General features: G+C 75.2%; 54 protein-coding genes and 1 pseudogene (1 of these 55 running past the window's edge). 31 read left to right on the forward strand and 24 right to left on the reverse strand.

Going from position 1 to position 56183, the window contains the following annotated elements; translation table 11 throughout:
• The coding region (locus tag K353_RS13890; protein WP_199528093.1) for a superoxide dismutase at nt 1-362 on the forward strand (362 nt) is incomplete at its 5' end.
• Between the two features lie 76 nt (nt 363-438).
• On the forward strand, nt 439-1110 hold the full coding sequence (locus K353_RS13895; protein ID WP_111553912.1) for a peptide deformylase: 672 nt from the start codon (nt 439-441) through the stop codon (nt 1108-1110).
• On the opposite strand, the gene K353_RS13900 is transcribed toward K353_RS13895, so the two are convergent.
• Entirely contained in the window at nt 1089-2108 is a 1020-nt protein-coding gene (locus K353_RS13900) for a LacI family DNA-binding transcriptional regulator (protein ID WP_111553913.1), read from the reverse strand. The genes K353_RS13895 and K353_RS13900 overlap by 22 nt on opposite strands.
• Nucleotides 2109-2256: 148 nt before the next feature.
• Between K353_RS13900 and K353_RS13905 the strand changes: the two genes are divergently transcribed.
• Nucleotides 2257-3993 (forward strand): amidase, encoded by a 1737-nt coding sequence (locus K353_RS13905; RefSeq protein ID WP_111553914.1) that lies wholly within the window; start codon nt 2257-2259, stop codon nt 3991-3993.
• A gap of 76 nt (nt 3994-4069) precedes the next feature.
• Here K353_RS13905 and K353_RS13910 read toward each other — a convergent pair whose 3' ends face one another.
• From K353_RS13910 to K353_RS13935, 6 genes are all read right to left on the reverse strand, one after another.
• Nucleotides 4070-4816 (reverse strand): YcnI family protein, encoded by a 747-nt coding sequence (locus K353_RS13910; protein WP_199528094.1) that lies wholly within the window; start codon nt 4814-4816, stop codon nt 4070-4072.
• A 143-nt stretch (nt 4817-4959) separates the two neighbouring features.
• Nucleotides 4960-5607, reverse strand: a complete 648-nt coding sequence (locus K353_RS13915) for a hypothetical protein (RefSeq protein ID WP_111553916.1) — start codon at nt 5605-5607, stop codon at nt 4960-4962.
• Nucleotides 5608-6046: 439 nt separating this feature from the next.
• Nucleotides 6047-8173, reverse strand: coding sequence for a bifunctional lysylphosphatidylglycerol flippase/synthetase MprF (locus K353_RS13920; RefSeq protein ID WP_199528095.1), 2127 nt, complete (start codon nt 8171-8173; stop codon nt 6047-6049).
• 12 nt (nt 8174-8185) lie between these two features.
• Complete coding sequence (locus K353_RS13925) at nt 8186-8914, reverse strand: hypothetical protein (RefSeq protein ID WP_233533568.1); 729 nt, start codon at nt 8912-8914, stop codon at nt 8186-8188.
• Nucleotides 8915-9390: 476 nt separating this feature from the next.
• Nucleotides 9391-10176, reverse strand: a complete 786-nt coding sequence (locus tag K353_RS13930) for a peptidyl-tRNA hydrolase (RefSeq protein WP_111553918.1) — start codon at nt 10174-10176, stop codon at nt 9391-9393.
• Nucleotides 10177-10193: 17 nt separating this feature from the next.
• The gene (locus K353_RS13935; protein ID WP_146616459.1) at nt 10194-11111 is read right to left on the reverse strand and encodes a hypothetical protein; all 918 of its coding nucleotides are present in this window, start codon (nt 11109-11111) and stop codon (nt 10194-10196) included.
• A 142-nt stretch (nt 11112-11253) separates the two neighbouring features.
• Between K353_RS13935 and K353_RS13940 the strand changes: the two genes are divergently transcribed.
• A complete protein-coding gene (locus K353_RS13940; RefSeq protein ID WP_111553920.1) occupies nt 11254-11625 on the forward strand; it encodes a YbjQ family protein in 372 nt (123 codons plus the stop codon).
• A gap of 92 nt (nt 11626-11717) precedes the next feature.
• On the opposite strand, the pseudogene K353_RS13945 reads toward K353_RS13940, so the two are convergent.
• A pseudogene (locus K353_RS13945) lies at nt 11718-12798 on the reverse strand (vWA domain-containing protein).
• 409 nt (nt 12799-13207) lie between these two features.
• Here K353_RS13945 and K353_RS13950 point away from each other — a divergent pair.
• Nucleotides 13208-14113, forward strand: coding sequence for a RimK family alpha-L-glutamate ligase (locus K353_RS13950; RefSeq protein WP_111553921.1), 906 nt, complete (start codon nt 13208-13210; stop codon nt 14111-14113).
• A 22-nt stretch (nt 14114-14135) separates the two neighbouring features.
• A complete protein-coding gene (locus K353_RS13955; RefSeq protein ID WP_233533569.1) occupies nt 14136-15266 on the forward strand; it encodes an NAD(P)-binding domain-containing protein in 1131 nt (376 codons plus the stop codon).
• An 80-nt stretch (nt 15267-15346) separates the two neighbouring features.
• On the opposite strand, the gene K353_RS13960 is transcribed toward K353_RS13955, so the two are convergent.
• A complete protein-coding gene (locus tag K353_RS13960) occupies nt 15347-16330 on the reverse strand; it encodes a YafY family protein (protein WP_111553923.1) in 984 nt (327 codons plus the stop codon).
• 149 nt (nt 16331-16479) lie between these two features.
• On the opposite strand from K353_RS13960, the gene K353_RS13965 reads away from it, so the two are divergent.
• Nucleotides 16480-17166 (forward strand): alpha/beta fold hydrolase, encoded by a 687-nt coding sequence (locus K353_RS13965; RefSeq protein ID WP_111553924.1) that lies wholly within the window; start codon nt 16480-16482, stop codon nt 17164-17166.
• 94 nt (nt 17167-17260) lie between these two features.
• Here K353_RS13965 and paaE read toward each other — a convergent pair whose 3' ends face one another.
• The 9 genes from paaE to K353_RS14015 all read right to left on the reverse strand — a co-directional run bounded on the left by paaE (nt 17261) and on the right by K353_RS14015 (nt 25343).
• The gene (paaE, locus tag K353_RS13970) at nt 17261-18337 is read right to left on the reverse strand and encodes a 1,2-phenylacetyl-CoA epoxidase subunit PaaE (protein WP_100839648.1); all 1077 of its coding nucleotides are present in this window, start codon (nt 18335-18337) and stop codon (nt 17261-17263) included.
• Nucleotides 18337-18855: a 1,2-phenylacetyl-CoA epoxidase subunit PaaD gene (paaD, locus tag K353_RS13975; protein ID WP_111553925.1), complete on the reverse strand. Its 519-nt coding sequence runs from the start codon at nt 18853-18855 to the stop codon at nt 18337-18339. The genes paaE and paaD overlap by 1 nt, the downstream gene beginning before the upstream one ends.
• A complete protein-coding gene (paaC, locus tag K353_RS13980) occupies nt 18849-19730 on the reverse strand; it encodes a 1,2-phenylacetyl-CoA epoxidase subunit PaaC (RefSeq protein ID WP_111553926.1) in 882 nt (293 codons plus the stop codon). Before paaC ends, paaD begins: the two co-directional genes overlap by 7 nt.
• Nucleotides 19731-19771: 41 nt before the next feature.
• The gene (gene paaB, locus K353_RS13985; protein ID WP_100839651.1) at nt 19772-20065 is read right to left on the reverse strand and encodes a 1,2-phenylacetyl-CoA epoxidase subunit PaaB; all 294 of its coding nucleotides are present in this window, start codon (nt 20063-20065) and stop codon (nt 19772-19774) included.
• On the reverse strand, nt 20062-21057 hold the full coding sequence (paaA, locus tag K353_RS13990) for a 1,2-phenylacetyl-CoA epoxidase subunit PaaA (RefSeq protein ID WP_233533570.1): 996 nt from the start codon (nt 21055-21057) through the stop codon (nt 20062-20064). Before paaA ends, paaB begins: the two co-directional genes overlap by 4 nt.
• 158 nt (nt 21058-21215) lie before the next feature.
• Nucleotides 21216-22538, reverse strand: a complete 1323-nt coding sequence (locus K353_RS13995) for a M20 family metallopeptidase (RefSeq protein ID WP_199528096.1) — start codon at nt 22536-22538, stop codon at nt 21216-21218.
• Nucleotides 22539-23177: 639 nt separating this feature from the next.
• On the reverse strand, nt 23178-23444 hold the full coding sequence (locus K353_RS14005) for a GlsB/YeaQ/YmgE family stress response membrane protein (protein WP_100839653.1): 267 nt from the start codon (nt 23442-23444) through the stop codon (nt 23178-23180).
• Between the two features lie 164 nt (nt 23445-23608).
• Nucleotides 23609-24622 (reverse strand): terpene synthase family protein, encoded by a 1014-nt coding sequence (locus K353_RS14010; protein WP_111553929.1) that lies wholly within the window; start codon nt 24620-24622, stop codon nt 23609-23611.
• 352 nt (nt 24623-24974) lie between these two features.
• Nucleotides 24975-25343: a VOC family protein gene (locus K353_RS14015; protein WP_111553930.1), complete on the reverse strand. Its 369-nt coding sequence runs from the start codon at nt 25341-25343 to the stop codon at nt 24975-24977.
• A 105-nt stretch (nt 25344-25448) separates the two neighbouring features.
• Between K353_RS14015 and K353_RS14020 the strand changes: the two genes are divergently transcribed.
• The 5 genes from K353_RS14020 (at nt 25449) to K353_RS14040 (ending at nt 30701) form a co-directional block, all read left to right on the forward strand.
• Nucleotides 25449-25865, forward strand: coding sequence for a DUF4440 domain-containing protein (locus K353_RS14020; protein WP_111553931.1), 417 nt, complete (start codon nt 25449-25451; stop codon nt 25863-25865).
• A 93-nt stretch (nt 25866-25958) separates the two neighbouring features.
• On the forward strand, nt 25959-26672 hold the full coding sequence (locus tag K353_RS14025; protein ID WP_305000301.1) for a response regulator transcription factor: 714 nt from the start codon (nt 25959-25961) through the stop codon (nt 26670-26672).
• Nucleotides 26669-28228: a HAMP domain-containing sensor histidine kinase gene (locus tag K353_RS36850; protein WP_111553933.1), complete on the forward strand. Its 1560-nt coding sequence runs from the start codon at nt 26669-26671 to the stop codon at nt 28226-28228. The genes K353_RS14025 and K353_RS36850 overlap by 4 nt, the downstream gene beginning before the upstream one ends.
• A gap of 182 nt (nt 28229-28410) precedes the next feature.
• Nucleotides 28411-29475, forward strand: a complete 1065-nt coding sequence (locus K353_RS14035) for a cobalamin-independent methionine synthase II family protein (RefSeq protein ID WP_111553934.1) — start codon at nt 28411-28413, stop codon at nt 29473-29475.
• A gap of 71 nt (nt 29476-29546) precedes the next feature.
• Nucleotides 29547-30701, forward strand: coding sequence for a hypothetical protein (locus K353_RS14040; RefSeq protein WP_233533571.1), 1155 nt, complete (start codon nt 29547-29549; stop codon nt 30699-30701).
• On the opposite strand, the gene K353_RS14045 is transcribed toward K353_RS14040, so the two are convergent.
• Nucleotides 30637-31032 carry a helix-turn-helix domain-containing protein gene (locus K353_RS14045; RefSeq protein ID WP_111553935.1) on the reverse strand — a complete coding sequence of 132 codons (396 nt, stop codon included), beginning with the start codon at nt 31030-31032 and terminating at the stop codon, nt 30637-30639. The genes K353_RS14040 and K353_RS14045 overlap by 65 nt on opposite strands.
• Nucleotides 31033-31128: 96 nt before the next feature.
• Between K353_RS14045 and K353_RS14050 the strand changes: the two genes are divergently transcribed.
• The 10 genes from K353_RS14050 to K353_RS14105 all read left to right on the forward strand — a co-directional run bounded on the left by K353_RS14050 (nt 31129) and on the right by K353_RS14105 (nt 39826).
• Nucleotides 31129-31479: a DoxX family protein gene (locus K353_RS14050; protein WP_111553936.1), complete on the forward strand. Its 351-nt coding sequence runs from the start codon at nt 31129-31131 to the stop codon at nt 31477-31479.
• Nucleotides 31480-31750: 271 nt separating this feature from the next.
• Nucleotides 31751-32137, forward strand: coding sequence for a hypothetical protein (locus K353_RS14055; RefSeq protein WP_111553937.1), 387 nt, complete (start codon nt 31751-31753; stop codon nt 32135-32137).
• A complete protein-coding gene (locus K353_RS14060) occupies nt 32134-32433 on the forward strand; it encodes a hypothetical protein (RefSeq protein WP_111553938.1) in 300 nt (99 codons plus the stop codon). Before K353_RS14055 ends, K353_RS14060 begins: the two co-directional genes overlap by 4 nt.
• A 398-nt stretch (nt 32434-32831) precedes the next feature.
• The gene (locus tag K353_RS14075; RefSeq protein WP_233533572.1) at nt 32832-33389 is read left to right on the forward strand and encodes a cysteine dioxygenase family protein; all 558 of its coding nucleotides are present in this window, start codon (nt 32832-32834) and stop codon (nt 33387-33389) included.
• 50 nt (nt 33390-33439) lie between these two features.
• Nucleotides 33440-33871 (forward strand): rhodanese-like domain-containing protein, encoded by a 432-nt coding sequence (locus tag K353_RS14080; protein WP_233533573.1) that lies wholly within the window; start codon nt 33440-33442, stop codon nt 33869-33871.
• A gap of 130 nt (nt 33872-34001) precedes the next feature.
• On the forward strand, nt 34002-35135 hold the full coding sequence (locus K353_RS14085) for an ABC transporter ATP-binding protein (RefSeq protein ID WP_233533574.1): 1134 nt from the start codon (nt 34002-34004) through the stop codon (nt 35133-35135).
• The gene (locus K353_RS14090; RefSeq protein ID WP_111553940.1) at nt 35122-35784 is read left to right on the forward strand and encodes an ABC transporter permease; all 663 of its coding nucleotides are present in this window, start codon (nt 35122-35124) and stop codon (nt 35782-35784) included. The genes K353_RS14085 and K353_RS14090 overlap by 14 nt, the downstream gene beginning before the upstream one ends.
• Nucleotides 35760-36527, forward strand: coding sequence for an ABC transporter permease (locus tag K353_RS14095; protein WP_233533575.1), 768 nt, complete (start codon nt 35760-35762; stop codon nt 36525-36527). The genes K353_RS14090 and K353_RS14095 overlap by 25 nt, the downstream gene beginning before the upstream one ends.
• On the forward strand, nt 36524-37462 hold the full coding sequence (locus tag K353_RS14100) for an ABC transporter substrate-binding protein (RefSeq protein ID WP_111553941.1): 939 nt from the start codon (nt 36524-36526) through the stop codon (nt 37460-37462). The genes K353_RS14095 and K353_RS14100 overlap by 4 nt, the downstream gene beginning before the upstream one ends.
• A 315-nt stretch (nt 37463-37777) precedes the next feature.
• Nucleotides 37778-39826: a glycosyl hydrolase family 18 protein gene (locus K353_RS14105; RefSeq protein ID WP_111553942.1), complete on the forward strand. Its 2049-nt coding sequence runs from the start codon at nt 37778-37780 to the stop codon at nt 39824-39826.
• Nucleotides 39827-39915: 89 nt separating this feature from the next.
• Here K353_RS14105 and K353_RS14110 read toward each other — a convergent pair whose 3' ends face one another.
• The 3 genes from K353_RS14110 to K353_RS14125 form a co-directional block, all read right to left on the reverse strand.
• Nucleotides 39916-41187, reverse strand: a complete 1272-nt coding sequence (locus K353_RS14110) for a multidrug effflux MFS transporter (protein WP_111553943.1) — start codon at nt 41185-41187, stop codon at nt 39916-39918.
• Between the two features lie 152 nt (nt 41188-41339).
• Entirely contained in the window at nt 41340-41792 is a 453-nt protein-coding gene (locus K353_RS36855) for a hypothetical protein (protein ID WP_111553944.1), read from the reverse strand.
• 242 nt (nt 41793-42034) lie between these two features.
• Entirely contained in the window at nt 42035-43222 is a 1188-nt protein-coding gene (locus tag K353_RS14125) for an acyl-CoA dehydrogenase family protein (protein ID WP_111553946.1), read from the reverse strand.
• Between the two features lie 212 nt (nt 43223-43434).
• On the opposite strand from K353_RS14125, the gene K353_RS14130 reads away from it, so the two are divergent.
• Nucleotides 43435-44853, forward strand: a complete 1419-nt coding sequence (locus tag K353_RS14130; protein ID WP_111553947.1) for an aspartate ammonia-lyase — start codon at nt 43435-43437, stop codon at nt 44851-44853.
• 355 nt (nt 44854-45208) lie between these two features.
• Here the strand turns inward: K353_RS14130 and K353_RS14135 are convergent, their stop codons facing one another.
• Complete coding sequence (locus K353_RS14135) at nt 45209-45652, reverse strand: SPW repeat protein (RefSeq protein WP_111553948.1); 444 nt, start codon at nt 45650-45652, stop codon at nt 45209-45211.
• 135 nt (nt 45653-45787) lie between these two features.
• Here K353_RS14135 and K353_RS14140 point away from each other — a divergent pair, with 135 nt between their 5' ends.
• The 8 genes from K353_RS14140 to K353_RS14175 all read left to right on the forward strand — a co-directional run bounded on the left by K353_RS14140 (nt 45788) and on the right by K353_RS14175 (nt 54276).
• Nucleotides 45788-47191 (forward strand): phosphoribosyltransferase family protein, encoded by a 1404-nt coding sequence (locus tag K353_RS14140; RefSeq protein WP_111553949.1) that lies wholly within the window; start codon nt 45788-45790, stop codon nt 47189-47191.
• A 133-nt stretch (nt 47192-47324) separates the two neighbouring features.
• Nucleotides 47325-48536 (forward strand): 4-hydroxyphenylpyruvate dioxygenase, encoded by a 1212-nt coding sequence (gene hppD / locus K353_RS14145; protein ID WP_111553950.1) that lies wholly within the window; start codon nt 47325-47327, stop codon nt 48534-48536.
• Between the two features lie 36 nt (nt 48537-48572).
• Nucleotides 48573-49763, forward strand: a complete 1191-nt coding sequence (locus K353_RS14150; RefSeq protein ID WP_111553951.1) for a homogentisate 1,2-dioxygenase — start codon at nt 48573-48575, stop codon at nt 49761-49763.
• Nucleotides 49742-50554, forward strand: coding sequence for a hypothetical protein (locus K353_RS14155; protein ID WP_233533576.1), 813 nt, complete (start codon nt 49742-49744; stop codon nt 50552-50554). The genes K353_RS14150 and K353_RS14155 overlap by 22 nt, the downstream gene beginning before the upstream one ends.
• Nucleotides 50551-51780: a fumarylacetoacetase gene (gene fahA / locus K353_RS14160; RefSeq protein WP_111553952.1), complete on the forward strand. Its 1230-nt coding sequence runs from the start codon at nt 50551-50553 to the stop codon at nt 51778-51780. The genes K353_RS14155 and fahA overlap by 4 nt, the downstream gene beginning before the upstream one ends.
• A gap of 244 nt (nt 51781-52024) precedes the next feature.
• A complete protein-coding gene (locus tag K353_RS14165) occupies nt 52025-52210 on the forward strand; it encodes a hypothetical protein (protein WP_100839678.1) in 186 nt (61 codons plus the stop codon).
• A gap of 95 nt (nt 52211-52305) precedes the next feature.
• Nucleotides 52306-53379: an enoyl-CoA hydratase/isomerase family protein gene (locus tag K353_RS14170; RefSeq protein WP_370447602.1), complete on the forward strand. Its 1074-nt coding sequence runs from the start codon at nt 52306-52308 to the stop codon at nt 53377-53379.
• A 120-nt stretch (nt 53380-53499) separates the two neighbouring features.
• Nucleotides 53500-54276: an enoyl-CoA hydratase gene (locus K353_RS14175; RefSeq protein WP_111553953.1), complete on the forward strand. Its 777-nt coding sequence runs from the start codon at nt 53500-53502 to the stop codon at nt 54274-54276.
• 165 nt (nt 54277-54441) lie between these two features.
• Here the strand turns inward: K353_RS14175 and K353_RS14180 are convergent, their stop codons facing one another.
• Nucleotides 54442-56183, reverse strand: the 3' portion of a protein-coding gene (locus tag K353_RS14180; RefSeq protein WP_111553954.1) for an NAD(P)-binding protein. The gene runs 160 nt beyond the window's last position; only the last 1742 of its 1902 coding nucleotides appear in the window; the start codon falls outside the window, past its right edge; the stop codon is at nt 54442-54444.

The raw sequence follows: 56183 nt of genomic DNA on the forward strand, positions 1-56183 counted from the left end.
AGAACCTCTCCCCCGAGGGCGGCGACCGCCCCGACGGCCCGCTCGCCGACGCCATCACCGAGCACTTCGGCTCCTTCGAAGCGTTCAAGCAGCAGCTCACCACCGCCACCGTCGGCGTCCAGGGCTCCGGCTGGGGCATCCTCTCCTGGGAACCGCTCGGCAAGCGCCTGATCATCGAGCAGGTCTACGACCACCACGGCAACGTCGGCCAGGGCACCACCCCCCTCCTCGCCTTCGACGCCTGGGAGCACGCCTACTACCTCCAGTACAAGAACGTCCGCCCCGACTACGTCACCCGCCTCTGGGACGTCGTCAACTGGCAGGACGTCAGCACCCGCTACACCACAGCCACCCAGGCCTGACGCAGCACCACCGCGGGTGCCGCCCCGGTCGCAAACCGGGGCGGCACCCGCTCCCCGCATCCCCGGAGGGACAGCCGTGACCAGCCCGCGCCCGACCCCGACCGACCGGCGGGTCCGGCTGCTCGGCACGCCCGTCGACGCCTGCCCCGCGCTCGTCCCCGAGGCCGGACGCGGCCGGGTGCGGCGGATCACCGAGGCCGGCGAGGAAGTGCTGCACCATCCCGGCCGACCGGTCGAGGAGTTCGGCACACCCGAACTCGCCCGGCTGGTCGACGACATGTTCCGCACCACGTACGCGGCCCGCGGCGTCGGCCTGGCCGCCCACCAGATCGGCGTCGCCCTGCGGGTGTTCGTCCACGACTGCCCCGATGACGACGGAGTCCGCCACGTCGGGCACCTCGCCGACCCCGTCCTGGACGAGGCGCCCGGTCCCCGGCGCCGGACCGAGGCCGACGAGGGCCGCCTCTCCGTCCCGGGCCCCCGCCGCGCCCTCGCCCGCCCCGACCGCGCCACCGCCCGCGGCAGCGACCTGCACGGCAACCCGCTCACCCCGACCGGCACCGGCTACTTCGCCCGCTGCCTCCAGCACGAGACCGACCACCTCGACGGCCTGCTGTACGTCGACCGCTTCGGCAAGCGCGAACGGCGCGCCGTCCTGGCCGAATCCGCCGAACGCCGCGAATCCGTCCTCGCCGCCCGCGCCGAGCGGGCCGCCGCACTCGACTCCTACGCCTTCGAAGCGGACTGACCCCCGCCCGCGGTGGAGGAGCGCTCGACGAGCCGCCAGTCGTGCCCGCGCACCGTGCCCGGCTCGGCGGTGCCCGCGAGCAGGTCGGCGAGCAGTTCCGCGCAGGCCCGGCCGTACTCCGCCGGACGCAGGTCCACCGCCGTGACCGGCGGGTCCGCCTCCCGCGCCGCCGCACCGTCCACGCAGGCGGCCACCAGCACCTGCTCCCCCACCCGCAGCCCGGCCGCCGTCGCGGCCGCCAGCACGCCGGTCACCGCGCCGTCGGGGGCACACACCACGGCGTCGGCCCGCCCCGGACCGGCCAGCAGCGGTGCGGCGGCGCGCCGCGCCTCGGCCGGGGTGGCGGCGAACGGCACCGTCCGGACCCGCACCGGGGTGCCGTGCCGACTCGACCACGCTTCGGCGGCGGCGCGCAGCGCGGCGGCCCAGTCGGACTCCGGCCCGGGAGCGAGCAGGGCGGGCCGGCGGGCGCCGCGTCCGGCCAGGTGGTCGAGGAGGGCGGACAGCGCGCCCGCGTTGTCGCACACCACCGAGCCGCTGGGTTCACTGCCCCGGCCGAGGTAGCGCTCGCCGGTGACCACGGGGACGCCCGCGCCGAGCAGGCGCGGCACCGCCTCGTCGCCGAGTTCGGGGTCGACCACCACCAGGCCGTCCACCTTGGCCGCCAGCCCGTCGGCCGCCCCGGGACCGGGGGCCAGCAGGACCAGGTCCCGGCCGTCCCGGCGGCAGCGCTCGACGGCGCCGAAGGCCAGCCGCAGGTAGTAGTCGAGCCGGGTGGCGGTGCGCGGCAGGTAGAGCCCGACCGCCCCGGTGCTGGCCCGCCGCAGGCTGCGCGCGGCGGGGTTGGGGCGGTAGCCGAGGTCGCGGGCGGCCGCCAGGACGCGCTCGCGGGTGGAGGCGGCGACCCGGCCGGAGCCCAGGAGCGCGTCGGAGGCGGTGCTCTTGGAGACCCCGGCGGCCCGGGCCACGTCGAGCAGGGTCACGGATCGGCTGGTCACAGCCCGGAGTCTAGCCACCGGAGAGGATCGGGCCGGACTTGCCGGAACGTTCCGGCATCTCTAGGCTCGCGGTCGCCGGAACGTTCCGGCACCGCTCGGACGGCCGGAACGCGTCCGCTGCCCCGCCCGTACCCTCCTGGAGACCCGCATGACAGGCGCGTTCGACGTCGTCGAGACCGGTATCGCGGATTTGCGCGCGGCGCTGGAGCAGGGCAGGACCACTGCGGTCGCCCTGCTCGACGCCTACCTCGCCCGGATCGACGCCTACGACCGTCCCGGCACCGCCACCGCGCTCAACGCCATGGTGGTGATGAACCCGCGCGCCCGCGACGAGGCCGCCGCCTCCGACGCGCGCCGCGCCCGCGGCGAGAGCCTCGGCCCGCTGGACGGCATCCCCTACACCGCGAAGAACAGCTACCTGGCCGAGGGGCTGACGGCCGCGGCCGGCTCGCCCGCGTTCGAGCACCTCGTCGCCCGGCACGACGCGTTCGCGATCGAGCGGCTGCGCGCGGGCGGCGCCGTCCTGATCGGCCTGACCAACATGCCGCCGATGGCCAACGGCGGCATGCAGCGCGGCCTGTACGGCCGCGCCGAGAGCCCGTACAGCGCCCACTGGCTGACCAGCGCGTACGGCTCCGGCTCCTCCAACGGCTCCGGCACCGCGACGGCGGCCTCGTTCGGCGCGTTCGGCCTCGGCGAGGAGACCTGGTCCTCCGGCCGGGCACCCGCCTCGAACAACGCGCTGTGCGCCTACACGCCCAGCCGCGGCGTCATCTCGGTGCGCGGCAACTGGCCGCTCGTCCCCACCATGGACGTCGTCGTCCCGCACACCCGCACCATGGCCGACCTGCTCGAACTGCTGGACGTCATCGTGGCCGACGACCCGGACACCCGCGGCGACCTGTGGCGCGCGCAGCCGTGGATCCCGCTGCCCGCGGCCTCGCAGGTGCGGCCCGCCTCCTACCCGGCACTCGCCCCCGCCGACGCGGCGGCGGCCCGCGCCGCGCTCGCCGGCCGGCGCGTCGGCGTGCCCCGGATGTACGTCAACGCCGACCCGGACGCCGGGACCAACCCCGGGGGCGGCATCGGCGGCCCCACCGGACGGCGGATCGACACCCGCCCCTCGGTGATCACCCTCTGGGAGGCCGCCCGGCGCGACCTGGAGGCCGCCGGCGCCGAGGTCGTCGAGGTCGACTTCCCGGTCGTCACCAACTACGAGTCCGACCGCCCCGGCGCGCCCTCCGTGTCCACCCGCGGCCTGGTCGGCCCCGACTTCCTCGCCGTCGAGATCGAGGACCTCTCCGCCTGGGCCTGGGACGACTTCCTGCGCGCCAACGGCGACCCGGCGCTCGCCACCCTCGCCGACGTGGACGGCGCCCTGATCTGGCCCGAGCAGCCCGGCACGCTCCCCGACCGCTACACCGGCTTCGCCGACCGCATCGGCGACTACCCGCGCTTCGTGCGCGAGCGCCCGTACGCCTCCCTCACCGACCTGCCGCACCTGGAGCAGGGACTGCGCGGCCTGGAGGAGACCCGCCGGACCGACCTGGAGCAGTGGATGGACGAACTCGGCCTGGACGCCGTGGTCTTCCCGGCGGTCGCGGACGTCGCCCCCGCCGACATGGACGTCTCCGTCGAGTCCGCCGACCTGGGCTGGCGCAACGGCGTCTGGGTCGCCAACGGCAACCTGGTGCCCCGCCACCTCGGCATCCCCACCGTGACCGTGCCGATGGGCACCATGGCGGACACCGGCATGCCGGTGGGCCTCACCTTCGCCGGCCGGGCCCACGACGACAACGCGCTGCTCGCCCTCGGTGCCGCCTTCGAGGCCACCGGCCACCGGCGCACCGAACCGCCGCGCACCCCGCGGCTGCCGTCGCACTGAGGCGGTGGGGCGGTCGGGGCCGGCGCGCGGGTGGGGGGCGGCGGGAACCGCTCCCCACCCGCACACCGCCGTGGGATCAGGCGGACGGGCGGCGGCGCAGTCCGAGGACGCCCAGGGCCGCGCCGACCACGCCGACGACGAGGCCGATCACGCCGAGGGTCCGGGCGGTGGGGTCGTCGTCCGAGGGCTCCGCCGCCGCGGCGGCGACGGGGGCGGCCGGGGAGGCGGTCATGCCGTGGGCGTCGGCGCTGGTGCCCGCGTCCGCCTTGGTCAGGGCCAACGTCGGCGCCGGGTGCTGGGGTTCGGCCTGGCCGTCCTTGCTCTCCTCGATCCAGCGGACCACGGTGCCGTCGTCGTAGGTCTGCAGCGCCTTGAAGACCAGCCTGTCGGTGTCGGTGGGCAGCGGGCCGAGCGAGACCTTGAAGTCCTGGAACTGGCCGGGCCCGATCTTGCCGGTGGCGTCGGCGGTCCAGGTGATCTTCGTGACGGCCTCGGTGATCTCATCGCCGTCGTCCGTCTTCAGCGGCGTCGCCAGCTTGGACTTCTCGGCGGTGGCGGTCCACCCGGGCACGGGCTGGATCGACACCGACGCCACCGGGTGGTCGGTGGGCAGGTTGACCTCCAACCGAGTGGTGGAGGCGGTGTCACTCTCGTCCGGCACCCGGAACGCGACGGCGGTCCAGGCGCCCTGCGTGGCGGTGCCGGGCTGCACGGTGACGTGCGCGAACGCCGGAACGGCAGCGGCGAGCACCGCGGAAGCGGCCAGCGCGACGGCGGTGGAGGCTCGGCGGACAGAGGCTCGGCGGACAGTGGAAGTACGCATGCGGAGATCCCCTCCTGGGGAAGCGGCAACGGCGTCGGTGGAGACGGAACGGGGTACGCGGCCTGCGGCCGACCGGGCCGGAACGGACCGGACCGGACCGGTGTCGGGAGCGACGCGCGACCCACCCCGGACTCCGCCGGGCGCTACGACCGCGCGCACCCCGCCACGGGCGGACCGCGCCGCACCACCGCGTAACCGATCAGCAGGACCCCCAGCCGACGGCCGTACCGGGGCACCGGACAGGCCGCCGCCGACGGCCGGCGGACCGGCCCTCGGACGAGCACGGCCAGCAGGGCCGCGAACTGCCGCATCCGACGGCGCACCGTCGCCCGCACCCGGCGGGCCAGCCCGAGCAGCCGCCACAACGCCGCCTCGACCCGGTGCAGCAGCACCCCGACCGCGAGCGCCGCGAGCACGTGCGCGAGCAGCATGCCGCCCGACAGGCGCGCGTGGTCGAGGTGATCGGCCGTCACCCCGACCGGCGGTGCCGCGCCGACCGGCGGCGCGGGCCGCACCGCGGCGAGCACGAGGAGCAGGTGCAACAGGACCTGGCCCAGCACGCTCGCCCCGACGATCGCCACCGGACCGCGCCTGCGGCCCGCAGCGACCCAGGCACCGGAGAACAGGAACAGCCACCCCGCCCCGATCGCCGCCCACCCGCTGCTCCCGCAGGCGGCGGCGTGCCCCGCCGAACCGAGCACCGCGCTCGCCCCCGCGAACGCCGCCGCACGCACCAGCCGCACGTCCGGGGCGGCCGTGCGCGGTTCACCGGAGCGGGAGGGCGCGGGCATGGCGGCCCCATTCTGGCAGGTCCCCCGACGTCCGGGCCAGGACGCGTCCTCAACGGCCTCCGACGGCCGGATGCCGGGCTTCAGAGCCCGGGGCGATCTCGCTCACGCCCCGCTCAAGCACATGCGCCTGGGCGCGCTCCCTGCTTGGGAGATCCCTTGCTGTTGCGGTCCGGGGCCCGTGTTCCGGACCCGTGCTGACCGACTGCCGCGCCCAACCGGCCACCGCAGCGGCCCGGTTGCGCTTGTGGCCCCGGCCCGGTCGGCCACGTCACGCTGCCGTGCGCGCGACCTGGAGCACTGCCGCTCTCCTTCCCCGGCCGGTACCGTCCTCGGCCGGGGGCTCGTACCCGCGGTGCGACAGGCGATCGGGGCCGGTGGCGCAAAGGGTGCCCCGGCCTGCGGGGATTCATCGCGGGGCGCGAGGTGGCCGGTGCCCGGGTCAGGGGTGGCGGTGGGACAGTGCGCCGAGCAGGTCGCGCGGGCCGGCGTCGGGCATGTAGGCCCGCGTCAAGGCGATACCGATGCGCGGCAGATCGGCCTCGTCGCGGTAGACCAGGTACATCGGGTCGTAGCGCGGCTGGAACTTGGCCTTGAAGGCGTGCAGCGAGCGGAAGCCGTAGTACGGCTCCAGCTGGGCACCCAGCTGGTCCAGGACCCGTTCCAGGCCGGTCGGCCGCCGCTCCGGCCCGCCGCGTACCAGCGGCGCGCCGGACAGCGACGCGAACCGCGCCCCGCGTTCCTGGAAGGCCAGGCAGCCGGAGGCGATCAGGAACTCCACCACCGGGCGGAAGCCCCCCTGGCGGCGGTGCATCACGTCCAGCGTCCAACCACGCACCTGGGAGTCACCGCCGTAGACGGGCATCCAGGACGTGACGCCCTGGAGGACCCCGTCCCCGTCCTCGGCGAGACCGACCAGCACCCGGGGGTCCATCGCCTCCTCGACGCCGCCCAGGGTGAACCCCATCTCCGGCAGCCCCATGTCGCCGACCCACTGCTCGGACAGGGCCCGCACCTGCCAGATCACCGACCGCGGCTCGTCGGCCAGGGTCACCAACCGGTGGGCCACGCCCTCCTTCTTCGCCCGATTCAGCGCGGTGCGCACGTCCTGCCAGGGTTTGCCGCGGAACGCCAGCTGCTCCAGGTCGATCACGGTGTCCTCGGCGACCTGGACGCCACGCCAACCCAAGGGCTGCGCGGCCAGGGCGACCTGCTCGGTGGCGGAGAAGAAGCAGGGGATCAGGCCCGAGTCGTCGCAGAACTCGGCGAACTCCGCGACCGCCCGCGCACGCTCGTCCGAGGCGCCCACCGGGTCGCCCAGCGCCACCGCCACCCCGGCGTGCGGCCGGTAGGCGACGTAGCACTGCCCGGAGCTCGCGTGGAAGTAGGAGTTGTCCGGCCAGGTCGTCATCCACGAGAGGTTCCCCCCGCCGTACCGCTGCAGCAGCGACACCGCGTCGTCCCGCTGGTCCTGGGCCGACCGGCGCTGTTCCGCCGCGGCGGCGGCCCGGTGCCGCAGCGGGCGCGAGGGGACCTGGAAGGCGTCACGGGCCCTGGTCAGCAGGACGAGTTCCGCCACCCAGGCCAGCGCCGTGGGAATGACGGCCGCCCCACTGACCTCGGCCTGCTCATCACCGAGGATCTCGACGAGCACGAGCAGGACCGCGAACAGCAGGCCCAGGACCACGTACCCGGAGGCGATCAGCCGGGTCCACCACCAGGCCCGCCGGCGTCCCCGCCGCAGTCCGTTGATCAGCGGGGCGATGACGGCCAGGCCGATGACGAGCTCCCAGACCGGCATCGAGAGGCCGTAGGTGGAGCCCAGCGGCCCCTCGCCCGGCACCAGCCAGACCATGACCGGCACGGCCGCGATGAACACCAGCCACGCCACCGCCAGCAGCCGCCATTCACGCCTGCTCAACCGGCCCGAGGGCGGCACCCGGCCCGGTACGCGGATCCACCGGCCGGCGAGCAGTCCCGCCGCCACGGCGACGGTGTGCTCCAGGTCGGCGATCTGCCCCACGAACAGCAGCGACACCAGCACGTATGCCATCAGGCCCAGCCGCAGCCGCAGCCGCCACGGGGAGCGGAGCGTGGCCGAGGCCATCGTGCCGATCAGCAGCATCCCGGCCGAGAACCCGGTGTCCAGCTGGTGCGACAGGCCCACCGCCCAGTCCCAGCCCGTGGTGCGCAGCACCAGCAGCAGCAGAGCGGTCAGCAGGACCGCGAACACCTGCCCGCCCCACGTCAACGCGGCCGCCCAGCGCCACCCCATCCGGGACTCCGCGAAGCCCACCAGCAGCACGAACCCGAACAGGATCGCCGCGTAGTCACCCGGCCGCCCGCCCAGCAGCGCCCCGGTGACCACGGTCCACCACCGCCCCGCCTCGAACGAAGGCAGTCCGTAGGCGGCGTCGGGGTACCAGGAGGCGTCCTGGACCGGGGACCACAGTCCGCCCACGGCCAACCCCAGCGCCAGGACGAACAGTGCCGTCCCGACGGTGAACGGCAGCCGCAGCACCGCCCCCAGGACCCGGGGGCCCGTCGCTCTCCGCTCTTCGCCGGCCATGCCCGACCTCCGCTACGAATGGGGAGTGCCCCCCAAGAAGTCCTTGACGGCGTCCATCCGGGTACGGCGCCCCGGGGGGAACCGCGCCAGGGAACGGGCCGCCTTCCGCGAGTCCGGCGGATACCTCCAGCGTGCCCACGGCGAGGTCGGCTTCGCGAGCCGCCCGACAGCGACCAGTGCCACCAGGGGGACGAACAGGCCGATCACCCCGAGCGCGGTCTTGCCCTTGAGGATGGCCCCCAGGGAGAGCAGCACCTGGACCCCCCTGACCACGGCGAACGCGGCCGGGCTCTCGTCCTTGTCGGGAGTGAACGGGCTGTCGCCGATCAGCAGCACGCCCACCGCGACGGCGATGAACACCGCGTCCACCGACTTGCGGCCCTCCTGCGCCCAGTACACGTCCTCCAGGTGCAGCCACAGCGCGAACTCGTCCAGCGTCAGCGCCGCGCCGGCCCCGAATAGCGCGCCCAGGACCTGCGCCAACGGACTGTGCGGCCGGTAGCAGAACTCCAGCGCCCCGGCCACGAGCACCGCCATGATCCCGAAGACCGCGTGGTGCACGTGCGTGCCGCCGACCCGGACGTCCCTGAACGGGCCTCGACCCGAGCGGATCAGCCGGGTGACCACCCGGGTGACCACGAAGGTCACCACGAAGGCGGTCAGCATCCACAGCGCCACGCTGTTCGACGTGACCGTCAGGACGAAGCCGGCCTGCTGCCGCATCACACGTCCGCCCTTCACCCCCCGGCTCCCCTCGCCAGGCTCCGTCAGCACCGGCTCAGCCGCAACCGGATACCGGTTGCCCCGAGCGGAACTCCCGGGCGGACGAGGCGCCACCCGCGTCCGGCCGCTCGACCGGAACGCGCCGCACGGCAGCGGGCTGGGCAGACCGTCCGTTCTTGAACTGCTGCCCGCTCGGGTGGACTGGGCGGACTGTCCGGCGCCCGGCGCAGGCAGGCGGCCGGGGGACCGAGGAAGCGGGCCGCGCGCTGCGTTCCGGTTGCCAGGGATCGGGCTCGGAAGGGCGGTCCCGGTCACCGGGTGATCTCCCGGAGTGCCGCAACCCCGTCATCGCAGTTGTTCCGTGGGCACCGTCCGCCCGGTCATCGGCAGGAGCACCGTCCCCTACCCTGCCGGAAGACCTCCGGAGACATGCGACCACCCGGAACCCGCACGTCCGACCTGCCGCGTCGCCGGATCGCGGGCAGGTTCGCGCGTCACCGGTGCCGCAGGCGCGGGGCGGGGCGGTAGTGCCCGCCGAGGTCGGCGGCGACGGTCGCGCTGCCCGGGGCGATCTCGGTGAAGCCGGCGTCGCGGACCACCGGGAGTCGGCCGTCGGTGAGGGTGGGCCAGGCGGGGGCGGGGGACGTGCGGACGGCCAGGGGGAAGCCGTCGGCGGCCCACTTCTCGCGCTGGGGGGTGTCCAGTTCCCACCAGGCGAGTTGGGCGGCGTGGCCGGTCTGGGCCATGGTCTTGCCGGCGCTCATCTCGAGTGCGGGGTTGAGCCAGAGCACGGGGACGCCCTCCGGGGCGGGGCCGGGGGGCCGCGGGTCGTCGAGGTCGGTGCCGGAGACCTGGAGCTTGGCGAGGTCCTTGGGCCAGCCGTCCAGCGGGATCGGCGGGAACACCCGTACCTCGGCGCTCTCCCCGGTGACGGTGATGCCGGGGAGTTCGGCGGCCTTGCGCCACTCGCCGCCGCGGGCGCGCCGGACCACCTTGCGGATCCGGGCGTCCTCCCAGGCGGCGACCCGCTCGGCCCACTCGCCGTCCGCGTCGGTGACCCGGGGGTCGGCGAGCAGGGTGAGGACGGCGCGCGCGGAGGTCTCCAGCGCGTCGGTCCGGGCGGGCGGGTCGGCCCGCTCCAGCCGGACCACCAGCGGCAGCACGTACTGCGGGCGGGTGTCGCGGTCCTCCGCGTGCCCGCCGACGGCGGGAGCGGCGGAGGGGGTGGCGGACGCGGAGGGCTCGGGCTGCCGGGCGGGGAGATCGAAGGGTGAGCTCACCCGTCCAGCATGCCAGTTCAGCGGCGGTAGCCCCGGCCGGGGTCGCGCTCCTCGGCGTCCTCGTAGCCGAGGAACCAGCCCTCGGGGTGGGTGGCGGCCAGCAGCCGGTCGATCCGCTGGTCCGCGTCGAGGTCGCTGTCCTCCTCGTCGGGGCCGTAGACGCCGAACAGTTCGTCGCCGCAGCCGTCCCAGTCGTAGTCGTACAGGTCGGCGGGCAGGTCGCCCATCATGTCGGCCACCGACTCGGGCTGCGCGCCGAGCAGGGCGCGGGCGTCGGCCAGGGCCAGGCGCAGTGCGACGTCCTCGGCGGGGCAGCGGGGCAGCGGCCACTCGCCGATGGCGAGGTCGTCGGCGAGGTCGTCGAAGGCCCGGGCGAAGGCGCGCCGCCAGCCGCGGTGCAGGCTCCAGGTGCGCTGCGGGAGGCGGCCGAGGACCGTCCACTCGCCCTCGTCGGCGACGGTGACGGGGTCGTCGCCGTGGTCCTCCAGGTCTTCGTAGGCGGCGTCGGCGAGGCCGATCAGCTGGGTGTGCAGCAGGCAGGCGGTGCGCGGGGTGAGCGTCCAGTCGCCGGTGTCGCCGTCGTCGTCGAGCGGGAACAGCTCGGCGAAGTCGGGGGCGAAGTCGTCGGTGACGCTGATCTCCAGGGTGCCGCCGAGCGCCTCGATGCCGGGCAGGGACGCGACCAGCCGGTCGGGGTGGAGCAGCGCGCCGAGGGCCGCGTTGGGGTCCTCGGCGACCTCGCGCAGCAGTTGGGCGCGCTGGCCCTCGGGGTCGATGCCGTCGAAGTCCAGCTCCTCGACGGCCGCCCGTGCGGCGGCCCGCAGTGCCGGCCAGTCGGTGATCCGCAGCCCCAGCACCACCGTGGCCTCGATCTCCTGCGCGCCGGACTCCTCCGCCGCGTGCGGCCCCTGTGGATGATCGCTTCGCTCGCCCATGCGACAAGGTTGACAAACCCGGTGGCCGGTGTCCATCAGCTCTCGTGATCCGGTGTCCGGCGGCGGTGGCGCGCGGGCGCGGAGCGCGATCGCCCGGCGCGCCGGGGCGGTCGGCGGGCCGTCCGGGCGGGAGGCTGGTGGCATGAGCGAACTGAACGATTTCGGCGGCGGGCAGGACCCGTCCGGCGGCGTGCTGGTGGTGACCACGAACGACGTGCCCGGGTACCGGGTGGTCCGGGTGATCGGCGAGGTGTTCGGCCTGACGGTGCGCTCCCGGCACCTGGGCTCGCAGATCGGCGCCGGTCTCAAGTCCCTGATGGGCGGCGAACTCAAGGGTCTCACCAAGACCCTGGCCGAGACCCGGAACGAGGCCATGGCGCGGCTGGTCGAGCAGACCAGGGCGCGCGGCGGCAACGCCGTGCTGATGATGCGCTTCGACGTCTCGGAGGCCGCCGACGTCGGAACGGAGGTCTGCGCGTACGGCACGGCCGCCGTGATCGAGCCGCTCGCCTGACCTGCCCCCCACCTACTCCCCCGGCTCCCCGGCGGCCCCGGACCGGCGTATTCCGGGGCCGCCGGCCCGGGGCAGCAGGGGCCGGGCCGGGCCTACAGCATGACGAGCACCCGGGTGCCGGGCACCAGCTTGCGGTTGACCGAGGTCGACTGGACGAACACGGTGTACGCCGGGTTGTCGCCCGGCTTCACCGTGGTCTCCGCGGCGGGCAGGCCCAGCAGGCTGCGGGCCGCCGGGCCGGAGAAGACCCGGCCCGTCATCAGGCCGGTGGCCGGGTCCTTCTCGGCCACCGCGAGCTGCTTGCCGCCCTGGACCCTCTCGCGCTTGGAGAGCTCGTAGAAGGAGCAGCCGGTGCCCGGCGCCGGTGACGAACTCCCGGATGGGGGCCTGCCGGTCGACCGGGACGAGGGCGTAGGCCCCGGTGTCCAGGGCTTCGAGGTGGGCGCTCACGTCGGCCGCGCTCAGGTCCTGCCCCATGGCGAAGAGGCTCTTGGTGCCGCGCACGCCCTTCTCGCGGCCGCGCAGGAAGCTGGTGGCGGCGGTCTTGACGGTGTCGATGGCCTCCTCGACGCCGCCGCTGGAGTCCGCGTCCCAGATCGCGATGTTGCCCGCCGGGAAGCCGTACTCCTGGGCGGTGCGCTTGGCCAGCGAGTTGGGGACCAGGATCGCCGACGTCCAGTGGTCGGGGAGGTCGGCCATGGCGGTGCGGATGCGGTCCATCCAGCCGCGCAGGACGGCGGCGCCCTCGGTCTTCTTCATCCGGGTGTGCATCAGGCCGCTCTCCGCGCAGCCGGAGGCGTTCTCCTCGCCGTCGGTCACGACGACCTGGAGGAAGGAGTGCTCGCCGTAGCCCTCCCAGACGTGCTTGAGGTCGTCGACGGACTTCACCGCCGCCTCGATCAGCGCCGTCGCGCCGTTGGCGACCGCGTAGAGGCCCTTGAGGGACGGCAGGTGCTTGACGTCCATGTCCCAGACCAGGTTCCGCACCTCGTGGTCGAAGGCGTAGAGGCTGATCCTGGTCTCGTGGCCGAGGCGGTCGGACTCCTCCTGGAGGCCCTTCACGAATTCGTCCACCACCCGGACCAGCTGCGCCTCGTGCCGGCGCATCGAACCGGATTTGTCGACCACCAGCGAGACGTGGTTGACCTTGTGCTCGATCCTGTTCGCAGACATTTCGCCGCCCCTTTTCCCACGCCGTTCCCGACGCCTCTTCCAGCGCCCCCTCCAGCGTGTTCCCCACCTTACGGCGGCCCACTGACAATCCCGTCCGGCCCGGCGGCCCGCCCATTCCGGGGCCCGTTCGGAAGAATTCCGGCCGGACGGATTCCATTCGGGCGCATTCCACCAGGGCGCATTCCGTCCGATCCGCCGGAACGCGCCCGAACGCGTCGGAACGGGCCCGAACGCGCGCGAACACGCCCGAACGCGCTCGGGCCAGCGCTGGCCGGAACGATCACCGTCCGGCGCCGTCCGGCCACGCCCCGGCCATCTCGTCGGACGGGATGACATACCGGTTGACACTGGTCAGGGCCCCATAAGACGCTCGCTGCGCACTCTTCCGCCCCGACGCCAGGAGCCTCCCGTGAGCACCGCCCTGCACCCGCCCGTCCGCCGGCCCCAGCGGGTCGCGTACGCCACCTGCCGCGGGGTGGAGGACGGGGAGGCGATGCCGGTGCTGGCGGCGTTCGCGCGGCTCGGGGTGAGCGCGGAGGCGGTGTTCTGGAACGACCCGGGGGTGGACTGGGCGGGGTACGACCTGGTGCTGGTGCGCAGCGTCTGGGACTACATCCTGCACCGCGCGGAGTTCCTGGCCTGGTCGCGGCGGGTCTCCGCGCTGACCCGGCTGGCCAATCCGGCCCGGGTGCTGGAGCGCAACACCGACAAGACCTACCTGCGCGAACTGGCCGCCGCCGGGCTGCCGGTGGTGCCGACGCTCTGGGTCGCCCCGGGTGACCCGGTGGACGGCGTGGCGGCGGTCGACTGGCCGGAGCTGGTGGTCAAGCCGACGGTCTCCTCCGGCGCGCGGGACACCGTGCGCACCGCGGACCGGGCCGAGGCGCTGGCGCAGGTCGCCGCGCTGACGGCGGCCGGGCGGACGGCGATGGTGCAGCCGTACCTGGCGATGGTGGAGGACGAGGGCGAGACCTCGCTGCTGTACCTGGGCGGGGAGTTCAGCCACGCGGTGCGCCGCGGCCCGATGCTGGGCGGCGGTTTCGCGGACGTCGCCCGCGAGCCGGACGCCGACCAACTGGCGCTCGCCGCCCGGGTGCTGGCGGTGGCGGCGGAGCCGGGCGAGCTGCTGTACGCCCGGGTCGACCTGGTCCGCCTGGCGGACGGTTCGCCCGCGCTGATCGAGCTGGAGCTGACCGAGCCCCGGCTGTTCCTCGCCCTGTGCCCGGACGGCCCGGACCGGCTGGCCGCCGCGGCCCGCGCGCTGCTGCCGGGAACACCGGATCGCGCCCCGGTGTTTCACCGGCGTGACTGTTGAACGTGCAAGCACCGCCGAGCGCGTGAGCCCCGTGGACGACGCGGACGACGGCACCGTCCGCGCGGTGGACGCGCTGGTGATCGGCGCGGGCCAGGCCGGCCTGTCCGCCGCCTACCACCTGCGCCGCCGCGGCTTCGCCCCGCACACCGGCTTCGTGGTGCTGGACGTGGACGACGCGCCCGGCGGCGCCTGGGCGCACCGCTCCCCCTCGCTCACCATGGCCACCGTGCACGGCTTCCACGACCTGCCGGACTTCGAGCTCCCCGCCACCGACCCGGCCACCGAGGCCCGGGTGGCCGTCCCCGGCTACTTCGCCGCGTACGAGGCGCGGCACGCGCTGCCGGTGCTGCGGCCGGTGAAGGTGCTCGCGGTGCGCGAGCGGCCGGACGGGCGCCCCGACGGCGGCCCGGACGGGCGGCTGCTGGTGGAGACCGACGCCGGGCGCTGGGCCGCCCGCGCGCTGCTGAACGCCACCGGCACCTGGACCAGGCCGTTCCTGCCCCGCTACCCGGGGCACTTCGCCGGGCGGCAGCTGCACTACGCCGACTACCGGGGCCCGGCGGAGTTCGCCGGGCAGCGGGTGGTCGTGGTGGGCGGCGGGGCCTCGGCGGTGCAGGTGCTCTCCGAGCTCGGCGCGGTGGCCGAGACGGTGTGGGTGACCCGCACCCCGCCGGTGGTCCACCGGGGGCCGTTCACCGAGGAGTTCGGCCGCGAGGTGGTCGCCCGGGTGGACGAGCGGGTGCGGGCCGGGCTGCCGGTGCGCAGCGTGGTCTCGGTGACGGGCCTGGGCCCGAGCGTCGCCTACCGGCGGGCCGAGGAGCTGGGCGTGCTGCGCCGCCGCCCGATGTTCGACCGGCTCACCGCGCGCGGAGTGGCCTGGGGCGACGAGGAGTTGCCCGTCGACGCGATCGTCTGGGCGACCGGCTTCCGGGCCGAGCTCACCCACCTCGCCCCGCTGGGCCTGCGCGGCCCGGGCGGCGGCATCCGGATGGACGGCACCCGGGTCGCCGCCGACCCGCGGGTGCACCTGCTGGGCTACGGCCCGTCCGCGTCCACGGTCGGCGCCAACCGGGCGGGCCGCACGGCGGTCAACGAAGTGGTCCGGTTGCTGGGGACCCCGGCGCCCATACCCGCCCGGTCCGCCGCGGTCTGACGGCTCGGTTCTGCGACGGTTCGCCCCACGCGGTTCGGTTCTGCGGCGGCTCGCCCTACGGCGATTCGCCCTGCGGCGGCTCAGCTCTGCGGCGGTCCGTCCTCCGGCGATTCGCCCGCCGCCGCGAACCGGGCCGCCAACGCGGCCACCGCCTCCCGCAGTTCGGGCCCGTCCAGGACCCGGAACGGGAACGGGACGGCCGCCAGCCACTCCCCCGCGTACATCGCCGGGTTGCGGGTGCTGCCCTCCAGCAGGCAGCCCCCGCCCGCCGGTCGGAGTCGTCCCATGGTCGGGCCGACCCACGGGGCGACCTGCTCGAACGGCGCGTCGAACAGCACCCGGGTGCGGAACGCCCAGCCGCTGCCCAGGTGCCGCTCCAGCACGGCGACCGGGTCGAGTCCCTCCGGCGGCTCGAACGGCGTGCCGCTCCGCTCGGCGGCCCGGACACGGTCGATCCGGTAGGTCCGCACGGCGTCCGACCGGTGCGAGTGGCACAGCAGGTACCAGCGGGCCCGCCGCACCACCACCGCCCACGGGTCGACCTCGGCGCGCCACTCGTCGCCGCCCGGGCCCCGGTAGCTGATCACCGCCCGCCGCCGGGCCGCGATCGCCTCCACGAGCGTGCTGGCGACCGCCGGGTCGGGGTGCGCCGGGTACGGGTCGGGCGCGGCGGCGGCGTGCGCCCGCAGCGCGGCGGCCTGCCGCCCGATCGCCTCGGGCAGCGCCCGGACCACCTTGCCGAGCGCGGCCCCCACCGGGTCGTCCGGATCGGCGGCGGCGGGCCGCCCGTCCAGCACCGCCATGACCAGTCCGAGCGCCTCCTCCTGCGTGAACGACACCGGTGCCAGCCGGGCCCCGCGCCCCAGCCGGTACCCGCCGTAGGGGCCGCGCTCCGACTCGACGGGCACGCCCGCCTCCCGCAGGATCGCCACGTACCGCCGGGCGGCCCGGTCGCTCACCCCCAGCCGCTCCGCGAGCTGCTCGGCGGTCGTCCCGGGCCGGTCGCGCAGGATCTCCAGCGCGCGCAGCGCCCGGGCGGTGGGGCTGGTCTCCGTGGTCGCCACACCCGACAGCCTACGGAAGCGCGGCCCGGGGGCCCTGGGCCCGAAACGTCCCTCCCGATCAGGAAGCCGATCGTCCTGAACCCTCCCTAGCCTGGTCCGCGAACCGCTCGAACGGGCCGCTCGCGGCCCCCGGCACGTGGAGGAACACCATGGACGTCCTACTGATCGGCGGCCTCTGGCTGGACGGCAGCGCCTGGGACGCGGTCGTCCCCGCCCTCGCCGCGCGCGGCCACCGCCCGGTGCCGCTGACCCTGCCCGGCCAGGGCGACGGCCGCGCGGAGGCGACGCTGGCGGAGCAGCTGGCGGCCGTGGTGGCCGCCGTGGACGCGGCGGAGGGCGGGCCGCTGCTGGTGGCGCACTCGGCGGCCTGCACGCTGGGGTGGATGGCCGTGGACGCCCGCCCGGCGGCGGTCGCGGGGCTGGTGCTGGTGGACGGCTTCCCGCACGGGGACGGGAAGGCGTACGCGGACCTGTTCCCGGTGGTGGACGGCGCGGTGCCGTTCCCCGGCTGGGAGCCGTTCGAGGGGCCGACCAGCGCCGACCTGGACGCGGAGCTGCGGGAGCGGATCGCGGCGGACGCCGTGCCCGTTCCGGCGGGTGTCGCGCTGGCACCGGTCCGGTTGGCGGACGAGCGGCGCTACGGCGTGCCGGTGACGATGGTCTGCGCCGAGGCCGCGCCGACCGAGGTCCGGGGGTGGGTCGCGGCGGGCGCGGCGCCGGAGGTGTCCCGGATGGAGCGGATCGCGTACGTGGACCTGGACTCCGGCCACTGGCCGATGTTCAGCCGGCCCGCCGAACTGGCCGCCCTGATCGACGCGGCGACCGTCCGCGATTGAGTCCCCGACCGCTGCGGTGACCGTCCGCGGCTGAGTCCCCGACCGCTGCGGCGGCCGACCGCGGCCGGGGCCCCGACCGCCACCGCACCCGTTCCTACCGGTCGTAGTCGACCGTCACCCGGTCGGAGACCGGTCGGGCCTGGCAGGTGAGCACGTAGCCGGCCGCCACCTCGGACTCCTCCAGCGCGAAGTTGCGCCGCATCTCGGCCTCGCCCTCGCAGACCAGGGCCCGGCAGGTGCCGCAGACGCCGCCCTTGCAGGCGAACGGCAGGTCGGGGCGGGCGCGTTGGGCGCCGTCCAGGATGGAGCGGTCGCGCGGCAGGGCGAGCGTGCTGGAGCGGCCGTCCAGGACGAGGGTGACCTCGCTGGCGTCGGCGTCCGGCGCGGGTTCGAGGTGCCGTTCCTCGGTGATCCCGTCGGCGGCGTCCTCGGCGTGGAACAGCTCCTGGTGCACCCGCCCGGCGGGGACGCCGAGCCCGGCCAGCAGCTGCTTCGTCCCGGTGACCATCCCGTACGGCCCGCACAGCCACCAGTGGTCGACGGCGGGGACGTCGACCAGGGCGGTCAGCAGGGCGGCGACCCGTTCGGGGTCGAGCCGGCCGCTGAGCAGTTCGGCGTCCCGGCTCTCCCGGGAGAGCACGTGGACGAGCTGGAAGCGCTCCAGGTGGCGGTCCTTGAGGTCGGCCAGCTCGTCGGCGAACATCACCGTGTCGCTGCGCCGGTTCCCGTACAGCAGGGTGACCCGGGAGTCGGGGTGGCCGGCCAGGACGGAGCCGGCGATGGAGAGCATCGGGGTGATGCCGGAGCCGGCCGCGATCAGCACGTGCTCGCCGGGTTCGGCCGGGTCGGCGGCGAACGCGCCCGCGGGGGGCAGGACGTCGACCAGTTCGCCCGTCCCGGCCTCGCCGACCAGCCAGTGCGAGAACAGGCCGCCGGGCACCTCGCGCACCGCGATCCGCAGCGGGCCGCCGACCGGGGAGCAGAGCGAGTAGGAGCGGCGCTCGTCGGCGCCGTCGACGATCCGGCGCAGCGTCAGGCTCTGGCCGGGGCGGAAGGCGAACTCCCCGGCCAGGTCGGCGGGGACGTCGAAGGTGACCGCGACGGCGTCCTCGCAGAGCCGTTCCAGGGTGCCGATCGGCAGCGGGTGGAACCGCGGGCGGCGGACGGCCATCAGATCTCCTTGATCCGGTCGAAGGGTTCGCGGCAACTGCGGCACCGCCAGAGCGACTTGCAGGCGGTGGAGCCGAACCGGGACAGCTCCTCGGTGTCCTCGGACCCGCACTGCGGGCAGGCCACCGCCCGGCGGGTCGGGCCCAGCGCGAGCAGCCCGCCGGCCGCGAGCGGCCCGCCGGGCGCGGACGGTCCGCCGGGCGTCGGCGGGGCGATGCCCGCGGCGGCGAGCTTGCGGCGGCCCTCGGCGCTGATCCGGTCGCTGGACCACGGCGGGTCGATCCGCAGCCGGACCTCGACCTGCGCGAATCCGGCGGCCCGCAGCCGCCGGGCCACGTCGGCGGCCATCTCGGCGACGGCCGGGCAGCCCGAGTAGGTGGGCGTCAGCCAGGCGGTGACCGTGCCGTCGGCCTCCTCGACCCCGGCCAGCACGCCCAGGTCGGCCAGGGTGAGCATGGGCAGTTCGGGGTCGGGCACGGCGGCGGCGACCTCCCGGGCCCGCTCCAGGGTGCTCACCACGTCGCCCCCGGGTGCGCCCGGGCCAGCACCTGGAGTTCGGCGAGCAGCGGCCCCATCGCCTCGGTGTGCACCCCGTGCCGTCCGGCCCGCCCGTTCACGTACGCCCGGCCCGCCGTCTCCGGGACGGGCAGCGCGGCCTCGGCCAACACCCGTTCCAGGACGGCCCGTACGGGTGCGCGCAGCTCCGACGGGTCGACGCCGAGCCGCAGTTCGACCTCGTGCGGGGTGAACAGCTCGTCCAGCCAAGGCCACAGCGCCTCCAGCGCGGCCCGCATCCGCCGGTGCGACTCCTCGGTGCCGTCGCCGAGCCGCACCGTCCAGGAGGCCGCGTACTCCCGGTGGTAGGCCAACTCCTTGACGCCGAGCGCCGCGACGGCCGCCAGTACCGGGTCGGCGTGGCCGGCCAGCCGCCGGTACAGCTCCTCGCGGGCGGTGGCGAACAGCAGCAGCCGCACCACGCACTGCGCGAAGTCGCCGTTCTCCAGCTCCACCAGCCGCACGTTGCGGTAGTCGGACTCCTCGCGCCAGTAGGCGAGTTCGTCCTCGCTCCGGCCGCTGCCGTCCAGCTGCCCGGCCCGGGTGAGCAGGCGGCGGGCCTGGCCGAGCAGGTCGAGGCCGAGGTTGGCGAGCGCCACCTCCTCCTCCAGCTCCGGGGCCCGGGTGATCCACTGGATCAGCCGCTGGGAGAGCACCAGCGCGTCGTCGCCGAGCATCAGGCAGTACGCGGCGAGGTCGGCCGGGTCGATCCCCTCCGGCGCCGCCGCGTCCACCCCCAGCAGCGGATCGGCGAACCCCGTGCCGTACGCCCAGCGGGCCTCGCCGTCCGGCTCCGGGCCCGCCTCGGTCAGCGAGAGGTACACGTGCTCGTCGGTCATGTCGCCTTCCCTGCTCGGTTCCTGACGGTCCGTAAGTTTCCTTAGATGTGCGGGACGTCCTCGGGGATCGGGTAGAACGTCGGATGCCGGTAGACCTTGTCGCCGCTCGGCGCGAAGAACGGGTCCTGCTCGTCCGGGCTGGACGCGGCGATCGCGTCCGAGCGGACCACCCACAGGCTCACCCCCTCGTTGCGCCGGGTGTACAGGTCGCGCGCCGCGAGCAGCGCCATCCGGTCGTCGGCCGCGTGCAGCGAGCCGACGTGCACGTGGTTCAGCCCGCGCCGGGGCCGCACGAACACCTCGTACAGCGGCCAGGAGGCCCGTTCCCCGCTCATTCCGAACTCCCTTCCCGGGCGGCCCGCTTGGCCGCGTGCGCGGTGGCCGCCTCGCGCACCCACGCGCCGTCGTCGTGGGCGGCGCGGCGCCGCTCGATCCGCTGGGCGTTGCACGGGCCGCCGCCCTTGATCACCTGCTGGAGCTCCGACCAGTCCGGCTCGCCGAAGTCCCAGCCGCCGCGCTCCTCGTTCCAGGCCAGCGCCGGGTCGGGCAGCGTGACGCCCAGGTGCTCGGCCTGCGGGACGGTCATGTCGACGAAGCGCTGGCGCAGCTCGTCGTTGCTGTGCCGCTTGATCCGCCAGGCCATCGAGCGCTCGCTGTTCGGGGAGGCCCCGTCCGGCGGCCCGAACATCATCAGCGAGGGCCACCACCAGCGGTCCACCGCGTCCTGCACCATGGCGCGCTGCGCGTCCGTCCCGGCCGTCAGCGTCATCAGCAGTTCGTAGCCCTGCCGCTGGTGGAAGGACTCCTCCTTGCAGATCCGCACCATCGCCCGGGCGTACGGGCCGTAGCTGCACCGGCACAGCGGCACCTGGTTGCAGATCGCCGCGCCGTCCACCAGCCAGCCGATCACGCCGACGTCCGCGAAGGTCAGCGTCGGGTAGTTGAAGATCGAGGAGTACTTCTGCCGGCCGTCGATCAGCTTCTCGGTCAGCTCGGCGCGGTCGACCCCGAGGGTCTCCGCCGCCGCGTACAGGTACAGCCCGTGCCCGGCCTCGTCCTGGGCCTTCGCGAGCAGGATCGCCTTGCGCCGCAGCGAGGGCGCCCGGGTCAGCCAGTTGCCCTCCGGCTGCATCCCGATGATCTCCGAGTGGGCGTGCTGCGCGATCTGCCGCACCAGCGTCGCCCGGTACGCCTCCGGCATCCAGTCCCGGGGCTCCACCCGCGAATCGGCGGCCACCACCGCCTCGAACCGCGACTGCGCCGCCGCCTCCGCTGCCGTGCTGGTCTCCACTGCCCACCTCCCGACTGACCGTTCGGTCGGTTCCATTCTGTACACAGGGACAGCACCGTGACAAGCAAGGGCGCGGAACCAGGGGGGCGGCGGGGGGACCGGGGGGACGGCGGGGAGCCAGGGGGACGGCGACGGGGCGGCGGGGGACGGCCGCCCGGGCCGCAGCTCCCCGCCGTCCCGTCGCCGTGCCCCCGTCAGCGCTCGCGCAGGCGCGGCAGCGGCACCGCCAGGAGTGCGGCCAGCAGGGCGATGCGCGGGCCGAGCTGGTCGACCCGCAGGTGCTCGTGGCGGGCGTGCGGGCCGGCGCCGACCGCGCCGAGGCCGTCCAGGGTGGGCAGGCCGCGCGCACCGGCCAGGTTGGTGTCGCCCGCTCCGCCGGCGGGGGCGCCGTCGAGGTGCTGGCCGAGCGCGGCGGCCAGCGAGCGGACGTGGCGCAGCAGCGGGTTGCCGGCGCGTTCGGGCCAGGCGGGGCGGCTGGAGAGGACCTCGGTGCGGACGTCCGCGCCGGGCCGGTGGGCGGTGAGGTGCGCGAGGGTGTCCAGGGTGCGGCGCTGGGCCTCGGTGGTGGCGAAGCGCAGGCCGAGTTCGGCCTCGGCGTGCCCGGCGATGACGTTGGCCCGGGTGCCGCCGTCGATGCGGCCGGTGTTGAGTTCGGTGCCGGGCTGGCGGGCGAGGCCGCGGACGGCGATCAGCTGGTCGACGAGTTCGTCGATCGCGGAGAGTCCTTCGGCGGCGTCGTTGCCCGCGTGGGCCTCGCGCCCGGTGACGGTGAGCCGGACCCGGGTGGAGCCGCGGCGGGCGGTCTTGAGGCGGCCGTCGGGGTGGCCGGGTTCGAGGCCGAGGACGGCGGCGGCGCCGCGCAGGTGGCGTTCGACCTGGCGGCGGCCGTCGGGGCTGCCGACCTCCTCGTCCGAGACGATCACCATCCGGACCGGGCGGTGCGGGCGCTGCCCGAGGTCGGCGAGGAGCGCGAACGCGCCTTCCAGCAGGGCGAGTCCGCCCTTCATGTCGAGGATGCCGGGGCCGCTGAGCCGTCCGTCGCGCTCCTCGACCGGCCAGTCGGCGAGGGTGCCGACCGGCCACACGGTGTCGTGGTGGCCGACCACCAGCAGGTGCGGGAGGTCCTCCTGCTGGCCGGGCCAGTCGAGGACGAGGTGGTCGCCGTGCTCGCAGTGCTGCCGGACGGCGGTGGCGCCGGTCGCCGCGTAACCGGCGGCGAGTTCTTCGGCGAGGGAGTCGAGCCGGGCGGCGTCGCCGGACGGGGACTCGATCCGGGCCAGGTCGGCGCAGCGCTTGCGGACGGCCGCGGTGAGGGTGCGGGCCCGGGCGGCGAGGGTGCGCGGGAGGCCGGGCAGGGCGGCGGTGGGGGTCACCGCCGGTGCGGCGGCGGGCGGTTCGGCGGTGTCCGCGGCGGGTGGCGCGGGGGCGGCGGCAGCGGCAGCGGCAGCGGCAGCGGGGGCTCCGTCGGGATGCGGCTCGGCGGGGTGCGGCTCGGGGGCCACGGTATGCGGGCTCACCGTTCACCCCCGGCGGGCCGCGGGGTGCCCGGTGGTATCGGCGGGGCGGCCGTCCGGCGGGTCCTGCGCGGCGTCGGGCTCGGTCGCGGTGTACGGGGCGGCCTGGGACTGGGCAACACTTCGTCCTCCTCGCTCGGTCCGCGGTTCCGGCTCGGCCCGGAGCCCGGGGACGTGGGTCTCCGTTCCTCGGCACGGACGGGCACCGGGGCAGGGGACCTGAGCGAGCCTAGAAGATCGGTTCGGCTCCCTGCGAGGTGGCCCGCCGCTCCGCGCGCCGCGCCGGGTCGGGGGGCGCGTGCCCGGCGGACGGGTCCCACCGGGGCGCGCGCACCGCTCCGGGCCTGGTGCGGCGAGCGGGACGCGGTCTTCCGAGTGCGTCCTGCTCCCACCTTGGACCCACGGGGGCGGTTCGGCAGCACGAATCGCCCACGATCGAGCGAACCCCGCCCGATGGGTGACCGCGGATCAGCCTTTGGTACCGGTCGCACGAACCCGCCGGCGGGCACCCCGGCAGCCACGGCGCTCACGGTCCTTACGGTGCATACGGCGGGACGCGGCCGGACGCGACCGGACGCGCGGGAGCCCCTGCCGCCGCGCCGAGCGGGCAGGGGCGCCGGCCGGCCGTGGACGACGGCCCGGTCAGTCGCGGGACCTGCCGAACACCAGCCGGTAGGCGATCAGCAGGACGAGGGCGCCCGCGATCGCGGAGATCCAGGTCGGCAGGTCGAAGAAGTGCACGTTCACGGACCTGTGCAGGAGCTTCGAGGAGAGCCAGCCGCCGATGAAGGAACCGGCGATGCCGATCAGGGTGGTGACGATGATGCCGCCCGGGTCCTTGCCGGGAAGCAGGAGCTTCGCGACGGCTCCCGCGAGGAGCCCGAGGATGATCCAGCTGACGATTCCCATGTCCGTTCTCCTGCCCCCGCGCCGTGACGGGCAACCACCCGCGCCCGTTCACCGGGAGGGACGCGCGCCCGCCACCGCACGGTTCCGGCCACCCGCGCGGACGGACACGAACAGGGGGCGGACGTGAGCGGGGACGGACGGCGCCCAGCGGGCCCGGACGGCGCTCAGCGGGCCCGGGGCAGCGGCACCGCCTCGGGGCGGTAGCGGACGGTGGTCGCCATCCAGTGCAGCAGCGCGTGCGCGAACCGGACCAGCGCCCGGACGTAGCAGCGCACCGGCGGCGGCCAGTGCGAGCCCCGGGCGATGCCCTCGGCCAGGAACTCCAGGGTGGTGAGTTCGGCCCCGCAGAGCGCGGCCACCTGGGCGGCCGCGGCGGCCTGCGGCAGCCGCTCGTGCACCTCCAGCGCGGACAGCAGGTTGTTGCCGTGGCCGGTGGCGGTCTCGGTCCGGTACGAGCAGAGGTCGTTGGCCCAGCCGACCAGGTGGTCGAACCGGTTGCGCAGGTCGACGAGTTGGGGGTGGTGGTGGAACTGCTCGGGCAGGTCGAGGCGGTGGGCCAGCTCGACCGTGCCGGCCGCGCAGCGGGTGGCGCCGCCCCGGTCCCGGTGGGAGAGGTACTGCGGCACGGTGGGGGTGGCGCCGCGCAGCCGCAGGAATTCGAGCGAACTCTCCAGGTAGCAGCGGAAGTCGGCGGTCTGGCGGGCCCGCCAGGCCGGTCCGGTGAGGGCGACGCTGTCCTGCCAGAGGGTGCGGAAGGCCCGGGCCAGGGCGGTCCGCGGGGCGGGCGCGGCGGCGTCGGGGGCGAGTTCCGGGGCGAGCAGGGCGGCGAGCTCGCGGACGGTGCGGTCGGCCTCGTCGGACGGGTCGCCGAGCCAGTGCCGGTCGAAGTGGTCGTCGAGGATCCAGCCGAGCAGCAGCCACTGGGTGGCGGTCCGCAGCCCGGGCCCGGCCGGGAGATCGCCCCAGCAGCGAGACGCCAGCTCCAAGTGCCCCTGTTCCAGCAGGCGTTGGGCTCCCTCGTGGTCGAGCAGGCCGGTGCCGGACAGCCAGTGCGTGAGTTCCTCGCGCAGCGCGTCGGCGTACGGGTGCGGCGCGGGAGACGGAATCCGGTCGAGCAGCGCGCCCAGTGGCCCGGCGGACGGCCCGACCGGGAGGCGCTGCACGGTGGCTCGGCTCATGGCGGAATCCTCCGGTCCGTTCGCGTGCGTGGGCACCGCGCCCGGGAACGCCGGGCACGGGCGGGGCCGACCGCGGACGCGCCCGGATCGACGGGTCGCCGGAGGGCGCGCCCCGCCCGACCGCCCGGGACGCGCGTCAACTTCCCGCCGGAGCACGCGTCAACCGCCCACCAGGACGGACCGGCCGCCGACGGCACGAGTCTGCTGGAACCGCAGGTCCGGACGGCGCAGAACCGTCGGCCGTTCCCCCGCCCGGCGGATACCACCGCTCATCCGATGATCCGCCCGCAAGCCCGCCCCGGGCAGCCGCCCCACCCGCCCACCGCACCCCGCCCCACCCGCCGCCGGGGCGTCAGGCCGCGCGTTCGGCCGCGCTGCGTTCGACGCAGAACTCGTTGCCCTCGATGTCGGCCAGCACCACCCAACCCGTGCCGTCCGGGCGCCGCTGGTCGTCCACCTGGACCGCGCCCAGTGCGATCAGCCGGTCGACCTCCTCGTCCCTGGTCCGTTCCTGCGGCTGGAGGTCGAAGTGGATCCGGTTCTTCCCCGCCTTGCCCTCCGGCACGGTCACGAACAGCAGCCCGGCACCCTCGATCAGCGCCTCCGGGTCTCCCGGGAAGTCGTCCTCGTGCAGCGGCTGCCCCAGCACCTCCGACCAGAACGAGGCGAGGCGGTACGGGTCGAGGCTGTCAATGGTCACGTGCCTGATCAAGGAGGTCATGCCCCGGATTGTCGACCGCCGGGGTGGGATCGGCAACCCGATTCCGGCCCGGCCCTTCCGGCCCGCGCGGCGGGGAGTGCGGGGCGCGGTGTTACGGTGCGGTCCATGTCCGAGAGCGTCTCCACCGTCAAGGCCGAACTCGACCGGCTGACCGCCGAGTTCTTCGGCGCGTTCGACAACCGGGACGGCGGGGCCGCCGATGTCGGGCGGTTGCGGCGGCTGATGCTGCCCGGCGGGGTGATCGTGGTGACGGCGCCCCGCTACGCCGTGTACGGCGTCGAGGAGTTCATCGCCCCACGCGAACTGCTGCTCTCCGACGGACGGTTGACCGACTTCCACGAGTGGGAGACCGACGAGCGCACCGAGATCGCCGACGGCGTGGCCTGCCGGATCGGCGGCTACCGCAAGTCCGGCCTGCTGGACGGCGAACCGTACGTCGGCGGCGGCACCAAGACCTTCCAGTTCGCCCGCACCCCGGACGGCTGGCGCATCACCGCCTTCTCCTGGCACGACGAGCCGTAACCGCCCGCCGACCGCCGCCGCCCACCCCCCACCACTCGCCGCCCGCCGGGACCCCTCCCCGATCCCGCGCGGCCTCCTGTGCGACAGTCGGCGGTGGAGGTGGCGCGAGTGGCCGGGCGGGTGCTGGTGGTGGACGACGACGCGGCGATCCGGCGGAGCCTGGAGCGCGGGCTGCGGCTGAGCGGGTTCCGGGTCTCGACGGCGGCGGACGGCGCCGGCGCGTTGGCGGCGGTGGCCGAGGAGCCGCCGGACGTGCTGGTGCTGGACGTGGGCATGCCCGGGCTGTCGGGGACGGAGGTGTGCCGGACGCTGCGGGCGCGGGCGGACGACACCCCGGTGCTGATGCTCTCCGCGCTGGACGAGCTCGCCGACCGGGTCGCCGGGTTGCAGGCGGGCGCGGACGACTACCTGGTGAAGCCGTTCGCGCTGGAGGAGCTGGTGCTGCGGCTGCACGCGCTGCTGCGCCGCCGCCCGCCGCAGTCCGCGGACCTGATCCGGGTCGGGCCGCTGCGGATTCACCCGGAGACCCGCCAGGCGTTCTGGGCGGAGAGCGAACTCCGGCTGACCAGGCGCGAGTTCGAGCTGCTCGCCCAACTCGCCCGGAACGCCGGCCTGGTGCTCTCCCGGGAGGTGCTGCTGGACCGGGTCTGGGGCTACGACTTCGAGGTGCGCAGCGACGCCGTGGACACCTTCGTCTCGTACCTGCGGCGGAAGCTGGAGGCCGACGGCCGCCCCCGGGTGCTGCACACGGTGCGCGGGGTGGGCTTCGTGCTGCGGGCGCCGGACGAGGGCGGGGCGGAACGGTGAGGCTGTCGACCCGGATCGCGCTCGGGGCGGCCGTGCTGGTGCCGCTGCTGGTGGCGGCGGCCGGGGTGCTGCTGCTGCCGCTGGTCGGGGCGGACCTGCACCGCCGCCAGGACGACCGGTTGGGTGCCCGGGCCGCGGCCGTCCTGCCGAACGCCCGGGCGCTGCTCGCGGCCGACAGCCGGAACCGCCCGAAGGTCGAGCAGAACCAGCAGCGCAAGCTGCTGGACGCGGCGCTGGACGCGGGCGTGCGGGTGGTCGCCGCCGACGGCACGGTGCTGATCTCGGCGGGCTCGCAGCCGGACGACCCGGCGCTGCTCCCGGACGCCCCGAGCGGGGGCGCGGTGACGGTCCGCCAGGGCGGGTCGGCCTGGCGGGTGCTGGCGGTGCAGGTGGGCGGCGGGAGCAGCGCCGGGACGCTCTGGGTGCTGGCCCCGGCCGGGGAGCCCGCGGACGAACTGCGGGCGGTGCGGCGGCGGGTGCTGCTGGTGGCGCTGGTCGCGGCGCCGCTCTCGGGGCTGATCGGTTTCGGACTGGCCGAGCGGGCCACCCTGCCGCTGCGCCGGCTGGGCCGCCGGGCGGCCGTCCTGGACCCGCGGGCGGGGCACGCGGCGTTCGCGCACGCCCGGACGGGCACCGCCGAGGTGGACGAACTCTCGTCCGCGATCGCCCTGCTGCTGTCCCGGTACGACGAGCAGGCTGACCGCACCGCGCAGGCCCTGGACACCGCCCGGTCGTTCTCCTCCGCGGCCTCGCACGAGCTGCGCACCCCGCTGATGAGCCTGCGCACCAACCTGGACGTGCTGGCCGCGCACCCGGACCTCCCGGCGGGCGAACGGGCCGAGGTGCTGGCCGAGTTGCAGCAGGACCACGCCCGGATGCTGGACCTGCTGAGCGCGCTGTCCGCCCTGGCCCGGGGCGATCTGGTGGAGTTGTCCGCGTTCGGGCCGGTCGACCTCGCGGAGCTGGTGGACGCCGCGGTCGCCGAGGCCGCCCGCCGCCACCCGGACACCGTCTTCCGGATCGGTGAACTCCCCTCCGAGGTCCGGGTGTTCGGCTGGGACGCGGGGCTGCGCATCCTGCTCGCCAACCTGCTGGGCAACGCGGCCGTGCACGGCCGCGCCGCCGCGCACGGCCGCGAGGCCGGCCGGAACGCCGCCCCGGGCACCGACCTGGACGCCGACCCAAACGCCGCCGAGGACCCCGGTCCGAACGCCGCCCCGGATGCCGACCGCCCCGCCGAGGTGACGGTCCGGCTGCGCGTCGGGGACGGCACCGCCCGGCTCACCGTGGACGACACCGGCCCGGGCATCCCGCCCGCCGAACGCGCCGCCGTCTTCCGCCGCTTCCACCGCCGCCCGGACAGCCCGGGGTCCGGCCTCGGCCTGACCCTGGTCGCCCAGCAGGCCGCGCTGCACCGCGGATCGGTGCGGGCCGCCGAGCGGCCGGACCGCCCCGGCTGCCGCCTGGAGGTCCGCCTGCCGCTGCTCGTCGCGGACGCGCCGACCGTACGGCTGCCCTCCCTCCGCGACTGGCTGAGCGACCGCGGCGAGCAGTGAGGACGGCCCCGGAGGGGGACGGCCCCGCCGGGCCGGTCCACCTGCCCACTCCCCCGGTCCGGCAATCTCGCTCGATGAGGTGAAGCAGCGTCACTTTTCCTTCTTATCAGTGCAGTTGGGACGCTCGCACGCCTCGCGCGCCCCCTTGTGCCGGTCCGCGCGGGCTTCCTAGGGTCCGGATCATGACCATTCCCACCGAGGCGATCGGTTCCCTTCCGCGCCCGCGCACCCTGCTGAACGCCCTCACCGACCACGCCGCCGGCCGGATCGACGACGCCGAACTGGCCAAGCACCAGGAGGCCGCGACCGCCGACACCCTCGCCCGGCTGGCCGAGCTGGGGAGCCCGGTCCTGGTCGACGGCGAGCAGGCCAAGCCCAGCTTCCTCACCTACCCGGTGGCGGGCCTCGACTCGCTCGCGCCCGGCGGTGCGATCATCCCGTTCGCGGACGGCCACACCCGCGAACTGCCCGTCCTGACCGCCGGCCCGTTCCGCTACCGGGTGCGGGCCGCCGAGTACCTGCGCGAGGCCCGTCGGCACACCCGGCTGCCGGTGAAGCAGGCGGTGATCGCCCCGTCCGCGCTCAGCCTGCTCTACCCGGCGGACGGCATCGACGGCTACCCGCGCGAGGACTTCCTGCGGGACTTGGCCGACGAGGCCGAGGCCGACATCCGCGGCTGCCTGGAGGGCGGGGCGCACGCCGTCCAGCTCGACTTCACCGAGGCCCGGCTGTCGCTCAAGCTCGACCCCAGCGGCGGCCTGCTGGAGGACTTCGTCGCCCTCAACAACCGGGTGCTGAGCCGCTTCACCGAGGCCGAGCGGGCCCGGATCGGCGTGCACACCTGCCCCGGCGGGGACCAGGACTCCACCCACAGCCTGGACGTCGACTACGCCGAACTGCTGCCCACCCTCTTCCGGTTGGAGGTCGGCAACTTCTACGTCCAGCTCGCCGGGGAGGCCGACCCGGAGCGGGTGCTGGGCGTCATCGCCGCGCACCTGCGCCCGGGCGCCCGGGTGTTCGTCGGCGTGACCGACCCGATCGACCCCCGGGTGGAGACCCCGGAGGAGGTCCGCGACCGGGTCCTGACCGCCGCCCGCCACCTTCCGGTGGACCGGCTCGGCACCTGCGACGACTGCGGCTTCGCCCCGTTCGCCGACGACACCTCCACCTCCCGCGAGATCGCCTTCGCCAAGATCGACGCCCGGATCAAGGGCACCGCGCTGGCCGCCGAGGCGCTCGGCCTGTAGGCCCGTCCCCTGCCACCCGCCGAGCCGGGCCCAGGGGACCGGCCGCCGGAGGCGGGTGGCAGGATGCCCGGATGGAGCAGATCCTCGCGGCCGCCGCCCGCCTGCTGGGCAGCGGCCTGTCCGACCCCGTCGACCTGGGCGGCAGCCGCCGGACCACCGTGCTGCGCTGCCGCACCGAGGACGGCGGCTCGGTCGTCGTCAAGGCGTACCCCGGCGGCCCGGACGCGCTGCGCAGCTTCACCGCCGAGGCCGCCGGGCTCACCCTCGGGGTGGCCGGTCCGCCGCTGCTCGCGGTCGACCCCGAGGTGCCGCTGCTGGTGCTGGGCGACCTCGGCTCCGCGCCCACCCTCGCCGACGTGCTGCTCGGCAGCGATCCGCGGGCCGCCGAGGCGGGCCTGCTCGCCTGGGCCCGCGGGCTGGGCGAGCTGGCCGCCCGGGCCGTCGGCCGCGAACCCGAACTCGCCGCGCTGTGGCGGCGGTTCGACGTCGGAGTGCCGACCTGGGCGGAGCAGCCCTGGATCGCGGAGAACGCCGCCGCCTTCCCCGGGGTGCTCGCCGCGGCCGGGGTCCCCGCCCCCGCGGGGCTGGCGGCGGAACTGGCCGCGGTCGGCGCCGTCGGCGGCCCGGAGTACCTGGCGTTCACCCCCGGCGACACCTGCCCCGACAACAACCTGCTCACCCCGGACGGGCTGCGGCTGCTCGACTTCGAGGCCGCCTGCTTCCAGTCGGTCTTCCTGACCGCCGCCTACTGCCGGATGCCGTTCTCCTCCTGCTGGTGCGTCTTCTCCCTGCCGCCCGCGCTGGCCCGGCGGGTCGAGGCCGCCTACCGGGCCGAGGTCGTCCCGGTCCACCCGGCGCTGGCGGACGACGCCCGCTGGGAGGCCGGCATGCGCGACGCCACCGCCGTGTGGACCGTCGACGCCACCGTCCGCCTGCTGCCCCGCACCGCCGAGGACGCCCCCCTGCACCCCACCCGCCGCCCGGTCCCGACCCGCCGCCAACTCCTGCGCCACCGCTGGCAGTCGGCCGCCCGCCTGGACGGCCTCCCCGCCCTCACCGCGACCTTCGAACGGCTGCTGCAGCAGACCGCCGACACCTGGCCGGTCGACCCCCTGCCCGGCTACCCCGCCTTCCGCCCCCAGGCCCCCGCCAAGACGGGCCCTAGCGCTCCAGCCGCAGTTCTTGGTCACTGCTCCTGGCCGCCTCGGATGCCTCCCGGAAGGTGACGACCGCTTCGCCGTTCTCCCGCGCCCATGCGGTGAGCATCCTGATGGGCTCCTCCAGGGTTCGCCCGAGAGCGGTCAGGCCGTACTCCACGCGCGGCGGCGCCTCGGCGTACGCGTGCCGCTCGACGAGCCCGTTGGCCTGGAGCCGGCGCAACGTCTGGGTCAGCACCTTGCGCGAAATGCCACCGCTCAGCTCGACCAACTCGCCGTGGCGCAACGGGCCTTCGGTCAGCGCGAAGAGCGTGACCATGGACCACTTGCTGGCGATGATCTCCATGGCCAGGAGAGCGGGGCAGTCGGCGAGGAAGGCGATTCCGGGTCGCAGGCTCATGCCCCGAAGGTTACCTGGAGGTACCTGGTGGCCGCCTATCGTCGTCGAGGTGCGCACGCCCCCTTACCCGCCTCTCGCACGATTGAGGTCTCAGCCATGTTCGTCTCCCTCGCCGTCGTCACCGTGTTCATGTCGGCGCTCCTCCTGGTGTCGGCCGGGGCCAAGTCCCTGCGGACGCGGCACATCACCGAGCAGATGTCGACCCTCAGGGTGCCGAAGCGCATGATGGCCCTCCTGATCGGCGCTCAGATCGCGGGCGCGGCGGGTGTGATCGCCGGGCTCCGGTGGGGGCCCGTCGGAATCGCCGCCGCGATCGGCCTGACGCTCTACTTCGCCGGGGCGGTCGCCTTCCACCTGCGCGTCGGCGACCGCAAGGGCGCGTCTCCGGCGGTGGTCCTCACCGTGACCTCCGTCGCCCTGATCGTGCTGCGTGCCGCCACCCTCTGACAGCGGACGGCCGGTCCGACGCCGGCCTCGACCGTGCCGGGTGAGGCCGGCCTCCGGCGAGGACGGCCACCGCCGATCACCGCGGGTCGTGTCGACGAACGGGGATCGGCCGGTGGCCGTGGGCCGGAGCGTGGAACCTGCTCGGACGTCCGCCGGGCCGGCACCCGCTCACTCGTCCCTCCGTTCCACAGGGTTTCCACAAGAAGGGCCCCTACCGTCGGTCGGGTTCGGCCGGGGAGCCGGTCGGAATCCGGAACGGAAGGGGACGGCCATGCGGATCGACCGGGCGGCGGCGGCCGCTGTCGGGGTACTGGCGCTGGCGGGCGGCCTGCTCGCGGCGGGGCCCGCGCAGGCGGCGACCGGGGCGCCGAAGTCGGACGGCGCGAAGGCGGTGTGCAAGCGGCTGCCGAAGACCCAGGAGCGGGTCGACAAGGCGCTGAACCGGCTGAACGGGGACGCCACCGTCGTGGGGTCGGTGGCGCGGCTCCAGCAGCGGGTGGACAACGCCCACAAGGCGGGGCACGCCGAGATCGAGAAGTACCTGAACGACCGGCTGACCTTCCGCCGCGGCCTGCTGCCGACGCTCCAGACCCGCAAGGCGGACCTCGGCCCGGTGGCCGACTGGTGCGCGAAGAACGCCCCGGCGGCCGGGAAGTGACCCGCCGGCCCGCCGCCGGGCGAGCGGCCCTGGCGGCGCTGGCGCTGGCCTCGGCCGCCCTGCTGTCGGCCTGCGGCCCGACCTCCGGCGGGCCGTCCGGCGGTGCCGGGCCCGACGACGCGCAGCAGGTCCAGCAGATGCAGCAGCGGGTGGACGCCGCGGACAGCGCCGCCGCCCAGGCCGAATCCGACGCCGCCCGACCGGACACGGACACCGGTGCCGGAAGCGGCACCGACCCCGGCCCCGGCGGCGCCGGCGCTCCGGCCTCCGGCAGCGCCTCCGCCCCCGGCAACTGAGGGCGCGGCGCGCCCCCGACCACCCCGACGGCCCGTGCTCTCCCCGGAGCGCGGGCCGTCGGCCTGTCCGGCCAGCGGGACGGAAACGTCCGGGATGCGATCATGAGCGTGGCGGAACTTGACGCGCCGCCGCCGGGTCGTGAACCATCAGCGGCATGAACTCCGGCACCTTCCTGGTCTGCCGCCTGCACGTCGATCTGCGACGCCAGGCGAGCGACATGTGTGCCTGTTGACGCTCACCGCGTAACCTCCGCGCGTGCCCTGTGAGTTGACACCAGGGCTCCGCGCCCCCGCTGCCAGACACCCCCTTTCCCCCGCTGTCCGCGTCTCCCCGCCCGCGCCCCGGCACGGGTGTCGGCGCCGCCGACGGCCGCCCCGGCACACCCCGGAGGAATCCCATGAGCACCGGCCTCGTCGCCACCCCCGAAACCGCCGCCGTCCCCGTCCCCGCCACCGCCACCGCCACCGCCGTCCCCGCCGGCGGCGCCACGCCCGCCCGCTCCCCGCTGTCCCCGAACGCGCTGCGCCGGATCGTCCGCGACCTGGCCGAGCGGCCCGAGCTCTGGCTGCACCGGGTGCGGCTGTCCGTGGGGGACCGCTGGTACGAGCGGCTGGAGCTGGCGGAGGACTACGAGGTGTGGCTGATCAGCTGGCTGCCGGGGCAGTCCACCGGGTTCCACGACCACGGCGGCTCGCGCGGGGCGTTCACGGTGGCGCTGGGCGAGCTGGAGGAGCTGGCGCTGGCCGGGCCGGAGCACGGGCTGACCGTGCGCCGGCTGCCGTCGGGCAGCGAGCGGGCGTTCGGGCCGCAGTACCTGCACGACGTCCGCAACACCGCGCAGGGCCCGGCGGTGACGCTGCACGCGTACTCGCCGCCGCTGAACGAGATGTCGCACTACCAGTTGCGGGTCGACGGCCTGGTGAAGACCTCCACGGAGGAGGCGGCGCAGTGGTGACGGACGGAGCGGCAGTGGTGGACGGAACGGACGGAACGGACGGAGCAGCGGTGACGGACGGAGCGGCGGCAGCGGGCGGCCCGGTGACGCGGACGGTGGACCAGCTGGTGGCGGCGGCCCGGGCGGGCCTGGACCGGCCGGACCCGGCCCGGGCCTGGGCCGAGGTGACCGACGGGGCGCGGCTGGTGGACATCCGCCCGGCGGCGCAGCGGGCCCGCGAGGGGGAGATCCCGGGGGCGCTGGTGATCGAGCGGAACGTGCTGGAGTGGCGGCTGGACCCGACCGGCAGCCACCGCATCCCGGAGGCGGTGGACCACGGGGTGCGCTGGATCGTGGTCTGCTCGGAGGGGTACGCGTCCTCGCTGGCGGCGGCCTCGCTCCAGGAGCTGGGGCTGTACCGGGCGACCGACCTGGACGGCGGGTTCGTGGCCTGGGCGGCGGCCGGGCTGCCCACCCGTTCGGTTGATCAAGGTTTGCGGTGATGCCGGTGCGGGAAGCCGGACAGGCGACACATTCAGATTATTGTTCGATACCTGTGCCGGCCGTGCGCGCCGGGCACAGCGCCGTTCCGGCCGAGCCAGCCGTTCCGGCCGACCCTCCGAGGACCCTTCCGTGATCAGATTCGAGGGCGCCGCCAAGCGCCACCCCGACGGCACGGTCGCCGTCCGCGGCCTGGACCTGGAGGTGCCGGCGGGCCGGACCACCGTGCTGGTCGGGCCGTCCGGCTGCGGCAAGACGACCATCCTGCGGATGGTCAACCGGATGGTGGTGCCCACCGCCGGGCGGGTGCTGCTGGACGGGACGGACGTGGCGGGGCTGCCCGCGGCGCAGTTGCGGCGCGGCATCGGGTACGTGATCCAGCAGGCCGGGCTGTTCCCGCACCGCCGGGTGATCGACAACGTGGCGACGGTGCCCCGGCTGCTCGGCTGGGACCGCAAGCGGGCCCGGGCCCGGGCGGCCGAACTGCTGGAGCTGGTCGGCCTGTCACCGGAGACCGCCCGCCGCTACCCGGCGCAGCTCTCCGGCGGCCAGCAGCAACGGGTGGGCGTGGCGCGGGCGTTGGCGGCCGATCCGCCGGTGCTGCTGATGGACGAGCCGTTCAGCGCGGTCGACCCGCTGGTGCGCGCCGGGCTCCAGGAGGAACTGCTGCGCCTCCAGGCCGAACTGGGCAAGACGGTACTGTTCGTGACGCACGACATCGAGGAGGCGGTCCGGCTCGGCGACCGGGTGGTGGTGCTCCGCGAGCACGGCGAGATCGCCCAACTCGCGGACCCGCACACCCTGTTGACCGCCCCGGCGGACGACGGCGTGGCCGCCTTCCTGGGCCGCGACCGCGGCCTGCGCGGACTGGGCCTGCGCCCGGCCGGCACCGTCCCGCTGGACGGGCTCCGGCCCGCCTACGGCGAGTGGACCCTGGCACTCGACCCGGAGGGCCGCCCGGAGCACTGGGCGCGCGGCGCCGAACGCCATCCGGCCCCGGTCTTCGCCCCGTCCCGGGACTCGCTGCGCTCCGCGCTGGACGCGGTCCTGCTCGCCCCGTCCGGCCTGGCCGTCGCGGTGGACGCCGAGGGCCGGGCGGTCGGCACCGCGAGCCGCGCCGCCGTCGTCGAGGCGCTGGCCCTGAGCCGGGCCGCACCGGACACGGAGACCCCGCAGGCCCCGCAGGCCCCGCAGGCCCCGCAGGCCCCGCAGGCCCCGGCCGGAAGCTCCCCCGAGTCTGCGCAGGTGCCGCATGCTGGACGGTGAGCCGCTGATCCGCTGGCGCTGGCTCGGCGACCACCTCGGCTACCTGGGCGGCCTGACGGCCGACCACGCGGTGATCGCGCTGGTGCCGGTGCTGATCGCGCTGCTGCTGGCGCTGCCGCTGGGCCTGGCCTGCGCGCGCTTCCCCCGGCTGTACCAGCCGCTGGCCGCGGTGTTCAACGTGGTGTACGCGCTGCCCTCGCTGGCGGTGTTCGTGGTGCTGATCCCGTACACGGGGCTGGCCACCCGGCAGACCGTGATGGTGCCGCTGACCTGCTACGCGCTGGCGGTGCTGCTGCCGACCGCGGTGGACGGGCTGCGGGCGGTGCCGGAGCCGGTGCGGCAGGCGGCCACCGCGATGGGCTACGGCCCGTGGCGGCGGCTGACGGCGGTCGAACTGCCCGCCTCGGTGCCCTACCTGATCGGGGGGCTGCGGGTCGCCGCGGTGTCCTCGATCTCGCTGGCGGCGGTGGGGGCGCTGGTCGGCCGGGGCGGGCTGGGCTACCTGTTCGTGGACGGCTTCCAGCGGACCTTCCCGACGCCGATCCTGGCCGGGATCGCGCTGGTGGCGCTGCTGGCGCTGGCCGCCGACCTGGTGCTGCTGGCGGCCCGCCGGGTGCTGGCGCCGTGGTCGCGGGGGGTGGCGCGGTGAACTGGCTGGGCTGGCTGCACGACTTCTTCGCCGACCCGGCGCACCGCTCGGGTCCGGACTCGATCCTGCACCGGGTGCTGGAGCACCTGGTGTTCTCCGCCGAGGCGCTGGGCCTGGCCGCGCTGGTGGCGCTGCCGCTGGGCCTGCTGATCGGCTACTCGGGGCGCGGCCTGTTCCTGGTGACGACGCTGGCCGGCGTCGCGCGCGCCCTGCCGACCCTGGGCCTGGTGACGCTGGCGGTGCTGCTGGCGGGCGTCGGCGAGACGGCGGTGCTGCTGCCGCTGACGGCGCTGGCCGCGCCGCCGATGCTGGTGGCCGCCGCCGAGGGGGTGCGCGGCACCGACCCGGACGTCCGGGACGCGGCCCGCGGCATCGGCCTGACCCACCCGCAGACGCTGCTGCGGGTGTGCGTGCCGGCCGCCGCGCCGACCCTGCTGGCGGGGGTGCGGACGGCGTCGGTGCAGGTGATCGCGACCGCCACGGTCGCCGCGTACGTCGGTCTGGGCGGCCTGGGCCGGTACGTGATCGACGGGCTGGCCACCCGCGACTTCCCGACCACGGTCGGCGGCGCCCTGCTGGTGGTGCTGCTGGCGGTGGCCGTCCAACTGCTGTTCGCCCTGTTCATCCGGCTCGCGTCGCCACCCGGCGGGCGCGCCGGCCGCACCACCGCAGGACCCGTACCCGTACCCGTAGACACCGATGACAGCGCGGGCTCCCCCGCACTCGTGAAGGAATCCCCATGACGACCCGTCCGGTCAGAATCGCCCTCGCCGCCCTCCTGCTGACGGGCGCGGCGGCCTGCTCCTCCTCCGGCGGCGGCGACCCGCTGGCCGCGAAGTCCTCCGCCCCGGCGACCTCCGGCGGGCCCTCCAGCCCGGCGGGCGGCTCCGGGAAGACCGTGGTGGTCGGCTCGGCGAACTTCCCGGAGAACGTGCTGCTCGCCTCGATCTACTCGCAGGCCCTGCAGGCCAAGGGCGTGAAGGTGGAGGAGAAGTTCAACATCGGCAGCCGCGAGCTGCTGTACGGGCAGTTGCAGTCGGGCGCGCTGACGGTGCTGCCGGAGTACAACGGCGCGCTGCTGGCCTACCTGGACGCCAAGTCGACCGCCACCAGCGAGGACCAGGTGAACACCGAGCTGAAGGCCAAGCTGCCGGCCGGGCTGGCGGTCCTGGACTCGGCGGCGGCCGAGGACAAGGACTCGCTGACGGTCACCCAGGAGACCGCCGACAAGCTGGGCGTGAAGTCGATAGCCGACCTGGCGGGCAAGGCGCAGGACCTGGTGGTCGGCGGGCCGCCGGAGTTCAAGTCCCGTCGTGAGCAGCAGTTCAAGGACGCCTACGGGCTGACCTTCAAGGAGTGGAAGCCGACCGGCGACACCACCGCCAACGCGCTGAAGGACGGCACCGTCCAGGTCGGCAACGTGTTCACCACCGATCCGAAGGTGGTCCAGCTGAAGCTGGTGTCGCTGGACGACCCGAAGAACGTGTTCAGCGCGCAGAACGTCACCCCGCTGGTGAACACCGGCGGCCTGGACGCCACCGGGACGGCCGCGCTGAACGCGGTCTCCGCGAAGCTCGACACGGCCGGGCTGACCGCGCTGATGAAGCGCGTCGCGGTGGACAAGGAGGACCCGGCGGCGGTCGCCAAGGACTGGCTGAAGTCCAGCGGCCTGAGCTGATCCGCGCCGCCCGTCGGCCCCGCACCGAGCAGTCGGGTGCGGGGCCGACGGCATGTCAGGACCCTGATCCCCAAGGGTTGGCAAAGCTCTCGGAGGGCTGCCCCAGCGAACTGTAAAGAGTCTTGACAGATGCACTGGTCCAGACCAAACATGAGTCCGCTGTACTTCCCGACCGGGACGCATCGTGGGGGTGTGACCACCGGCCGGGGCGAGCCCTGCCCCGCACCACCCCGGCACTCCCTGTACCAGGCCGATCCACGCCCACGTGCCCGAGCACCGGCACGCGGGCCCCCTCCCATGCCTGATGGAGACTCGATGCGCCTTCACCGACCACTCCAAGCGCTGCTCGCCACCGGCGCGATGGCGGCCGCCTCGCTGGGGCTGATCTCCGCCCCCGCGCAGGCCGCCACCCCGCTGCCGCAGCACGTCTTCGCCCCGTACTTCGAGGCGTGGACCGGCGAGAGCCCGGCCGCCCTGGCCGCCCAGTCCGGTGCCAAGCACCTGACCATGGCGTTCCTCCAGGCCGCCACCAAGGGCTCCTGCACCGCCCTGTGGAACGGCGACACCTCGATGCCGATCTCGAACTCGGTGTTCGGCGCCGACATCGCCACCATCCGCGCCAACGGCGGCGACGTGATCCCGTCCTTCGGCGGCTACACCGCCGACAACACCGGCACCGAGATCGCCGACTCTTGCACGGACGTCAACCAGATCGCCGCCCAGTTCGAGAAGCTGATCACCACCTACGACGTCTCCCGGATCGACCTGGACATCGAGGACAACTCGCTGACCAACACGGCCGGCATCGACCGCCGCAACAAGGCGATCAAGATCGTCGAGGACTGGGCCGCCGCCAACGGCCGCAGCATCCAGTTCAGTTACACCCTGCCGACCACCACCAGCGGCCTGGCCTCCAGCGGCCTGGCGGTGCTCAAGAACGCGGTCACCAACAACGCGCGGATCGACGTCGTCAACATGATGACCTTCGACTACTACGACGGCGCCTCGCACGACATGGCGGCGGACACCCAGACCTCCGCGCAGGGCCTGTACAACCAGCTGGCGAAGCTGTACCCGACCAAGACCTCCGCCCAGCTGTGGAACTCGATCGGCATCACCGAGATGGCCGGCATCGACGACTTCGGTGCCGGCGAGACCTTCACCGTCGCCAACGCCACCACGGTCTACAACTGGGCGGTGAGCAAGGGCATCAACACGCTGTCCTTCTGGGCCCTCCAGCGCGACAACGGCGGCTGCCCGGGCACCGCCGGCTCGGACAGCTGCTCCGGCATCGCGCAGGGCACCTGGGACTTCAGCCACATCTTCTCGAAGTTCACCAGCTCCTCCGTCCCGGCCAACGACTTCTCGGTGGCGCTGAGCCCGGCCAGCGGCTCGGTCACCGCCGGCGGCGCCACCTCCGCGACGGTCAACACCGCCGTCACCTCCGGCTCGGCCCAGAGCGTCAACCTGTCGGTGACCGGCGCCCCGGCCGGCGTCACCGCCGCGCTCAGCGCCTCCACCGTCACCGCGGGCGGCTCCGCCACCCTGAACGTCTCCACCACCTCGGGCGTCGCCAACGGCAGCTACCCGCTGACCGTGACCGCCACCGGCGCGAGCGGCACCCACACGGCGACCTACACCCTGACCGTCACCGGCGGCAGCACCGCCTCCGACTTCTCGGTCGCGCTGTCGCCCGCCGCGGGCTCGGTCGCCGCCGGCGCCGCCACCTCCGCGACGGTCGGCACCGCCGTCACCTCCGGCACCGCCGCGACCGTCAACCTGACCGTCTCCGGCGCCCCGGCCGGCGTCACCGCCGCGCTCAGCGCCTCCAGCGTCACCGCGGGCGGCTCCGCCACCCTGAACGTCTCCACCACCGCCTCGGCGGCCCCGGGCACCTACACCCTGACCGTCACCGGCACCGGCGCGGGCAAGACCCACACCGCCACCTACGCGCTGACCGTCACCGGCACCACCCCGCCGCCCACCGGCCTGGCCAACGGCGACCTGGAGAGCGGCGCCCTCGCCCCGTGGACCTGCCAGAGCGGCGGCGCGGTCGTCACCTCCCCGGTGCACGGCGGCTCCAAGGCCCTGAAGGCCGTCCCGACCGCCGGCGCCACCGGTGAGTGCGACCAGACCGTCACGCTGGCCCCGAACCACGCGTACACCCTGACCGCCTGGGTCCAGGGCCCGTACTCGTACGTCGGCGTCAGCGGCGGCGCCACCGCCTCCTCCTGGGCGAACGGCACCTCCTGGACCAAGCTGACCGTCCCGTTCACCACCGGCGCCAACGGCACCGTCACGGTCTACCTGCACGGCTGGTACGGCCAGGGCGCGGTCTACGGCGACGACTTCTCGATCGCCTGACCCCCGCTCCACCCCTGAACCCGGCCCGGCCGGTGGCACCCCGCCACCGGCCGGGCCGGGCCGCTTCCGGGAGCATCGGACGCGACCGCTCAGCGCTCCCGGCACAGCGGCAGGAAGGACGCCAGCGCCAGCGCCGCGCAGCCCAGCACCACCGCGCCGAGCACCGTCGCCGACGGCCGCCCGCCCAGGCTGCTGAGCGGGGCGACCACCGCGCCGCACAGGTAGGTGCCGGTGCCCAGCAGCGCGGACGCCGAACCGGCGGCGTGCGGGGCCATGGTCAGCGCCCGGCCGTTGGCGTTCGGCAGGATGACGCCCATCGCGCCCATCAGCACGGTCAGCGCGGGCCACACCCCGGCCAGCCCGGTGTCCCACACCGTGGTGCACAGCACCACGGCGGCCCCGGCCAGCGCGGCGGCGGACAGGCCGCAGACCAGCAGCGTCCGCTCGGAGTACCGGTGCACCAGGAAGCGCCCGTTGACCTGGGTGACCGCCAGCAGCGCGATCGAGTTCACCGCGAAGACCAGGCTGTAGGTCTGCGGGGTGATCCGGTACACCTCCTGGAGCACCACCGAGGAGCCGCCGACGTACGCGAACAGCGCGCCGAACGCGAAGGTGCTGACCAGCAGGTAGCCGAGGAACACCCGGTCGCGCAGCAGCCCGCCGATCGCCCGGACGGTGGTGCCGGGGCCGCCGCCGTGCCGCCGCTCGGGCGGCAGCGTCTCGCGGACGCCGAGGGCGCAGGCCGCGGTGAGCACCGCGCCGAGCAGGGCCAGGGCGACGAAGGTGCCGCGCCAGTCGGTGACGTGCAGCAGCTGGGCGCCGGCCAGCGGGGCGACGATCGGGGCGAGGCCGGAGATCAGGCCCATGGTGGCCAGGAACCGGATCATCGCGACGCCCTCCAGCCGGTCCCGGACCACCGCCCGGGCCACCACCAGCGCGGCGGAGCCCGCGGCGCCCTGCACCACCCGGCCGGCCACCAGCAGCGGCATCGAGTCGGCGAACGCGCACAGCAGGCTGGCGGCGGTGTACGCGGCCAGGCCGGTGAGGATCGGGCGGCGGCGGCCGAGGCGGTCGCTGAGCGGGCCGAACAGCAGCTGGCCGAGCACCATGCCGAGCAGCGAGCCGGTCAGGGTGAGCTGGGCGGCCGGGGCGGTGGAGTGCAGGTCGGCGGTCAGGTCGGGCAGCGCGGGCAGGTAGAGGTCGGTGGTGAACGGCCCGAGCGCGACCAGGCAGCCCAGGGTGATCACGGTGGCGGTGGCGAACGGGGCGGGCCGCGGGGTCGCCGCGCCCACCTCCTCCGGCCGGAGCGGGAGGTCGGATGCGGTCTGGTCGCCGTCGGGGTCGACGGTCGGGCCTGGCATGGGGCTCCTCACGGATGGCGGGTGTGCGCACCGTCCTATCCCATCCACCCGCCCGGGCGGAAACCGGACCCGCCGGGCCGCCGTCCGGCACCCGCCCGGCCGACGTCCGCTCGACGGCCACCCGCCACCCGCTCGGCCGCCGCGCTCGGCGACTACCCGGTCGGCCCGGCGGTGCAGGCCCCGGCGGCGGCCGGGGCGCCGCGCCAGCCGTAGAGCCGGTCGCCGACCAAGGCGACGTCGTACTGCCCGCAGTGCGCGGTGGCCCGGCGCGGGGTGTCGGTCGGGAACCAGTGGGCGCGCAGGTGCGGGTCGGGCGCCGGGCTCGCCGGGGTGCAGTCGGCGGGCAGCGCGCGGCCCGGGAGGGTGGCGCGGATCAGCCGCTCGCCCTGCTCGCCGGGGGCCAGGAAGGCGATGCCGGTGGCGGAGTCGGGCAGCCAGCGCGGCACCTCGGCGCGGTCGGCCTTGGCGGCGGCCCCGCTGGGGTAGCGGACGGTCTGGTCCATCCGGTCCCGCGCCCGCTGGACCGCGGCGGGCGCCACCATCACCAGCAGCATCGCCGCCGCTCCGCCGAGCACCACCGTCGCCGCCGTCCGTCCGCCGCCCATCGCCCCTCGCCCCTTTTCCCGCCGTTCCGGTCCTTCCCCTCCATGGTGGGTGCGGGCGGGGGCCCGATCCATGCGCACCAGGTACCGGGCGGGGTCCGCCGGAAGTCGGAGACCGGGGGCCGGGACCCCGACTTCCGGCGGACCCGCGACCGCCCGGCGGACGGACCGGCGGTGCGCGCGGACGGACCGGCGGTGCGCGCGGACGACCCCGCCGGTCCGGTGCGCCGGCCGGCGGACTCCGGTCAGCGGTAGGCGGATTCGCCGGTGATCGCCTCGCCGAGGACCAGGGTGTGCACCTCCGAGGTTCCCTCGTAGGTGAGCACCGACTCCAGGTTGTTGGCGTGCCGGAGCACCGGGTAGGCGGTGGTGATGCCGTTGGCGCCGAGGATCGTGCGGGCGGTGCGGGCGATCTCCAGCGCGGTGCGGACGTTGTTGAGCTTGCCGAAGGAGATGTGCGCGGCCTGCGCCCGGCCCTCGTCCTTGAGCCGGCCGATCCGGACCGCGACCAGGTACGCCTTCTCCAACTCCAGTGCCATGTCGACGAGTTTCTGCTGGGTCAGCTGGAAGCCGCCGATCGGGCGGCCGAACTGGACCCGGTCGCGGGCGTAGTCGACCGCGGCCCGGTAGCAGTCCCGGGCGGCGCCGACGGTGCCCCACAGGATGCCGTAGCGGGCCTCGCCGAGCGAGGAGAGCGGGGCGCGCAGGCCGCGGGCCGCCGGGAGCACCGCGTCGGCGGGCAACCGGACGCCGTCGAAGGCGAGTTCGCTGGTGACGGAGGCGCGCAGGGAGAGCTTGCCGGGGATGTCTCGGGCGGTGAGGCCGGGGGTGCCGCGCGGGACGAGGAAGCCGCGCACGCCGTCCTCGGTGCCCGCCCAGACCACCGCGACGTCGGAGACCGAGCCGTTGGTGATCCACAGCTTCGCGCCGTCCAGGACCCAGTCGGTGCCGTCGCGCCGGGCCCGGGTGCGCATCGAGGCGGGGTCGGAGCCGGCCTCCGGCTCGGTCAGCCCGAAGCAGCCGACGGCCCGTCCGGCGGCCAACTCCGGCAGCCAGTGCCGCTTCTGCTCCTCCGAGCCGAAGGCGTGGATCGAGCGCATGGCGAGCGAGCCCTGCACCGAGACGAAGCTGCGCAGCCCCGAGTCGGCGGCCTCCAGCTCCATGCAGGCCACCCCGTACTCGGTGGCGGTCGACCCGGTGCAGCCGTAGCCCTCCAGGTGCATCCCGAGGACGCCCAGCTTGCCGAGTTCCGGGGCGAGTTCGCGCACCGGGAAGGTGCCCCGCTCGTACCAGTCGGCGAGGTGCGGGCGGACGTGCCGGTCGGTGAACGCGCGGACGGTGTCGCGGATCAGCCGCTCGTCCTCGGTGAGCAGTTCGTCGACGCCGAGCAGGTCGAGCGGGTCGGGGCGGCCGGCGGGTGCGGCGGTGGCCATGGGCGGGCTCCTCGGAGGGTACGGGGGGTGCGCGGGGGTGTTCGGGGTGGGCGCGGGTGCGTCACCGCTGTCCCTACCGGTCGGTACGCCGCGCGGTCAAGGGCGCCACGGCGGGCCCGGTCCGTCGGCCCGGTCCGCCGACACGCGGCGGCGGCGCGCCGGGAATGCCGGGCGCCCGTGGAAGGCTGACCGGTCCAGGAGGTGTACCGACCATGGCGGACGGACAGCACGAACAGCAGCAGTGGCGGACCGAGCACGACTCGATGGGCGAGGTCCGCGTCCCGGCGGCGGCCAAGTGGCAGGCGCAGACCCAGCGCGCGGTGGAGAACTTCCCGGTCTCCGGGCAGCGCCTGGAGCGCGCCCACATCGCGGCGCTGGCCCGGATCAAGGCGGCGGCGGCCAGCGTGAACGCCGGGCTCGGCGTGCTCGACGCGGAGACCGCGGCGGCGATCGGGTCCGCGGCCGAGGAGGTCGCCGAGGGGCGCTGGGACGACGAGTTCCCGGTGGACGTGTTCCAGACCGGCTCCGGCACCTCCTCCAACATGAACGCCAACGAGGTGATCGCCACCCTGGCCGCCGAGCGCCTGGGCCGCCCGGTCCACCCCAACGACCAGGTCAACGCCTCGCAGTCCTCGAACGACGTCTTCCCGTCCTCGATCCACATCGCCGCGACGGGCGCCGTCCTGCACGAGCTGGTCCCGGCCCTGGAGCACCTGGCGCGGGCGCTGGAGGCCAAGTCCGCGGAGCACGCCGAGACGGTGAAGTCCGGCCGCACCCACCTGATGGACGCCACGCCGGTGACGCTCGGCCAGGAGTTCGGCGGCTACGCGGCCCAGGTCAGGTACGGCGTCGAGCGGCTGCGCGCGACGCTCCCCCGGGTCGCCGAACTCCCGCTCGGCGGCACGGCGGTGGGCACCGGCATCAACACCCCGCCGGGCTTCTCGGCCGCCGTCATCGCCGAGGTGGCCCGCGCCACCGGCCTGCCGCTGACCGAGGCCCGCAACCACTTCGAGGCGCAGGGCGCCCGGGACGGCCTGGTCGAGCTCAGCGGCCAGCTCCGCACGATCGCCGCGGGCTTCACCAAGATCGCCAACGACCTGCGCTGGATGGGCTCCGGCCCGCGCACCGGCCTGGCCGAGATCAACCTGCCCGACCTCCAGCCCGGCTCCTCGATCATGCCGGGCAAGGTCAACCCGGTCCTGCCCGAGGTGGTGCTGATGGTCGCCGCCCAGGTGATCGGCAACGACACCACCGTCACGGTGGCCGGTGCGAGCGGGAACTTCGAGCTCAACGTGATGCTCCCGGTGATCGCCCGGAACGTGCTGGAGTCGATCCGCCTGCTCGCCGCCTCGGCCCGCCTGCTGGCGGACCGGGCGGTGGACGGCCTCACCGCGAACGCCGACCGGGCCCGCGAGTACGCCGAGTCCTCCCCGTCCGTGGTCACCCCGCTCAACCGGTACCTCGGCTACGAGGAGGCCGCGAAGGTCGCCAAGCAGTCGCTGGCCGAGCGCCGGACCATTCGCGAGGTGGTCCTCGACCGGGGCTACGTGGAGCGCGGCCTGCTCACCGAGGCGCAGCTCGACGAGGCGCTCGACGTGCTGCGGATGACCCGCCCGCAGGACGCCGGCTGACCCGTCCGCGGGACGCCGGACAACCCGCCCGCACCGCCGACCGGCCGCCCGCACCGGCGCCCTCTCCGGCATTCTTTCGGGCCCGCGGGGGTAGGAGGCGCGCGGAAGGGACGGTGAGCAACATGGACAGTCGACTCTGGGTGATCCTCGGCGGCCTCTCGGTCCTGGCCGCCACGGCGGTGTCGGCGATGGTCGGGCAGTAGGCGGCGCGCCGCCCGGGTTCCACGGCGCGGAGAACACGACACGGAAGAGCGGTCCCGCCTCCTCCCGGAGCCGGGGCCGCTCCGCGTTCCCGTCCCGGCACCGGGTGCGGGGGGACTCCCGCACCCGTCGGCCGGGCGGCCGGTGGTCCGGGCTACCTGCCGCGGCGGGCCGCCATGCCCGCGGTGACCAGGCCGACCGCGGCCAGGGCCAGACAGGTCATGACGCCGCCGGTGATCACGTTGGTCAGGATGGTGCGGCGGACGTGCGCTCCGCCGTTGACCGCCCAGGGGGCGATGACCGTCCAGGCGCCGATCGCCACGCACGCCCAGGCCCGGGCGTGGGTGCGGCCGAAGGCGGAGCCGTAGCCGGCCATCAGGACGGCGTAGGCGATGCCGAGCACCAGGTTGCTGACGGCCAGCCCGGTGAAGCCGGAGAAGCCGACCACCCAGGGGGAGATCGCCAGGAACAGGCCGGCGCAGACGGCGAGTGCTTCCGTCCCCTGCCCGGCGGTGGTGGATGTGACGCGCTCCGCGTGTTCACGCAGGGCCAGGATGTCCGGATGGTGTTCCATGCCCGAGGGCGCATGGGTCGACACCTGGACCACCTCCTCGTAGTCAGGACATGCGAGCCAATGGGTCGCTACCCGCCCTGGGCGATAAATAACGCTACCCACCGGTTTGTCCTTATTTTTCCCTTATCCGCGTACCGTGGGAGGGGAAGGGGTGGCGCCATGCACTTCACCGATCGGACCGACGCCGGACGCCGGCTCGCCGCGGCCCTCGACCCGGAGCGCGTCCCCGGCCTGTACGTCCCCGACCCGCACGTCCCCGGCCTGCGCGACGCCGTCGTGGTCGCGCTGCCGCGCGGCGGCGTGCCGGTGGCCGCCGAGGTCGCCGCCGCGCTCGGCGCGGAGCTGGACGTGTGCGTGGTGCGCAAGGTCGGGGTGCCCGGGCAGCCGGAGCTGGCGATGGGCGCGGTGGGCGAGGACGGCGCCCGGGTGGTGAACCAGGAGGTGGTGGACGCGGCGGGCGTCCGGCCGGCGGAGTTCGCGGCGGCGGAGGCCCGGGAGCGGGCCGAACTGGCCCGGCGCGCGGCGCTCTACCGGGGCGGGCGGGCGCCGGTGCCGCTGGCGGGGCGGACGGTGCTGGTGGTGGACGACGGGGTGGCGACCGGCTCGTCCGCGCTGGCGGCCTGCCGGATCGTCCGGGCGCGCGGCGCCGCGCGGGTGGTGCTGGCGGTGCCGGTCGCCCCGCCGGACTGGGCGCGGCGGCTCGGTGACGCGGCCGACGGCTACCTGGCCGTGCACACCCCGGCGGACTTCCGGGCCGTGGGCGAGCACTACCGGGACTTCCGGCAGACCACCGACGCCGAGGTGCTGGCCGCGCTCGCCCCGGCCCCCGCGTCCGCGCCCGTCGTGTACGCGCTCCGGCTCGGCACCGGCCCGGCCGTCCTCGCGGTGCCCGAACGCCCCCGCGGCGTCGTGCTGTTCGCGCACGGCAGCGGCTCGGGCCGGGACAGCCCGCGCAACCGCGCGGTCGCCGCCCGGCTGCACCGGGAGCGGTTGGCGACCGTGCTGTTCGACCTGCTGGCGCCCGGCGAGGCGGACGAGCGCTGGAAGGTGTTCGACCCGGGCCTGCTGGGCGGACGGCTGACCGGGGCGACCCGGGAGGCGCTGCGGCACCCGGCGCTGGCGGGCCTGCCGTACGGCTGGTTCGGGGCGAGCACCGGCGCGGCGGCGGCCCTGTGGGCGGCGGCCGGGCCGGACGGCGGCGGGCCGGACGGCGGGCCGTACGCGATCGTGGCGCGCGGCGGCCGGCCGGACCTGGCGGCGGCGCGGCTGCCGCTGGTGACGGTGCCGACGCTGCTGATCGTGGGCGGGGCGGACCAGGAGGTGGTGGAGTGGAACCGGCAGGCCCGTTCCGAACTGGGCGGCGAGGGCGCCCTCCAGGTCGTCCCGGGCGCCGGGCACCTGTTCGAGGAGCCGGGCGCGCTGGACGCGGTCGCCGGGCTGGCGGCCGACTGGTTCGTCCGCCGGCTGCCCGCCGGACCGGAGCGCGGGCGGGACGGCGGGCGGGACGGCGGGCGGGACGGCGACCTGGGAGGCGACCGGGGAGGCGAACCGGCCGGTGACTGAGCAATCCGTACAGCCCGCACCCCGACCGGCTGCTCACCTTGTACACATTGAGCAGCCGGATTCGGACCTGTTGCCCACCTCACCGAGCAGGAGCAAGCTCTGCGCAACCGACCTCGACGTGGAGGAATGCCCCATGACCGCCGACGCCGCTGTTGAACTGACCCCCGAGGAGCTCCAGGCCGGTCTGACGGCCGAGCAGTTGCGCACCCTGGTGGGCCTGGTGGAGTACGACGCCTCGACCGACCCGTTCCCGGTGACCGCCCAGGACGCGGTCGTCTTCGTGGTGGGCAACGCGACCCAGACGGCGCAGTTCTACCAGGCCGTGTTCGGCATGGAGCTGGTCGCCTATTCGGGCCCGGAGACCGGCCGCCGCGACCGCAAGTCCTTCGTGCTGCGCTCGGGCTCCTGCCGCTTCGTGATCGAGGGCGGGGTGACGCCGGACAGCCCGCTGCTGGACCACCACCGCCGGCACGGCGACGGCGTGGTCGACCTGGCCATGGAGGTCCCGGACGTGGACCGGTGCATCGCGCACGCCCGCGCCCAGGGCGCCACGATCCTGGAGGAGCCGAACGACGTCTCGGACGAGCACGGCACGGTGCGCCGGGGCGCGATCGCCGCGTACGGCGAGACCCGGCACACCCTGGTCGACCGCTCCCGCTACACCGGCCCGTACCTGCCGGGCTACGTGGCGCGCGCGTCGACGGTGGTCCGGCCCGAGGGCGCGCCGAAGCGGCTGTTCCAGGCGCTGGACCACGCGGTGGGCAACGTCGAGCTGGGCCGGATGGACGAGTGGGTGTCGTTCTACAACCGGGTGATGGGCTTCGTGAACATGGCGGAGTTCGTCGGCGACGACATCGCCACCGAGTACTCGGCGCTGATGTCGAAGGTGGTGGCGAGCGGCAACCACCGGGTGAAGTTCCCGCTGAACGAGCCGGCCGTCGCGAAGAAGAAGTCGCAGATCGACGAGTACCTGGAGTTCTACACCGGCCCGGGCTGCCAGCACATGGCGCTGGCCACCAACGACATCCTCACCACGGTGGACGTGCTGCGCTCGCGCGGCGTGGAGTTCCTGTCCACCCCGGACTCGTACTACGAGGACCCGGAGCTGCGCGAGCGGATCGGCCACGTCCGCGTCCCGATCGAGGAACTGCAGTCGCGCGGCATCCTGGTGGACCGCGACGAGGACGGCTACCTGCTGCAGATCTTCACCAAGCCGATCGGCGACCGGCCGACCGTCTTCTACGAGTTCATCGAGCGGCACGGTTCGCTGGGCTTCGGCAAGGGCAACTTCAAGGCGCTCTTCGAGGCCATCGAGCGCGAGCAGGACCGGCGCGGCAACCTCTGACGGGCAGTCACCCAGGCGACAGGGAGAAGCGGGACGATGGCGTACTACCGGCAGCTGGGCTCGGTGCCGCCCAAGCGGCACACCCAGCACCGCACCCCCGAGGGGGGCCTGTACTACGAGGAGCTGATGGGCGAGGAGGGCTTCTCCTCGGACTCCTCGCTGCTGTACCACCGGTCCATCCCCTCGGCGGTGACGGCCGCCTCGGTGTGGGAGCTGCCGGACCAGTCGACCACCGCCAACCTCCCGCTGCTCCCCCGCCACCTGAAACTGCACGGGCTGTTCCCGGGCGAGGAGTGGAGGTCGGCGGACGCCGTCACCGGCCGCCGGCTCGTCCTCGGCAACGCGGACGTGCGGATCTCCTACGTCGCGGCGGGCGCCCCCAGCGAGCTGTACCGCAACGGGCTGGGCGACGAGTGCGTGTACCTGGAGTCCGGGACGGCCGTGCTGGAGACGGTGTTCGGCGCGCTGGAGGTGGGGCCGGGCGACTACGTGCTGATTCCCCGGGCCACCACCCACCGCTGGGTGCCGACCGGGGACGGGCCGCTGCGCGCGTACTGCATCGAGGCCAACAGCCACATCGCCCCGGCCCGCCGCTACCTGTCGAAGTTCGGCCAGCTGCTGGAGCACGCGCCGTTCTGCGAACGGGACCTGCGCGGCCCCGCGGGCCCGCTGCTGGTCGAGGGCGGCGGCGAGGTGGACGTGCTGGTCAAGCACCGCGGGCCGGGCGGCGTGGCCGGGACGCGCTATACGGTGCCGCACCACCCGTTCGACGTGGTGGGCTGGGACGGCTGCCTGTACCCGTACGCGTTCAACATCGCGGACTACGAGCCGATCACCGGGCGGGTGCACCAGCCGCCGCCGGCCCACCAGGTGTTCGAGGGCACCAACTTCGTGATCTGCAACTTCGTGCCGCGCAAGGTGGACTACCACCCGCTGTCGATCCCGGTGCCGTACTACCACGCGAACGTGGACAGCGACGAGGTGATGTTCTACTGCGGCGGGAACTACGAGGCCCGCAAGGGCTCCGGCATCGGGCAGGGGTCGATCTCGCTGCACCCGGGCGGCCACACCCACGGCCCGCAGCCGGGCGCGTACGAGCGCTCGATCGGCGTGGAGTTCTTCGACGAGCTGGCGGTGATGGTGGACACCTTCCGCCCGCTGGAGCTCGGCGAGGCCGCCACCGCCAGCGAGGACCCGGACTACGCGTGGACCTGGGCGAGGCGATGAACGTACCCGAGCTGTACCGCGGGCTGTTCGACGACGCCGCGGTCTTCCCGCCCGGCGACCTGCCGCTGGCCGAGGCCGTCCCCGCGCACCGGGCGCACCGCGCCGCCCGGTACGCCGACGCGGTCGGCCCGCTGCTCGCGCCGGTCGACCGGCTGGCCGAACTGCGCGCGCTGGAGCCGGAGTTCGCCGTCGGCCTGGTGGTCGGCCCGGGCCGGCTGGCGGAGGCGCTGAAGGCCGCCGACGGCCTGCCGGTCACCGCCGTCGAGTACGCGGCGGGCCCGGACGTCCGGGCCGCGGTGGCCGAGCTGGACGCGCTGCTGCCCGAGGGCGTCGGGGCGGCCGTCGAGCTGCCCCGCTCGGCGCGGATCGAGGACGGCCTGGACGCCCTGGCCGGCACCCGCTACCGGGCCAAGTACCGCACCGGCGGCCTGGCGCACGCGGCCTTCCCGTCGGTGGCCGAACTGGCCGGCTTCCTGCGGGGCTGCGCGGAGCGCGCGCTGCCGTACAAGTGCACGGCGGGGCTGCACCACGCGGTGCGGTACACCGACCCGGGCACCGGTTACGAGCACCACGGCTTCCTCAACCTGCTGCTGGCGGCCGGGAGTCCGAGCCGGGAGCAGGCCGTCGCCCTGCTCGCCGAGCGGGACGGGGCCCGACTGGCCACCGCCGTCGAGTCGCTGACGGAGCGTCAGGTGTCCGGAATCCGCGCCTCGTTCACCTCGTTCGGCACCTGTAGCATCGCCGAGCCGCTGGAAGACCTCGCCCGACTCGGCCTCCTGGAGACCCCTTGACCACCGCCACCTGGCTCGACCTGCCCACCGACTCCCCGTTCGGCGTCCACAACCTCCCCTACGGCGTGTTCACCGCCGCCGACCGGCCCGGCCGGCGGCGGATCGGCGTGCGGATCGGGGAGCTGGTGCTGGACGCCGGGGCGGCCGCCCGGGCGGTCGGCCCGTCCTCGGCGCTGCTGGAGGCGGAGAACCTCAACCCGCTGATGGCGTCCGGCCGTCCGACCTGGCGGGCGGTGCGCGCCGCGCTCACCTCCTGGCTGACCGACCCGGCCCACCGGGCGGCCGTCGAGCCCTGCCTGCTGCCGCTGGCGGAGGTCGAGCTGCACCTGCCGTTCGAGGTCGCCGACTACGTCGACTTCTACGCCTCCGAGCACCACGCCACCAACCTGGGCAGGCTCTTCCGGCCCGGCCAGGAGCCGCTCACCCCGAACTGGAAGCACCTGCCGATCGGCTACCACGGCCGGGCCGGCACCGTGGTGGTCTCCGGCACCCCGGTGGTCCGCCCGCACGGCCAGCGCAAGGCCCCCGCCGACGCCGCGCCGAGCTTCGGCCCGTCCCGCCGCCTGGACATCGAGGCCGAGGTCGCGTTCGTGGTCGGCACGCCCAGCTCGATGGGCCACCCGGTGGCGCTGGCGGACTTCGCCGAGCACGTCTTCGGCGTCTGCCTGCTCAATGACTGGTCGGCGCGCGACATCCAGGCCTGGGAGTACGTCCCGCTCGGCCCGTTCCTCGGCAAGTCCTTCGCCACCTCGCTCTCCCCCTGGGTGGTGCCGCTGGACGCGCTGGAGCACGCCCGGGTGGAGCCGCCGGCCCGCGACGTGGCGCCGCTGCCCTACCTGGACGACCGCGGGGCCGAGCCCTGGGGCCTGGACCTGGCGCTGGAGGTCGCGCTGAACGGGCACCCCGTCTCCCGGCCCCCGTTCGCCACCATGTACTGGACCGCCGCCCAGCAGCTCGCCCACCTGACCGCCAACGGCGCGAGCCTGCGCACCGGCGACCTCTACGCCTCCGGCACGGTCTCCGGGCCCGAGCCGGACACCCGGGGCGCGCTGATCGAGCTGACCTGGAACGGCGAGCAGCCGCTCGAACTCCCCGACGGCACCGGCCGGACCTTCCTGGAGGACGGCGACGAGGTGTCCGTCACCGCGACCGCCCCCGGGCCGGGGGGCCTGCGGGTCGGGTTCGGCGAGGTCACCGGGACGATCACCGGGACGGCCACCGGCTGATCCGCCGGGAGGACGATCGGCCGGCCTGACAGCGGACCGGTCCTCCGGCGTGCTGCGGACCCGTCAACGGCGCGTCCGCAGCACGCCGCCGAACGGGTGAGATTCCGGGGCCGCACACCGCTCCACCGCTAGAAGTTGACCCGACATTCCAGCGACCTCCCCCGAGCCGGGCCGCCCACGCCCGGCGCCGAAGGGGCGGGCCGCGACCGTTCGCGGACAACTCTCTTCCCCGGAGGAACCCCCGATGATGAAGCTGCGCACCCTGGTCTGCGGAGCCGCGCTCGCCGCCGCCAACCTGCTGCTGCCCGTCCCCCAGGCCCAGGCCCTGCCCCTGGCCCCGCACCCCGTGGCGCTCTGCGCCTTCTCCCCGCGCCCGCTGGCCCCCGCCGCCGCCCCGGTCCTGCTCGCCACCCCGCTGCACCCCTGCTGAGGGCCCCTGACGGGGCTGCCGACCGCCGCTCCCGGACGCCCGGTACGGTGCGACGGAGGATCTTCGTACTTTCCGGACGGACGGGAGCGGTGACGGTGCACCCCCAGGACACCCAGGACATCCAGGACACCCAGCGGGACGTGCTGGTCGAGCGGACCGGCCCGCTCGGCCGGATCACCCTCAACCGGCCGCGCGCCCTCAACTCCCTCACCCACGCCATGCTGGAGACCGTCCGGGCCGCCCTGGACGCCTGGGCCTGCGACGAGGCCGTGACGGCCGTGCTGCTCACCGGCGCGGGCGAGCGCGGCCTGTGCGCGGGCGCCGACATCCGGGCGATCCACGACGACGCCAAGCGCGGCGGCGCCGGCGGCCGGGCCTTCTTCCGGGTCGAGTACCCGCTCAACGAGCTGATCTCCCGCTACCCCAAGCCGTACGTCGCGCTGATGGACGGCATCACCATGGGCGGCGGCGTCGGCCTGTCCGGGCACGCGGGCGTCCGGGTGGTCACCGAGCGCTCGGCCGTCGCCATGCCGGAGACCCGGATCGGCCTGGTCCCGGACGTCGGCGGCAGCCGCCTGCTGGCCCTGGCCCCCGGCGAGCTGGGCACCCACGTCGCGCTCACCGCCGCCACCATGACCGCCGGCGACGCCCTGCACTGCGGCTTCGCCGACCACTTCCTGCCCTCCGCCGCGCTGCCCGCCCTCGCCGACCGGCTCGCCGCCGGGGACGACCCCGCCAAGGCCGTCGCCGAACTCGCCGCGCCCGCCCCGCACTCGGCGCTCGCCGAGCAGCACGGCTGGATCGACCACTGCTACGCCGCCGACAGCGTCGAGGAGATCCTGGACCGGCTGCGCGCCACCGGCCTGCCCGCCGCCCTGGACGCCGTCGAGCAGCTGCGCGCCAAGTCCCCGACCATGCTCAAGGTGACCCTGGCCGCGCTGCGCCGGGCCCGCGCGCTGCCCTCGCTGGCCGCCGTCCTGGACCAGGAGTACCGGGTCTCCTGCGCCGCGCTGGCCCACCACGACCTGGTCGAGGGCATCCGCGCCCAGGTCGTCGACAAGGACCGCGACCCGCGCTGGTCCCCCGCCGCCCTGGCCGGGGTCTCCGCCGCCGACGTCGCCCGCTTCTTCGAGCCGCCCGCCGACGGCGACCTGGGCCTGGTCCGGTGACGCCGGGGTGACCATCGTCTCGCCTGTCGAGACTGGCATCCGGCCCGGCGTTCGGAGATCGTGTCCAGCGGCAGAGTTTCCGGCGGAGTTCCCGCTCGACGTGGAGAGGAAGAACCGGCGATGACCGAGTACGAGACGATCCTGGTGGACCGCGAGGGCCGGGTCGGCATCATCACCCTCAACCGGCCCGAGGCGCTCAACGCGCTCAGCACCGAGCTGATGAACGAGGTGGTGGCGGCCGCCCGGTCCTTCGACCGCGACCCGGAGATCGGCGCGCTGGTGATCACCGGCTCCGCCAAGGCGTTCGCCGCGGGCGCCGACATCAAGGAGATGCAGGACAACCGCTTCCCCGAGGTCTACCTCGACGACTGGCTCGGCCCCTGGGACGAGCTGGGCCGGCTGCGCAAGCCGGTGGTCGCCGCGGTCGCGGGCTACGCGCTGGGCGGCGGCTGCGAGTTGGCGATGCTCTGCGACGTGCTGATCGCCGCCGACACCGCGAAGTTCGGCCAGCCCGAGATCACCCTCGGCGTCATCCCCGGCATCGGCGGCTCGCAGCGGCTGACCCGGGCCGTCGGCAAGGCCAAGGCCATGGACCTGTGCCTGACCGGCCGGACGATGGGCGCCGAGGAGGCCGAACGGGCCGGCCTGGTCTCCCGGATCGTCCCCGCCGAGCAGCTGCTCACCGAGGCGGTCGCCGTCGCCGGGACCATCGCCGCGATGTCGCTGCCCGCCGCCGTGATGATGAAGGAGTCCGTCAACCGCGCCTTCGAGACCACCCTCGCCGAGGGCGTCCGCTTCGAACGGCGGCTGTTCCACGCCGCCTTCGCCACCGCGGACCAGAAGGAGGGCATGGCGGCCTTCGCCGAGAAGCGCCCGGCCTCCTTCACCAACCGGTAGGCCCGCCCGGGCGGGCCGGGCGGGCCGGGCGGGCACGGCTCCCCCGCCCGCCCTGCCGCCGCGTCACCGGTCCGCGGAAGCAGGGGGTCGCGGTGCCGGTGTCCCCTCGTCGGCGCCGCCGCGGCCCCCGTTCCGCCGTCGGACGGACCGTCGCCGTGCACACCGTCACTGGATGACGCGCGCGAGTCCGGCCCGGGTGGCGGCGACCACCACGCGGTCGCCGGGGGCGAGCCGGCGGGAGCGGTCGGCGAAGTTCCACTGGTAGTCGTGGGGGCGGCGGTGCAGCCGGACGGCGAGCACCCGGACGCCGCCGGGGCCCTCCAGGTCGCCGGTGTTGCGGCCGTCGAGCGCGGAGCCCGCCTCGACCGCGAGTTCGGCGATCAGCAGGACGTGGCGGAAGACCGAGAGGGTGCCGAGCACCTCGCGTCCCATCAGGGCGGCGGCGAAGGCGGGCGCGGCCAGGTAGGAGACCGAGCGGGAGGCGACGTTGCCCAGGGTGGCGTACACGTGGTGGGCGAAGTCGTCGTCGAACAGCCGTACCACGATCCGGACGTCGGGCCGGACCGCGCGGGCCTCCAGGGCGGCTTCCAGGTTGGCGGCGTCGTCGGAGGTGACGGCGACCACGGCGCGGGCGTGCTTGACCCGGGCCTGCTTGAGCTGGGCCTCCAGCGGGCCCTCGCCGATCAGCACCGGGATGCCCAGGGCGCGGGCGGCGGCGATGCCGCGGGCCTGCGGGTCGCGCTCCAGGCAGACCACGGGCAGGCCGGTGCCGTGCACCAGGGTGGCGACCCGGGTGCCGACGTTGCCGAGGCCGACCACGATGACGTGGTCGCGGGTGCGGGCCCCGGGCGGGCGGGGCAGGCCGCGGCGTCCGCTGGCCAGCGCCTCGACCACGATGGCGGTGGCGACCGGGACGAAGGTGATGCCGCAGAAGGTGATCAGCACCTGGGCGGCCCGGGCCCAGGAGTCGCCGAGCACCTGCGCGCCGGGGACGTCGGGCTGGACGGCGCCGGCCGCGTCGAGCAGCGTGAAGTACACCGTCCAGCCGAGGCCGCCGGGGTGGGTGGTGTGGGTGGCCAGCACCAGGCCGCCGACCACGATCGCCGCGAACGCGGTGATCAGGATCATCCGCAGCCGGGTGTTGGTGAAGTACTTGAGGCTGTCGAGCAGCCACCACTTGAGCCGCTTGCGCAGCGGCGGGCGCAGCGGCGGTTCGGTGTCCAGGCGTTGCAGGGCGGCCAGGCCGCCGGGTTCGCGGGCGGGTGCCGGGTCGGGGCGGCCGACCGGGCCCAGCACCTCGCCGCCGCCGAGGAGTTCGGCGATCCGGATGAAGTCGGCGGCCCGGCCGCCGGTCTCGGGCAGCAGCCGGAGCCGGCCGAGGTCCTGGCGGTCGATCCGGTCGGCGACCAGGCAGAGCTGGTCGGACCGGATGTCGGCGTCGTAGGCGACGTACAGCTGCCGTCCGCCGACCTCGACGGTGTGCGGGTGGCCGAGGGCGCCGTTGGCGAAGGCGGGCGCGGCGGTGGCGGAGCCGGAGAGCGCGGCGCAGTTGGGCAGCAGCTTCTCCAGGTGCTCGCCCAGGCGCTGGTTGAAGATCCGCAGCACGATCCGGACGCCGGGGTTGCGGTTCTCGGCGGCCAGCGCGGCGTGGATGTTCTCCTGGTCGGTGCCGTCCATCAGCGCGATGCCGCGGGCCTGCTCGACCCGGGCCGCGGCGAGCGCCTCGCCGGTGACGGTGGAGCGCTCCAGCACGGCCGTGACGCCGGGTATCCGGGCGATCGCGGGCGCGTGCTCGCGGGACCGGTCGGGGACCACGGCGACCACCGGGACCTCGTACTGCTCGGTGAGCTCCAGGATCAGCCGGTGCGCGAGCGAGTTGCCGCCGCACACGATGTAGTGCCCGTCCG

This window comes from Kitasatospora sp. SolWspMP-SS2h (assembly GCF_003259315.1).
Classification (GTDB): domain Bacteria; phylum Actinomycetota; class Actinomycetes; order Streptomycetales; family Streptomycetaceae; genus Kitasatospora; species Kitasatospora fiedleri.

Coding starts and splice junctions, on each gene's coding strand:
- K353_RS36855 (WP_111553944.1), bottom strand. CDS start 41,792: ATGGGCGGCGGACGGACGGCGGCGACGGTGGTGCTCGGCGGAGCGGCG.
- K353_RS14175 (WP_111553953.1), top strand. CDS start 53,500: ATGACCGAGTACGAGACGATCCTGGTGGACCGCGAGGGCCGGGTCGGC.
- K353_RS13915 (WP_111553916.1), bottom strand. CDS start 5,607: ATGCCCGCGCCCTCCCGCTCCGGTGAACCGCGCACGGCCGCCCCGGAC.
- K353_RS14090 (WP_111553940.1), top strand. CDS start 35,122: ATGCTGGACGGTGAGCCGCTGATCCGCTGGCGCTGGCTCGGCGACCAC.
- K353_RS14010 (WP_111553929.1), bottom strand. CDS start 24,622: ATGAGCCGAGCCACCGTGCAGCGCCTCCCGGTCGGGCCGTCCGCCGGG.
- K353_RS14110 (WP_111553943.1), bottom strand. CDS start 41,187: ATGCCAGGCCCGACCGTCGACCCCGACGGCGACCAGACCGCATCCGAC.
- K353_RS14150 (WP_111553951.1), top strand. CDS start 48,573: ATGGCGTACTACCGGCAGCTGGGCTCGGTGCCGCCCAAGCGGCACACC.
- K353_RS13965 (WP_111553924.1), top strand. CDS start 16,480: ATGGACGTCCTACTGATCGGCGGCCTCTGGCTGGACGGCAGCGCCTGG.
- paaA (WP_233533570.1), bottom strand. CDS start 21,057: ATGGAACCGACCGAACGGTCAGTCGGGAGGTGGGCAGTGGAGACCAGC.
- paaC (WP_111553926.1), bottom strand. CDS start 19,730: ATGACCGACGAGCACGTGTACCTCTCGCTGACCGAGGCGGGCCCGGAG.
- K353_RS14130 (WP_111553947.1), top strand. CDS start 43,435: ATGGCGGACGGACAGCACGAACAGCAGCAGTGGCGGACCGAGCACGAC.
- K353_RS14100 (WP_111553941.1), top strand. CDS start 36,524: ATGACGACCCGTCCGGTCAGAATCGCCCTCGCCGCCCTCCTGCTGACG.
- K353_RS14050 (WP_111553936.1), top strand. CDS start 31,129: ATGTTCGTCTCCCTCGCCGTCGTCACCGTGTTCATGTCGGCGCTCCTC.
- K353_RS13910 (WP_199528094.1), bottom strand. CDS start 4,816: ATGCGTACTTCCACTGTCCGCCGAGCCTCTGTCCGCCGAGCCTCCACC.
- K353_RS13935 (WP_146616459.1), bottom strand. CDS start 11,111: ATGGGCGAGCGAAGCGATCATCCACAGGGGCCGCACGCGGCGGAGGAG.
- K353_RS14165 (WP_100839678.1), top strand. CDS start 52,025: ATGATGAAGCTGCGCACCCTGGTCTGCGGAGCCGCGCTCGCCGCCGCC.
- K353_RS14035 (WP_111553934.1), top strand. CDS start 28,411: ATGACCATTCCCACCGAGGCGATCGGTTCCCTTCCGCGCCCGCGCACC.
- K353_RS14040 (WP_233533571.1), top strand. CDS start 29,547: ATGGAGCAGATCCTCGCGGCCGCCGCCCGCCTGCTGGGCAGCGGCCTG.
- K353_RS14075 (WP_233533572.1), top strand. CDS start 32,832: ATGAGCACCGGCCTCGTCGCCACCCCCGAAACCGCCGCCGTCCCCGTC.
- K353_RS14005 (WP_100839653.1), bottom strand. CDS start 23,444: ATGGGAATCGTCAGCTGGATCATCCTCGGGCTCCTCGCGGGAGCCGTC.
- hppD (WP_111553950.1), top strand. CDS start 47,325: ATGACCGCCGACGCCGCTGTTGAACTGACCCCCGAGGAGCTCCAGGCC.
- K353_RS14105 (WP_111553942.1), top strand. CDS start 37,778: ATGCGCCTTCACCGACCACTCCAAGCGCTGCTCGCCACCGGCGCGATG.
- K353_RS14045 (WP_111553935.1), bottom strand. CDS start 31,032: ATGAGCCTGCGACCCGGAATCGCCTTCCTCGCCGACTGCCCCGCTCTC.
- K353_RS13940 (WP_111553920.1), top strand. CDS start 11,254: ATGAGCGAACTGAACGATTTCGGCGGCGGGCAGGACCCGTCCGGCGGC.
- paaB (WP_100839651.1), bottom strand. CDS start 20,065: ATGAGCGGGGAACGGGCCTCCTGGCCGCTGTACGAGGTGTTCGTGCGG.
- K353_RS14020 (WP_111553931.1), top strand. CDS start 25,449: ATGTCCGAGAGCGTCTCCACCGTCAAGGCCGAACTCGACCGGCTGACC.
- K353_RS13905 (WP_111553914.1), top strand. CDS start 2,257: ATGACAGGCGCGTTCGACGTCGTCGAGACCGGTATCGCGGATTTGCGC.
- paaE (WP_100839648.1), bottom strand. CDS start 18,337: ATGGCCGTCCGCCGCCCGCGGTTCCACCCGCTGCCGATCGGCACCCTG.
- K353_RS14140 (WP_111553949.1), top strand. CDS start 45,788: ATGCACTTCACCGATCGGACCGACGCCGGACGCCGGCTCGCCGCGGCC.
- K353_RS14055 (WP_111553937.1), top strand. CDS start 31,751: ATGCGGATCGACCGGGCGGCGGCGGCCGCTGTCGGGGTACTGGCGCTG.
- K353_RS13920 (WP_199528095.1), bottom strand. CDS start 8,173: ATGGCCGGCGAAGAGCGGAGAGCGACGGGCCCCCGGGTCCTGGGGGCG.
- K353_RS14015 (WP_111553930.1), bottom strand. CDS start 25,343: ATGACCTCCTTGATCAGGCACGTGACCATTGACAGCCTCGACCCGTAC.
- K353_RS14125 (WP_111553946.1), bottom strand. CDS start 43,222: ATGGCCACCGCCGCACCCGCCGGCCGCCCCGACCCGCTCGACCTGCTC.